General features: G+C 47.5%; 58 protein-coding genes, 1 pseudogene and 1 other annotated feature (2 of these 60 running past the window's edge). Of the genes and pseudogenes, 16 read left to right on the forward strand and 43 right to left on the reverse strand.

The genetic code is table 11. The annotated features are described in order from the left end of the window. The 3 genes in view from KH172YL63_RS16855 to KH172YL63_RS16865 are tightly spaced (at most 54 nt apart) and all read left to right on the forward strand, a layout consistent with a single transcriptional unit that may run on beyond the window. A protein-coding gene (locus KH172YL63_RS16855; protein ID WP_232066049.1) for a DUF402 domain-containing protein crosses the window boundary here: on the forward strand, window positions 1-169 show its final stretch. 371 nt of this gene lie to the left of the window's left edge; the window shows 169 of its 540 coding nt (coding positions 372-540); the start codon falls outside the window, past its left edge; the stop codon is at window positions 167-169. Window positions 170-223: 54 nt separating this feature from the next. After that, a complete protein-coding gene (locus KH172YL63_RS16860) occupies window positions 224-784 on the forward strand; it encodes a YcxB family protein (protein ID WP_173107197.1) in 561 nt (186 codons plus the stop codon). 21 nt (window positions 785-805) lie between these two features. Then, complete coding sequence (locus tag KH172YL63_RS16865) at window positions 806-1,318, forward strand: DUF5412 family protein (RefSeq protein ID WP_232066050.1); 513 nt, start codon at window positions 806-808, stop codon at window positions 1,316-1,318. A gap of 285 nt (window positions 1,319-1,603) precedes the next feature. On the opposite strand, the gene KH172YL63_RS16870 is transcribed toward KH172YL63_RS16865, so the two are convergent. Both KH172YL63_RS16870 and KH172YL63_RS16875 read right to left on the reverse strand, forming a co-directional pair. Then, a complete protein-coding gene (locus KH172YL63_RS16870; RefSeq protein ID WP_173107198.1) occupies window positions 1,604-2,563 on the reverse strand; it encodes an aldo/keto reductase in 960 nt (319 codons plus the stop codon). Between the two features lie 27 nt (window positions 2,564-2,590). Further along, entirely contained in the window at window positions 2,591-3,331 is a 741-nt protein-coding gene (locus KH172YL63_RS16875) for a GntR family transcriptional regulator (protein ID WP_173107199.1), read from the reverse strand. A 221-nt stretch (window positions 3,332-3,552) separates the two neighbouring features. Between KH172YL63_RS16875 and KH172YL63_RS16880 the strand changes: the two genes are divergently transcribed. Beyond that, window positions 3,553-3,966, forward strand: a complete 414-nt coding sequence (locus tag KH172YL63_RS16880) for an NUDIX hydrolase (protein WP_173107200.1) — start codon at window positions 3,553-3,555, stop codon at window positions 3,964-3,966. Window positions 3,967-4,017: 51 nt separating this feature from the next. Here the strand turns inward: KH172YL63_RS16880 and KH172YL63_RS16885 are convergent, their stop codons facing one another. The 10 genes from KH172YL63_RS16885 to KH172YL63_RS16930 all read right to left on the reverse strand — a co-directional run bounded on the left by KH172YL63_RS16885 (window position 4,018) and on the right by KH172YL63_RS16930 (window position 15,508). Further along, window positions 4,018-4,446 (reverse strand): hypothetical protein, encoded by a 429-nt coding sequence (locus tag KH172YL63_RS16885; RefSeq protein ID WP_173107201.1) that lies wholly within the window; start codon window positions 4,444-4,446, stop codon window positions 4,018-4,020. 11 nt (window positions 4,447-4,457) lie between these two features. Continuing rightward, window positions 4,458-5,135: a CPBP family intramembrane glutamic endopeptidase gene (locus KH172YL63_RS16890; RefSeq protein ID WP_173107202.1), complete on the reverse strand. Its 678-nt coding sequence runs from the start codon at window positions 5,133-5,135 to the stop codon at window positions 4,458-4,460. A 456-nt stretch (window positions 5,136-5,591) separates the two neighbouring features. Beyond that, complete coding sequence (gene ileS, locus KH172YL63_RS16895) at window positions 5,592-8,684, reverse strand: isoleucine--tRNA ligase (protein WP_173107203.1); 3,093 nt, start codon at window positions 8,682-8,684, stop codon at window positions 5,592-5,594. 49 nt (window positions 8,685-8,733) lie between these two features. Beyond that, window positions 8,734-8,988 (reverse strand) — a binding site (T-box leader). Between the two features lie 111 nt (window positions 8,989-9,099). Beyond that, window positions 9,100-9,384: a hypothetical protein gene (locus KH172YL63_RS16900; RefSeq protein WP_173107204.1), complete on the reverse strand. Its 285-nt coding sequence runs from the start codon at window positions 9,382-9,384 to the stop codon at window positions 9,100-9,102. A gap of 29 nt (window positions 9,385-9,413) precedes the next feature. Further along, window positions 9,414-9,890 carry a hypothetical protein gene (locus KH172YL63_RS16905; protein WP_173107205.1) on the reverse strand — a complete coding sequence of 159 codons (477 nt, stop codon included), beginning with the start codon at window positions 9,888-9,890 and terminating at the stop codon, window positions 9,414-9,416. Window positions 9,891-9,965: 75 nt separating this feature from the next. After that, on the reverse strand, window positions 9,966-10,442 hold the full coding sequence (locus KH172YL63_RS16910) for a GyrI-like domain-containing protein (RefSeq protein ID WP_173107206.1): 477 nt from the start codon (window positions 10,440-10,442) through the stop codon (window positions 9,966-9,968). An 18-nt stretch (window positions 10,443-10,460) separates the two neighbouring features. Continuing rightward, window positions 10,461-11,162, reverse strand: a complete 702-nt coding sequence (locus KH172YL63_RS16915; protein WP_173107207.1) for a nucleotidyltransferase domain-containing protein — start codon at window positions 11,160-11,162, stop codon at window positions 10,461-10,463. A 140-nt stretch (window positions 11,163-11,302) separates the two neighbouring features. Further along, complete coding sequence (locus KH172YL63_RS16920) at window positions 11,303-11,569, reverse strand: hypothetical protein (RefSeq protein ID WP_173107208.1); 267 nt, start codon at window positions 11,567-11,569, stop codon at window positions 11,303-11,305. Window positions 11,570-11,714: 145 nt separating this feature from the next. Further along, window positions 11,715-13,505: a YhgE/Pip domain-containing protein gene (locus KH172YL63_RS16925; protein WP_232066051.1), complete on the reverse strand. Its 1,791-nt coding sequence runs from the start codon at window positions 13,503-13,505 to the stop codon at window positions 11,715-11,717. Between the two features lie 2 nt (window positions 13,506-13,507). Further along, window positions 13,508-15,508: an efflux RND transporter permease subunit gene (locus tag KH172YL63_RS16930; RefSeq protein WP_232066206.1), complete on the reverse strand. Its 2,001-nt coding sequence runs from the start codon at window positions 15,506-15,508 to the stop codon at window positions 13,508-13,510. Between the two features lie 214 nt (window positions 15,509-15,722). Between KH172YL63_RS16930 and KH172YL63_RS16935 the strand changes: the two genes are divergently transcribed. From KH172YL63_RS16935 to KH172YL63_RS16945, 3 genes are all read left to right on the forward strand, one after another. Beyond that, the gene (locus KH172YL63_RS16935) at window positions 15,723-16,292 is read left to right on the forward strand and encodes a TetR/AcrR family transcriptional regulator (RefSeq protein ID WP_173107210.1); all 570 of its coding nucleotides are present in this window, start codon (window positions 15,723-15,725) and stop codon (window positions 16,290-16,292) included. Between the two features lie 181 nt (window positions 16,293-16,473). Next, window positions 16,474-17,211 carry a zeta toxin family protein gene (locus KH172YL63_RS16940; protein WP_173107211.1) on the forward strand — a complete coding sequence of 246 codons (738 nt, stop codon included), beginning with the start codon at window positions 16,474-16,476 and terminating at the stop codon, window positions 17,209-17,211. Window positions 17,212-17,259: 48 nt separating this feature from the next. Further along, complete coding sequence (locus KH172YL63_RS16945) at window positions 17,260-17,526, forward strand: hypothetical protein (RefSeq protein WP_173107212.1); 267 nt, start codon at window positions 17,260-17,262, stop codon at window positions 17,524-17,526. A gap of 106 nt (window positions 17,527-17,632) precedes the next feature. On the opposite strand, the gene KH172YL63_RS16950 is transcribed toward KH172YL63_RS16945, so the two are convergent. Then, entirely contained in the window at window positions 17,633-17,785 is a 153-nt protein-coding gene (locus KH172YL63_RS16950) for a hypothetical protein (RefSeq protein ID WP_173107213.1), read from the reverse strand. Between the two features lie 109 nt (window positions 17,786-17,894). Here KH172YL63_RS16950 and KH172YL63_RS16955 point away from each other — a divergent pair, with 109 nt between their 5' ends. Continuing rightward, window positions 17,895-18,344: a universal stress protein gene (locus tag KH172YL63_RS16955; protein ID WP_173107214.1), complete on the forward strand. Its 450-nt coding sequence runs from the start codon at window positions 17,895-17,897 to the stop codon at window positions 18,342-18,344. Window positions 18,345-18,401: 57 nt separating this feature from the next. On the opposite strand, the gene argH is transcribed toward KH172YL63_RS16955, so the two are convergent. Next, window positions 18,402-19,796, reverse strand: coding sequence for an argininosuccinate lyase (argH, locus tag KH172YL63_RS16960; protein ID WP_173107215.1), 1,395 nt, complete (start codon window positions 19,794-19,796; stop codon window positions 18,402-18,404). Beyond that, a complete protein-coding gene (locus KH172YL63_RS16965) occupies window positions 19,793-21,010 on the reverse strand; it encodes an argininosuccinate synthase (RefSeq protein ID WP_173108251.1) in 1,218 nt (405 codons plus the stop codon). Before KH172YL63_RS16965 ends, argH begins: the two co-directional genes overlap by 4 nt. A 207-nt stretch (window positions 21,011-21,217) precedes the next feature. On the opposite strand from KH172YL63_RS16965, the gene KH172YL63_RS16970 reads away from it, so the two are divergent. Further along, window positions 21,218-21,529: a hypothetical protein gene (locus tag KH172YL63_RS16970; protein WP_173107216.1), complete on the forward strand. Its 312-nt coding sequence runs from the start codon at window positions 21,218-21,220 to the stop codon at window positions 21,527-21,529. Window positions 21,530-21,555: 26 nt separating this feature from the next. Here KH172YL63_RS16970 and KH172YL63_RS16975 read toward each other — a convergent pair whose 3' ends face one another. From KH172YL63_RS16975 to sppA, 10 genes are all read right to left on the reverse strand, one after another. Further along, window positions 21,556-22,392: an EcsC family protein gene (locus tag KH172YL63_RS16975; protein WP_173107217.1), complete on the reverse strand. Its 837-nt coding sequence runs from the start codon at window positions 22,390-22,392 to the stop codon at window positions 21,556-21,558. A 301-nt stretch (window positions 22,393-22,693) separates the two neighbouring features. Continuing rightward, window positions 22,694-22,882 (reverse strand): hypothetical protein, encoded by a 189-nt coding sequence (locus tag KH172YL63_RS16980; RefSeq protein ID WP_173107218.1) that lies wholly within the window; start codon window positions 22,880-22,882, stop codon window positions 22,694-22,696. Between the two features lie 95 nt (window positions 22,883-22,977). Beyond that, the gene (locus tag KH172YL63_RS16985; protein ID WP_173107219.1) at window positions 22,978-23,187 is read right to left on the reverse strand and encodes a hypothetical protein; all 210 of its coding nucleotides are present in this window, start codon (window positions 23,185-23,187) and stop codon (window positions 22,978-22,980) included. Window positions 23,188-23,426: 239 nt separating this feature from the next. Further along, window positions 23,427-24,620, reverse strand: coding sequence for an acetate kinase (locus KH172YL63_RS16990; protein ID WP_173107220.1), 1,194 nt, complete (start codon window positions 24,618-24,620; stop codon window positions 23,427-23,429). Window positions 24,621-24,896: 276 nt separating this feature from the next. Further along, the gene (locus tag KH172YL63_RS16995) at window positions 24,897-25,880 is read right to left on the reverse strand and encodes a class I SAM-dependent methyltransferase (protein WP_173108253.1); all 984 of its coding nucleotides are present in this window, start codon (window positions 25,878-25,880) and stop codon (window positions 24,897-24,899) included. A gap of 130 nt (window positions 25,881-26,010) precedes the next feature. Continuing rightward, window positions 26,011-26,511: a thiol peroxidase gene (gene tpx, locus KH172YL63_RS17000; RefSeq protein ID WP_173107221.1), complete on the reverse strand. Its 501-nt coding sequence runs from the start codon at window positions 26,509-26,511 to the stop codon at window positions 26,011-26,013. A 127-nt stretch (window positions 26,512-26,638) separates the two neighbouring features. Continuing rightward, on the reverse strand, window positions 26,639-27,106 hold the full coding sequence (gene ytfJ / locus KH172YL63_RS17005) for a GerW family sporulation protein (RefSeq protein WP_173107222.1): 468 nt from the start codon (window positions 27,104-27,106) through the stop codon (window positions 26,639-26,641). 15 nt (window positions 27,107-27,121) lie between these two features. Beyond that, a complete protein-coding gene (locus tag KH172YL63_RS17010; RefSeq protein ID WP_232066052.1) occupies window positions 27,122-27,832 on the reverse strand; it encodes a DUF2953 domain-containing protein in 711 nt (236 codons plus the stop codon). A 391-nt stretch (window positions 27,833-28,223) separates the two neighbouring features. Beyond that, window positions 28,224-28,766, reverse strand: coding sequence for an RDD family protein (locus KH172YL63_RS17015; RefSeq protein WP_269475168.1), 543 nt, complete (start codon window positions 28,764-28,766; stop codon window positions 28,224-28,226). A gap of 14 nt (window positions 28,767-28,780) precedes the next feature. Continuing rightward, window positions 28,781-29,791, reverse strand: a complete 1,011-nt coding sequence (gene sppA, locus KH172YL63_RS17020) for a signal peptide peptidase SppA (protein WP_173107223.1) — start codon at window positions 29,789-29,791, stop codon at window positions 28,781-28,783. 156 nt (window positions 29,792-29,947) lie between these two features. On the opposite strand from sppA, the gene KH172YL63_RS17025 reads away from it, so the two are divergent. Both KH172YL63_RS17025 and KH172YL63_RS17030 read left to right on the forward strand, forming a co-directional pair. Continuing rightward, entirely contained in the window at window positions 29,948-30,748 is an 801-nt protein-coding gene (locus tag KH172YL63_RS17025) for an NAD kinase (RefSeq protein ID WP_173107224.1), read from the forward strand. 124 nt (window positions 30,749-30,872) lie between these two features. Beyond that, a complete protein-coding gene (locus KH172YL63_RS17030; protein ID WP_173107225.1) occupies window positions 30,873-31,367 on the forward strand; it encodes a GNAT family N-acetyltransferase in 495 nt (164 codons plus the stop codon). 53 nt (window positions 31,368-31,420) lie between these two features. Here the strand turns inward: KH172YL63_RS17030 and rarD are convergent, their stop codons facing one another. From rarD to KH172YL63_RS17065, 7 genes and pseudogenes are all read right to left on the reverse strand, one after another. Next, entirely contained in the window at window positions 31,421-32,335 is a 915-nt protein-coding gene (rarD, locus tag KH172YL63_RS17035; protein WP_173107226.1) for an EamA family transporter RarD, read from the reverse strand. Window positions 32,336-32,468: 133 nt separating this feature from the next. Next, window positions 32,469-34,070, reverse strand: coding sequence for an amidohydrolase (locus tag KH172YL63_RS17040; RefSeq protein ID WP_173107227.1), 1,602 nt, complete (start codon window positions 34,068-34,070; stop codon window positions 32,469-32,471). Window positions 34,071-34,200: 130 nt separating this feature from the next. Then, window positions 34,201-34,657: pseudogene (locus tag KH172YL63_RS17045) on the reverse strand (SRPBCC family protein). Between the two features lie 145 nt (window positions 34,658-34,802). Continuing rightward, on the reverse strand, window positions 34,803-36,386 hold the full coding sequence (gene mbcS, locus KH172YL63_RS17050; RefSeq protein WP_173107228.1) for an acyl-CoA synthetase MbcS: 1,584 nt from the start codon (window positions 36,384-36,386) through the stop codon (window positions 34,803-34,805). A 146-nt stretch (window positions 36,387-36,532) separates the two neighbouring features. Continuing rightward, a complete protein-coding gene (locus KH172YL63_RS17055) occupies window positions 36,533-36,736 on the reverse strand; it encodes an alpha/beta-type small acid-soluble spore protein (RefSeq protein ID WP_173107229.1) in 204 nt (67 codons plus the stop codon). Between the two features lie 84 nt (window positions 36,737-36,820). Further along, on the reverse strand, window positions 36,821-38,032 hold the full coding sequence (gene thiI / locus KH172YL63_RS17060; protein WP_173107230.1) for a tRNA uracil 4-sulfurtransferase ThiI: 1,212 nt from the start codon (window positions 38,030-38,032) through the stop codon (window positions 36,821-36,823). Then, window positions 38,029-39,174: a cysteine desulfurase family protein gene (locus KH172YL63_RS17065; protein ID WP_173107231.1), complete on the reverse strand. Its 1,146-nt coding sequence runs from the start codon at window positions 39,172-39,174 to the stop codon at window positions 38,029-38,031. Before KH172YL63_RS17065 ends, thiI begins: the two co-directional genes overlap by 4 nt. 393 nt (window positions 39,175-39,567) lie before the next feature. Here KH172YL63_RS17065 and brnQ point away from each other — a divergent pair, with 393 nt between their 5' ends. Beyond that, the gene (gene brnQ / locus KH172YL63_RS17070) at window positions 39,568-40,908 is read left to right on the forward strand and encodes a branched-chain amino acid transport system II carrier protein (RefSeq protein WP_173107232.1); all 1,341 of its coding nucleotides are present in this window, start codon (window positions 39,568-39,570) and stop codon (window positions 40,906-40,908) included. Between the two features lie 45 nt (window positions 40,909-40,953). Here brnQ and ezrA read toward each other — a convergent pair whose 3' ends face one another. Further along, window positions 40,954-42,648, reverse strand: a complete 1,695-nt coding sequence (ezrA, locus tag KH172YL63_RS17075) for a septation ring formation regulator EzrA (RefSeq protein WP_173107233.1) — start codon at window positions 42,646-42,648, stop codon at window positions 40,954-40,956. Window positions 42,649-42,918: 270 nt separating this feature from the next. Here ezrA and hisJ point away from each other — a divergent pair, with 270 nt between their 5' ends. Then, window positions 42,919-43,713 (forward strand): histidinol-phosphatase HisJ, encoded by a 795-nt coding sequence (gene hisJ / locus KH172YL63_RS17080; protein ID WP_173107234.1) that lies wholly within the window; start codon window positions 42,919-42,921, stop codon window positions 43,711-43,713. Between the two features lie 83 nt (window positions 43,714-43,796). Here hisJ and refZ read toward each other — a convergent pair whose 3' ends face one another. Beyond that, window positions 43,797-44,450 (reverse strand): forespore capture DNA-binding protein RefZ, encoded by a 654-nt coding sequence (gene refZ, locus KH172YL63_RS17085; RefSeq protein WP_173107235.1) that lies wholly within the window; start codon window positions 44,448-44,450, stop codon window positions 43,797-43,799. A gap of 263 nt (window positions 44,451-44,713) precedes the next feature. Here refZ and KH172YL63_RS17090 point away from each other — a divergent pair, with 263 nt between their 5' ends. Further along, a complete protein-coding gene (locus tag KH172YL63_RS17090; protein WP_173107236.1) occupies window positions 44,714-45,199 on the forward strand; it encodes a GAF domain-containing protein in 486 nt (161 codons plus the stop codon). A gap of 486 nt (window positions 45,200-45,685) precedes the next feature. Continuing rightward, window positions 45,686-46,330 carry a phosphatase PAP2 family protein gene (locus KH172YL63_RS17095; protein ID WP_173107237.1) on the forward strand — a complete coding sequence of 215 codons (645 nt, stop codon included), beginning with the start codon at window positions 45,686-45,688 and terminating at the stop codon, window positions 46,328-46,330. Between the two features lie 89 nt (window positions 46,331-46,419). Here KH172YL63_RS17095 and megL read toward each other — a convergent pair whose 3' ends face one another. Further along, window positions 46,420-47,622 carry a methionine gamma-lyase gene (gene megL / locus KH172YL63_RS17100; protein ID WP_173107238.1) on the reverse strand — a complete coding sequence of 401 codons (1,203 nt, stop codon included), beginning with the start codon at window positions 47,620-47,622 and terminating at the stop codon, window positions 46,420-46,422. A gap of 517 nt (window positions 47,623-48,139) precedes the next feature. Next, window positions 48,140-49,966 (reverse strand): sensor domain-containing diguanylate cyclase, encoded by a 1,827-nt coding sequence (locus KH172YL63_RS17105; RefSeq protein WP_173107239.1) that lies wholly within the window; start codon window positions 49,964-49,966, stop codon window positions 48,140-48,142. Between the two features lie 664 nt (window positions 49,967-50,630). Here KH172YL63_RS17105 and rpsD point away from each other — a divergent pair. Further along, the gene (gene rpsD / locus KH172YL63_RS17110; RefSeq protein WP_173107240.1) at window positions 50,631-51,233 is read left to right on the forward strand and encodes a 30S ribosomal protein S4; all 603 of its coding nucleotides are present in this window, start codon (window positions 50,631-50,633) and stop codon (window positions 51,231-51,233) included. Between the two features lie 148 nt (window positions 51,234-51,381). On the opposite strand, the gene KH172YL63_RS17115 is transcribed toward rpsD, so the two are convergent. The 7 genes in view from KH172YL63_RS17115 to KH172YL63_RS17145 are tightly spaced (at most 23 nt apart) and all read right to left on the reverse strand, a layout consistent with a single transcriptional unit that may run on beyond the window. Continuing rightward, the gene (locus KH172YL63_RS17115) at window positions 51,382-52,134 is read right to left on the reverse strand and encodes an ABC transporter ATP-binding protein (protein ID WP_173107241.1); all 753 of its coding nucleotides are present in this window, start codon (window positions 52,132-52,134) and stop codon (window positions 51,382-51,384) included. Further along, window positions 52,134-52,943 carry an ABC transporter ATP-binding protein gene (locus KH172YL63_RS17120; RefSeq protein WP_173107242.1) on the reverse strand — a complete coding sequence of 270 codons (810 nt, stop codon included), beginning with the start codon at window positions 52,941-52,943 and terminating at the stop codon, window positions 52,134-52,136. Before KH172YL63_RS17120 ends, KH172YL63_RS17115 begins: the two co-directional genes overlap by 1 nt. Then, window positions 52,943-53,755, reverse strand: a complete 813-nt coding sequence (gene nikC / locus KH172YL63_RS17125; RefSeq protein ID WP_173107243.1) for a nickel transporter permease — start codon at window positions 53,753-53,755, stop codon at window positions 52,943-52,945. Before nikC ends, KH172YL63_RS17120 begins: the two co-directional genes overlap by 1 nt. After that, window positions 53,725-54,693, reverse strand: a complete 969-nt coding sequence (gene nikB / locus KH172YL63_RS17130; protein ID WP_173107244.1) for a nickel ABC transporter permease — start codon at window positions 54,691-54,693, stop codon at window positions 53,725-53,727. The genes nikC and nikB overlap by 31 nt, the downstream gene beginning before the upstream one ends. Beyond that, window positions 54,693-56,216, reverse strand: coding sequence for a nickel ABC transporter substrate-binding protein (gene nikA / locus KH172YL63_RS17135; RefSeq protein WP_173107245.1), 1,524 nt, complete (start codon window positions 56,214-56,216; stop codon window positions 54,693-54,695). The genes nikB and nikA overlap by 1 nt, the downstream gene beginning before the upstream one ends. A 23-nt stretch (window positions 56,217-56,239) precedes the next feature. Beyond that, complete coding sequence (locus KH172YL63_RS17140) at window positions 56,240-57,109, reverse strand: DMT family transporter (RefSeq protein WP_173107246.1); 870 nt, start codon at window positions 57,107-57,109, stop codon at window positions 56,240-56,242. After that, window positions 57,106-57,671: the 3' end of an opine metallophore biosynthesis dehydrogenase gene (locus KH172YL63_RS17145; protein ID WP_173107247.1), read on the reverse strand. 649 nt of this gene lie beyond the right edge of the window; only the last 566 of its 1,215 coding nucleotides appear in the window; the start codon falls outside the window, past its right edge — the gene reads right to left on this strand; its stop codon occupies window positions 57,106-57,108. Before KH172YL63_RS17145 ends, KH172YL63_RS17140 begins: the two co-directional genes overlap by 4 nt.

Below are 57,671 nucleotides of genomic sequence, written 5' to 3' on the forward strand. Positions count from 1 at the left end.
CAGCTTGAAATACAACTACCCTCTTGAATTAAAAGAAGGTGCGATCCGATCGTTGGAGAAACTGCTAAGCAAGGTTCGGAAAAAGGAATTTCCATTTAGTGAGGATGTGTTGGAAAGTTTAAGACCGAAACATAGTAACCTTCTTTCACACGAACCACTCGGTAAATAGCCAACCGCCTTTCAAAGAATAAAGAAATAAAACCGTTCAACAAGGAGTGTAACGATGTCCAACACAAATTCAAACACCAGCAAAGAACTGTCGGTAACCGGAACTATCACGCCTAAGGAATATAAAAAATTTCATTCTTATCACAGCGGTAAACTGATCAAATGGGTGGTGATCGGTACTTATATCCTCTTCTTCTCTCTGCTCACTTATCTTCTCTATCAGCCAGGTGACATATGGGATTATGAAGAGATGGCATCCCTCCTTTTGGTGAATTCTTTCCTGTCTGTTTGCCTTTCATTCCTATTTTTCCTTTACGGAAAAGGGATTCTGTTCATTAAAGCATCACGGGAATATAAGAGTGACCAATTGATCAAGCAAGACATCTCATATACATTCAGCGGAGACGGCATCACTCAAAAAAGAGGAAGGTCCGTCAGTTATATTCAATGGAAGGAAATCGTTTCTGTACGTGAGCAACCTTCCATGTTTCTTATCTATTTGTCAAAAAGTAAAGCCATTGTCCTGCCGAAGAGATTCTTTGATTCCCGAGAAGAATTAGAGGCTTTTAAGGAATTGATTGAAGGGAATGTTTTGGCGAAAAAAAGAAACGTTTAGTTTGAACAGAAAGGGGTCCCTATGGCCAGAAGATATAATGTATGGTCTTTTTATTTAACTTTATTGATACTCTTGTCCCTGGCGAACCTTGTTTTTTCAGAATGGAAGGTATCGCCCCCTTCATACATTCTTTGGGGAATGTCAATCCTCACACTGATACTGGGAATAAGGGGATTTAAGGATCGAACGGGCAGACTGTCCAGGTTTCGAAGCTGGTTTACAGTCATCCTCTCGCCGATATTATCCATCTTTCTTTTTCTCGGTGTGATACGGTTCCTGTTCATTTCAGAAGACCTCATCAAAACTTCTGTTTCCCCAGATGAACAGTACCAGGTTGAATTTTACCTGTTAAATGGTGGGGCCACTACATCATTCGGGGTGATTGGTAAGTTGGATGGCCCATTATGGTTCGAGAAAACCATATACAATCAATATCCAATGGATCACGCCAATGTTAAATGGCTTGATGATCATACTGTATCAATAAATAATCGCATTCTTAATTTAAAAGAGGGCGAAACATATCTTGATTGAGCGGGACAAAACCGCTGTTGATTTCCGCGCAGGGCTTCGCTTTCCTCGGGCGGCGGTGCGCGTTCGTCGCTACGCTCCTGCGGGGTCACACCTACCCCGCTTTTCCCGAAGGAGTCTTCGCCCTGCACTCCAATCAACAGCTGGAACCTGCTCCATACATAAATGAATCATAAGCAAAAAATCCGAGCGATATAGATTTTCAACAAATCATTCGCTCGGATTTTTATGTGGCAGGCACTCTTTTGAATCAGCCTTTTCCTACCTCTTCAAACTCACTTTCAGACCCTATTTCCCCACAACTTCCCCCTCAACCACTTCATTGATCCGTTTAAACAATCCCCGATCCAGCTCCCATGCCAATGAATCAAGGTTCTTCTCCAGGTGCTCGATTTTCGTCGCACCCGCAATGACCGGGCCGACCTGGTGCTGGGCGATCAGCCAGTTGAGCGCGATTTCATGCAGGGGTTTGCCGACTTCAGCCTGGATGGCTTTAGCTTTCTGGATGTTGGCGGTCAGTCCTTCACCGTGAAGCTTGGGGTTATGTACCGTCACACCGGTATCGAATGACGTCTGTCCAGCCAGCAGCCCTTGCATGAGCGGACTGTATGGCAGGAAGAACTGGTCATGCTCCCCGAGGAATGAAAGGAGGCTGTCCTTCACCTGATACTCCAGAGGAATGCCGTGATACGACTCCGGATTGTGCTCAAGCATATTGTATAAGCCCTGATGGGAGACGATATCGGTCACGTCCATCGCCTGCTTCATCAATTCGATCGAGAAGTTGGACACTCCGATATGGCGGATCTTCCCTTGCATTTTCAGTTCTGCCAGCGCCTCCATCGATTCACGGATATCCGTGTTCGGTTCAGGCCAGTGAATTTGATACAAATCTACGTAATCCACCTGCAGCCTTCTTAAACTGTCATCAATCTCTTTGAAAATATTTTCCCTCGTCAAATCATTTTTCACTTCATCGTTCCCATCCCACGGAAGTCCCACTTTGGTTGCCAGGAACACTTTATCCCGCTTGCCTTTTATCGCTTCCCCGACTACGGTTTCTGCATGGCCCAGGCCATACACAGGAGCCGTGTCGATAAAGTTCACGCCCCTGTCGATGGCGTGATGAACGATGTTGATCGCTTCATTTTTATTGAATTGATCCCAGTCCTTCGTGCCTGAAAATTGCCACGTGCCTAATCCGATCACTGATAGTTCGTCTACTGAATTGAATTTTTTAAATTTCATCTTCTGCCTCCGGTATGTTTGATAGATTTATCTGCTTTTATAAGAAACCCTCACGTTGAAATTGCTCGTATCCCCGCGGTAACGGGCGATGGAGTATTCAAAGAGCCGGTCATCGTCCAGGTACCCTGTTGTCGTAATCAGCTGAACGGCCTGCATCGGCTCAATTCCTAAATGGACCGCATCCTCTTCAGCTGCATTCACCGCTTCAATCACCCTGTCGGCATAGCCGATCGTCAGCCCGTGCTTTTCTTCAAGGGTTTGATACAGTGACTGCTTCTCAAAGTCTTCCTCCAATAATCCGTCTGCGATATCAACCGGCACATATGTCGTCACAAGCACATACGGTTCAGCCTTCACAATCCGCAGCCGGTCGAACCGGTAACAGCGCTTACATTTTTCTCCGAATACATCGACCAGCGTTGAGTCCGCACTGACCACCGTTTTCCCCAGCACCTTCGTACTGTAATCCAGCCCCTTTTTCACCATCTCCTCTGAAAAAGAAGTCAGGTTCTCCAAGAACCACTGACTGATCTTCGGCTTGGCCACATACGTCCCCTTGCCGTGCTCTTTCCGGAGCAGCCCTTCTGCCACCAGTTCATTGATCGCCTGCCTGACCGTCGGCCGACTGATCTCATACTGCTCCACAAGCTCCCGCTCAGAAGGAATCAACTCCCCCGTCTCGAGATCACCCGCTGTCATCCGCTCCTTCAATATCTCCTTCAGCTGATAATACAAAGGAATCGGAATATCTTTCTTGATTCTCTGCATCCACTTCATCCACCTTACTCATTGAATACTCCATCCGTTGTTAAGAGGTCATGTTGTCATTACCAGTTAGAATGTTAACTTTACTTAACCATAGGCGGGAGGGGGTGTCAATTATTTGTTTTAATTTTGAAAAAACGGTCAAAATATCGTCAAGATTGAGACCAAAGAACCTAGCCTTCACATGGTAATATTTAACTAACAAAGTGAGGCTGGTGGTTTTTATGAAAGAATGGTTTGGTGCTGCAGGGGTATGTTTCAATGAAAAAGCTGAAGTCCTTATGGTGAGAAGCAAGAATTCAGCCGCATGGGCTGTCCCTTCCGGCGGAATAGAAAATGGAGAATCACCTGAAGCATGCTGCATAAGAGAAGTGAAAGAAGAAACAGGGTATGACGTTCGCATTATTCAAAAACTGTTCCTCAAAGAGACCGAAATTCAAGGAATCAAAGTAACAACCCACTATTTCAATGTAGAGAAAACAGGAGAAAGCGCAGGCATAGCCGACCCGGATCAAACCATTGCCGAAGCTGCATGGAAGTCTTTAGCAGTGCTGGATCATCTTGAGCATATGTATCCGGAAGACCTGAAAACAATCCAGCAAGCATATGAAAGGCCCGGTCTGAAGACACGTACTTGAATCAACATCGAAGGGACCACTCACATTGAATGGTCCCTGTTGTCGATACAGCTAGCGCACCTCTCCATCAAACGCCTTCCACTCCCCCTCCTCAAGCACCTCGATCACTTCCCCCTGACCTGATATAAACGTTACATTCTGTTTACCGTCCTCATAGGTCGTGACCGGCAGCTCCAATTTTATCGCTGTGATTTTCTCATGCTCCCGCAGAAAAATCACGTGCTTCGACGCTTCATCAGCACCCCGCCTGATTTCATCGCCTATCAGCGAATAAACGAAGGAATCCTCTAATTGCTCCGCCAAATTTCTTTGCTCATGCAACGTACCGAACAGCTCTTCGAATGTCAGCTCTTTCGTTTCAATCGTCACAATTTTAGCCTGTTCGAAGGAATACAGCTTAGCATAGGCGACGAGTGTCCGCACATTTGCCAGCAGGACAACCAGAACAATGACACCAAGGATGATCCCGATTTTCCTCATAGATCCACCTCCTAGAAATAAAGTATGAGCTGCACCATATACAAATTCCAAAGTGCATGTGCCACAATCCCCGGCAGGATGGATTTAGTTTTATATGCGGTCAGTGTGAGAAGGAACCCTCCTGCGATCGTAAACATCCATGCAGAAGACGGATGGATCAGCCCGAACAGCATCGAAGTAATCGTAATCGCCCACAACGGTTTCACCCGTTTCAACAACATGGACAAGATGATCCCCCTGACCATGATTTCCTCCGTCACCGGCGTAAGCACCGCCGCATCAATCGTCTGCCACAGGTTGCCCGCGGGCAGCATATTATATTTCACTTGATATATAAAATATTCGTTCAGGAACACTTCATAATATAAACAAAGGTGGAGTATCCCGTAAGGAATGAAAAAAGAGACAAACATCCACACATAGGTTTCCTTTTCCCGGAAGACCCTCACGTTCAATAACGATGCAATGAATCTCCTGATCTCTTTGTAGCCAAACGTCACCATCATAAAATATGCGAACCATACGTAACCCTTCATCCCCTCAAAAGCCGTCCCCTCCAGTGAGAGTTGGTTGATGAAATAACCAGGCACAATGATGAGAATCAGATAGATGGATAGAGTTTTGACAGTGATGGTGGCTGCTCTTTCTTTTATGGATATTGGTTGATTGGTAGATAGGGTGGGTTGCATGGCGGGTTCCTCCCTGTGCTTATTTTGCTTACTACCAATTATTTCAAAATCTTGGGTGATTCTCAATATGAAATTTATTTTTGGGTGGGGGTGGGTTGCTTTATTTGGTCCCCTTTATTTTGTCAGTTGAATTTAACGGATATTTTGACAGAGGAAGATTGCTTTGATTTTGTCTGTTGAATTCATCGGTTTTTTCGTCAGGCAAACACCTCTCCTTTTTTACCTGTTAAATTCAAAGGTTAGTTTGACAGACAAATATTCCGTTATTTTTACCTGTTAAAACCAACCGTTATTTTGTCAGTCAAACTCCCCCTTATTTTCACCTGTCAAAACCAACCGTTTCATTGTCAGGCAAACTTCCTCTCTTTTTTACCTGACAAACCGAACCGTTATTTCAACTGACAAACCACACACAAAAAAAGGGCCTACCCCCAACCCCGGTAAGCCCCCATACAATCACACCCCTACAAATATCCCAACACTCTCCCCATCCAAATCAACTCGCTTCATATCATCCCTCTCCTCAAATTTCATCCCCTTGATCAACAAGCTGCCCTCAAGCAGTTCCTTGAATTGATCCACCACTTCCTTCATCTCATCATCCACATCCAACACCAGCTCCACCCGCTGTTCCACCGGGAGGTTCAGTTCTTTTCGGTACTGTTGGACGGCCCGGATGAGTTCGCGGGCTTTTCCTTCTTTCCGTAAATCCTCGGTGAGAGTGGTGTCGAGGAAGACGCTGAAGGTGGCGTTTGAAGCCATTTCCAGTCCTTTTGGTGTTTTTTGCTGGATGAGGAGATCCTCTTTTTCCACTGTGACTGTATCCCCGGATGGAGAGACGAAGTGAAAGGTTCCTTGCTCCGCCACCTTTTTTGCTTGTTCATGGGTGAGGCTTTGCAGCTGTTTCTGCACTGCCCCTACGAGCTTGCCCAGTTTGGGTCCTGCTGTCGGGAAGTTGAGTTTCACTTCGTACTGCACCGAATCCCCTGCCTGGTCCTGCAGTTGGACATCCTTGACGTTGATTTCATCTTTGATGATGTAGTCATACTTCCGGAGCGATTCGGTGTCTGCCTGTGCACCGACCACGGTCAGGCGGGACAGCGGCTGCTTCGTTTTGATATTGGTTGTATTCCGGGCGGAGCGGGCGAGTTCGACCACCTGGAGGACACGGTCCATTTCCGCCTCTAGCACCGGATTGATATCGGCTTCATTCGCTTTCGGGAAGTCGGCCAGATGGACGCTTTCATTGGTCAGATTCCGGTGGATATCTTCAGCGATGAACGGCGTGAATGGTGCGAGCAGTCTGCTGACAGAAACCAATACGTGGTGCAGAGTATGGTACGCTGCCAGTTTATCGTCATTCAGTCCCTCGCTCCAGAACCGTTCACGGGATCGGCGGATATACCAGTTGCTGACCTCGTCAACGAGGACATTCAGCTCTCTCGCCCCTGCTGTAAAATCATATTGATCCAGATGGACCGTTACATTCTTGATGACCGAATTCAAGCGCGATGAGACCCATTGATCAAGCAGGGACGGACTTCCTTTTCCGTGTGTGCCTGGATCGAATCCATCGATCACCGCATACAGGGTGTAGAAAGAATGAACGTTATTCAACGTGTCGACCATCTTTGATTTTGCCTGGCTGACGACGTTTTCCGAAAATCTTTTGTTATTCCACGGCGCGCTGTCTGCAAGCAGTGCCCATCTGAGGGCATCTGCCCCGAACTTCTCGACGAGCTCCATCGGATTCATGACATTTCCTTTGCTTTTGCTCATCTTCCGGCCGTCTTCATCGAGTATGTGACCGAGGGACAGTACCCGCTTATACGGGGCTTTCCCGGTGAAGAGGGACGACACGGTTAACAGGCTGTAGAACCAGCCCCGGGTCTGGTCGACTCCTTCTGCGATCACGTCTGCCGGGAACTGCTGCTGAAACAGCTCTTGGTTTTCAAATGGATAATGATACTGGGCAAACGGCATCGAACCGCTGTCAAACCATACGTCGATCACTTCCTTCGTCCGCTTCATTTCTTGTGAGCATGACGGGCATGCGACGGTGACTTCGTCGACATACGGTTTATGAAGCTCAAGACCGTCCCGCCAGCCGTTCAGTGCGTGTTCCTTCAGCTCCTGAACGCTTCCCGGGACGAACTGATGATCACATCCCCCGCAAACCCAGACGTTCAGCGGCGTTCCCCAGTAGCGGTTCCGGCCGAGGTTCCAATCGACCATGTTTTCAAGGAACTTTCCGAACCGCCCATCTTTCATATGATCCGGATACCACTCGACGGATTGATTGTTCTTGATGATCGTTTCCTTGATGGCCGTCGTTTTGATGAACCAGCCTTCCATCGCATAATACAGGAGCGGCGAATCACAGCGCCAGCAGTGCGGATAGCTGTGTTCGTATTTTTCCTTTGAAAAGAGGAGACCGCCCTCTGCCAGCATCTTGATGATTTTCACATCGCTGTCCTTTGTGAATTCCCCTTCAAGCGGCGGGAAGCCCTCTGTATAGCAGCCCTTTTCATCGACGATGTTCACAAAATCCAATCCGCTTTCTTTGATCGCATTGTAATCATCCTCACCGTGAGCAGGCGCCAGGTGAACGATCCCTGTTCCGCTGTCGTCGGTCACGAATGATGCGGCGATCACTTCGTGGCCCCGGTCAAGGGTGAGATGGTTGAAAGGCGGGTCATAGTGTACCCCTACAAATTCACGCCCTTTATGCTCACTCTCTACCTCGGAGTCTTCCCCGAGCACATCGTTCACAAGGTTCTTCGCGAGGATAAACGTCTCTTCCCCGCACTTCGCCTTCACGTAATCCACCTCTTCATGGACGGCCAGCGCCACATTTGCCGGAAGCGTCCACGGTGTCGTCGTCCAGCCGAGGAAGTATTCATCCTCTTTCCCACTTACCTTGAATTTCGCTGTAGCGGAAAGGTCCTTCACATCCTTATAGCCTTGCGCTACCTCATGGGAACTGAGGGACGTCTGGCAGCTCGGGCAATAGGGCGCGACCCGGTGCCCCTTGTATAGCAGGCCTTTTTCATGGATTTTCGAAAGGATGTGCCACACGCTTTCGATATAATCATTTTCAAGCGTCACATACGGGTCATCCATATCGACCCAGTATCCGATCGCCTCTGTGAACGACCGCCACTGTCTTTCATAATCGAACACGCTCTTTTTACACTCATCGATGAATTTCTCGACGCCGTATGCCTCGATTTCCTGTTTGCCGGAGATGCCGATCTTCTTCTCGACGCCAAGCTCCACCGGAAGGCCGTGTGTATCCCAGCCTGCTTTCCGCTTGACCTGATACCCCCGCATCGTCTGATACCGTGCGACGAAATCTTTGATCACACGTCCGAGCACATGCCCGGCATGTGGTAGCCCGTTCGCAGTCGGCGGCCCTTCGTAGAACACGAATGTCTTCTTTCCTTCACGGTTTGCCACCGACTGTTCAAATATAGCGTTTGCTTCCCAGAAAGCCTGGATCCGCTTCTCCCTCTCAACCGACTTTTCCTGTACATTTACCTTCTCCATGTCCTCACACCTTCTTTTATAAAAATAAAAAAACCCGCCCCTAACCAATGTTAGGGACGAGTCATTACCCGCGATACCACCCTGATTCTGCCACTAAAACCCAATGCGGTTCAGCCGGCAGCACTCATTCAACGTACAATCATACGCGTTCCTTGTAACGGCGGAAACCCGTCAAAGCTTAAAGTACCTTCAGCTTTGCTTCTCGGAGAGGATATTCAATATGATCTGAACGTTGACTTCCACCAAACCGCCAACTCTCTGTAGAACAGACACCATACCTACTCGTTCTCGTCATGGAATGTGAATATGTGATCCAATATATGTTAGAAATACTTTATATGATACAGGTTAAATTTGTCAATGGTTTATTTTTGACGGGATAGGAATCTTTTATACGTAAAAAAGAAACGGTACGTCACCTCTTACTCCTCCGCTCTAAAAAAATCGGTGCGATATTCAGCAAGACAGACACACTGGTCAACAACCACAGCGCCCTTTCCATACCAGGGACCACATCCTCCAAAGCTGCCCAATCCCCCACTTCCACCCAATCAGAAACCAGGCTGTACTCTGCACAAAGGGTGAAGGCTGTAAACGCTAACCCCAACGACATCCAAAGCGTATAATCCTTTCCGGATGCATACATCAACAGATTAACAGATGTAAAGATAATGGCAATTACGCCCAATATCACCCACATCACGATCCCTCCCCTCTATCAGTTAAAATCTACCTAAACGATTCCGCCATTTTCATTAACTGACCTCTACTAACCTCTCCTGGCGAAAATTTATAACTATAAGCTAATTCATAAAAAAGGTCTTCGTTTTGCCATGAAATGATCCTGTTACCGGCGTAATCCGGGATATACTGACCATGACCATCACTTCCGATTGTCATTTCCTTCTTCTTTATTTCTTCCGGATACTCCATCTCTTCCTTCACTGCCCTCACGGTTAAAAACTCTTTATCTGCATTGAATAGCGTAAACTCGATTTCCTCACTACTATATTTATGCTTATAAAGTTCCATATCTTCGAAAGGCACCTTAGTTGGCACTTTCACTTGAAAAGGTGCCCCTTCCATTTTCTTCGCTAATTCTGATTCATTGAAATCAAACATTTTCCCTCTCGAAACTGACCAACCCACCATGAGTACCGTGATCGCACCTAGTAGAAGGGTGATGATGATGAATTTTTTATTCATGTTTATCTCGCCTTTCTTTTTTCTAGAATTGCCGCCTGAATGGGGTGATGCTTGTTCATTTTTTTATCACTGGCTTTATCTAACCGTATCTAACAACTCCACCTGAAGGTTGTCCTGGTCTTCCCACGACTGAAAGATCTCGAGGTGCCAGGTATTTTTCAGCCTTACATAACTGTTGTCTTCAGCCCATTGGTGCAGTTCATCATACGCTTGAAATATCTGTTGGTTTGACCCTTTAAATTCTGCAGCAGCATACTTTTGACGAGGGATTGTAATCATCACCATATCTATTGGAATATCTTCAAACTCCTCCACTTCCACACAGACCCAATATCCATCGGCTTCTTCTTTATCCGAGTCTACGAAAAAAGCGCCAATCTGAGTATCTTTGTTCTGCAGGTGTTTAATCTCTCCCAACCGATTGTCCAACGATTTTGATGCTTTAGGAATCTCGTTCTTGTATTCGTCGTTTTCACATAAAACTCTAAATCCAACAAGCTTGCGTGCTCTAACTTCTTTTACGGATATGTTATGTATCAGCTGACGGTTCAAATACTTGTCCTCATCACTTCATACTCTAGTAGAAAACCCTTCAAACAAAAAGCCGCCAAGTGGCTTGTATACCTTATTTACAAAGTCCACAAATGGTTGTTTATTGTCGGCTAGATAGAAATCGTTTAAAGAACTGAAAAATTCATTGTATATCTTTTCATCAAAAGACCGTAAAGCCCTCGTCAATCCTTTCCCTCTCCCAGACCATTGATTGTTTAATCTTAAAATAAAATCTGGAATTTCCAATGAAAGGTTATTTACCGTGATCAAAGCTTCTTCTCTGCTTTTCGCATCTATAAAATCATCTAACAAATCACCAATGAAGTACCTTGAGGCTCTTATATATTCTTCTGTTAAAGGAAGGGGTCCACTTTGTACGTGTTGAAGGGCATTGTCTTTTACTTGTAAGAATTCTTCATGATCTTTCAGCATGATACCTTCTGAAATCATGTTACCTAAAATAGGCCTTCCTTTTTGTTTTTCACGATCGAACTCCAGCAGATACGATTGATGGTTATGAATAAACGCTTCAATTCTCCAATCATATAAAACTAGACTTTTTCTGTAACTGACCGAATTTGCATCAAATATAACGATATCTAAATCAGAAGATGGCGTTTCTTCGCCTCTTGAAGCACTCCCGGCCAATATCGCAAAATCACAATTTGGAAACTCTTCATTAACAAAGCATCTTGCAGCTTCAACAGCTGATTTTCGCATATCTCATTCCCCCTTACTCTCATCTCCACTCTCCCCACTACCAATTATTTCAAAAAACCTCCCCCCACACAACAATTTCCCCACACCAAAAAAGCACGATATCCCATACCGCGCCCAAAACACTCCTTAAATCCCACTCCTCACAAAAAATACCAGATAGCTAAACCACCACACACACCTGCCAAAATAAAAAACAGAATAGAGAGTCGAAGATTTCGTCTCATCTTTATGCCATATGCACCAAAAAAGATGGCAGCCGCAATTTTAGAAAACCCTTGAAAGCCGTCATGACCGGCAAATAATGAACTGCTGAAAATGATTGAACAAAGTAACGTGGTGATAATCAAAGCCTTAAACCACAAAGGCTCACTTAGGAACTGGTTGATCATACATTTGATTCGCTGCACGAGGGAATACTCCTTCCCGAAAACGTTGCGTCTCACTAAGCATATGGCGTTTCCGATAAAAACTTTACTCGTCATTCCTTTTTTGAAAGCAAAAAAGACCCGGCAGAGATCACCAATCTCTCCCAGGTCCATATTCATCCAAACATTACTTAAATAAATCCATCAACAGCTCCCAGAAGCCTTTCTCTTTTTCCGGGACTGCTTTTTTTGCTTCCTTCTCTTCCTTTTCGATGCTTTCCGTCTTGATGACAAATTGGACGGAAGTCACTTTTTCGTTTTTCGGGGAAACGAAGGATACGGGCTGGAAGTCGGATTTATCGTATTCGGCCATCATTTTGTTGATTTCTTCCTGCATTTTGTCAGGGAGGTTTTTCGTTTCTTTGTACAGTTTGCTTGTGCCGTTGTGGAGCTCGCCGACACCGTCTTCAAGGCCGCTTGTGCCGCCTGCGAGTTCGGTGATGCCGGCGTGAAGCTGACCGTAGTTCGCAGACAGTTGACTTACGCCTTCTGTATAGCCCACAAGTCCGGAATGGAATTGTCCGTAGTTGCCGGACAGTTCACTCAGTCCCTGTTGAAGCTGGGCAAGGCCGCTCATGTCTGTTTCCTTTAAGGAGGCGGACAGATTCGCCGAGATTGATGACAGCTGGCCGCTCATGGTATTGACGGAACCGCTGACCTCATTCAGCGTCGGTCCGACTGCCGCGAAGGCTTTCTTGACGTTGGCATACGTTCCTTTGACCTTCTGGGCCGCTTTGTGTGAGGCAACCAGCTGATCGACTACCTTTGGATCGGCACCGCTCGTGTAGAGGGCGGCAATGTCTTCTTCGGTCAGGTTGTTGGCAGGGATCTCAGCCATCGCCCCGTCCAGGGCATTGTATGCCTGAACATAATTTTCCTGCAGCGCCTGAAGTCCATTCGCTGCCTGGGTCAGGCCGTCCGCGAGCTGGTTGAGTCCGGCCGGCAGTTCATTCAGTGCCGACAGATCCATGTCAGCAGGATTGGCCGACAGCGACTGGTTGATCGACCGCAGTGCTTCTCCGATTGAATTGGACGCACCGACGATCTGAGACGAAGAACCGTTCAGTTCGCTGATGCCGTTTTGATATTGAGCAGAACCTGAACGTAATGAAGCCGCTCCGTCGTTCAGCTGGGAGACACCGCTTTTCAGCTCGGCGACTCCGTTGTTCAGTTTCCCGATTGCCTTCGACAGTTCTGACATATCATCGGTCATATTCTCCGTACCCGATGCATCGATCGGAAGCGTGGACGGGACGGCTGCGATTTGGACTCCCTTGAATTCGAAGTCCTCTACGTCCGCCTCCACACTCAGCTTCTTCTCTTTTCCTGGGAGCACGGTGAAGGTGATTTGTTTATCCTTCCCGGCACTTGCCACCATCCCGTCTGCCGCTTCGATGTTTTCATACGTGTTCGGCAGGTTGAGGGAAACCTGGAGAAGATAATTTTCATAAAATACTGACTCAGCGTCTTTATTTTCAAGCGTTTCGATGTCAATTTCCAGGTGACCGGTCTTTCCTGCAAGCTTTGACGGGTGGATGTCTTTCCCGTCGAGCTTATAGGACACGTTCACATTCCAAGGGAGTTCTGTGTCTTTCGCCATGTTGCCCTGATAGGTAAACTTCCCTTCCGGTGCGTCCATCTCGATCTTCTGTCCATCTTGATCAAGCTTCTTCAAATCGGTCAGGTTCTTGACCGTGCTGAAATCCCCGTAATCGTGGATTTGACCGGCTGTGGTGACTTCGAACGTGTTCACCACGTACACGTTGCTCACGTCACCGCCGGCATTCAACGTCGCATACACGACTTCATCCTTTGACGCTATCTTCCCTTCCGTTGCCGCGAGGGCAGAAGCAGGAAGAAATGAAGGCAGAAACAGCATGAATGCAAGCGCACCGAGGGTCAGTTGTTTTTTTCTCATCATCATTTCTCCTCATAGTAGTTTGATTTATACGTTGTTTTCTTAATCACTTTATCGAATACCAACAGCATCGCCGGCAGGACGAACAGGACCATGATGAAGGCAAGGAGCGCCCCTCTTCCCATCAGCAGTCCGATCGATCCGACGACCGGGTTGGTGGAGGTGATCCACAGAATGAATCCGACACTTGAAAGGATCGCGGCAGAAATGGAAATCGAGAACGTCTTTTCTTCCAGTGTCCTCACCATCGCTTCTTTCGCCGGCATTTCCTTCCGGTAGTGGGTATAGGCTTCTGTGAACAGGATGCCGTAATCGACCGTCGCCGCAAGCTGGACGGTGCTGATGATCAAATAGCCGACGAACACGAGTGAGGTGTTCGTGAAGTACGGAATCGACAGATTGATCCACACCGCTGCCTCGATCGTGATGAGGAGCACTACAGGGATCGAGATCGATTTGAAGCTGAACAGAAGCACGAGTGCAATCGTGACGACCGTCAGCACATTCACGACGACATTATCCTTGTTGACCGTATTTTTAATATCATAAAGGGTCACGCTCTCCCCGAGGGCAAGCGCATCATCACCATACAGATCTGATCCCGCTTTTTCCACCCCTTCCACGATGGAAAAGGGAACGTCCCCTTCCGTACCCTGGTTCGTGTTAATGACGAACCGGCTGTAATTTTCAGAGTAAAATTGATCGGTGACCGATTTGTCCAGATAATCAGGCGGAATTTCTGCACCGACCTGTTTCACATACGCCATGACGCCTGTCACATAATCAAGGGACTCAAGCTCCTCGACAAGCTTCTCTTCCTTCGCCATATCCCCTTTAGGGACAAGCAGGACGATCGGCGTCGTTTCACCGAAGAATTCCTCCACTTTCTTGAAGTCACTTCCGACACGGGTATCTTCAGGCTGGCTTCCCATCCCGTAGATGAATGACGTGTTCGTCTGTGCAAGGAACGCCGGCACAAGGATGGCCAGAACCAGGATCAGACTCGGAAACTTCAGCTTCAGCACTTTATTCCCGATCCCCTTGAAGCTCGGCACAAAGCTTTTATGTTTCGTCTTATCCATCCATTTATAGAACATAAGCGTCAGCGCAGGCAGGAATACCATCACGCTGATAAAGCTCAGGACGATCCCCTTCACGAGGTTCAAGCCGAGATCCGACCCGATTTCAAACTTCATGAATGTCAGGGCGATGAATCCGAAGAACGTCGTCGCCGCACTCGCCGTGATCGCAGGGAAAGATTTCTTCATCGCAAGCTTCATCGCTTCTTCCGGATCATCCGTTTCTTTCCGGTAATCGGAGAAGCTGTGAAGCAGGAACACCGCATAATCAAGGGATACCGCCAGCTGCAGGATCGGCGCCACCGACTGGGTGACGAACGACACTTCGCCAAGGAAAATATTCGTCCCTAAATTGATCAGCACCGACACCCCGATCGCCGTCAGGAAAAACACCGGCTCGATCCAGGAAGTCGTCGAGATGACGAGGATCAGGATGATGAGGGGCACAAGCAGCATCCCTGCATACATCGACTCATTGCCGGCCATCTTCTGGGAGCTTGCCGTATTCGCCGCTTCCCCTGCAATCGCGCCGCTTTCCCCGATCAATTCATAAATTTCATCGGTGATCCTGACCTCATCCCCGGTACGGACACTGATCGAGAACAGGGCATTTTTCTCCTTATAATAATTCTCGACCGTCTCTTTATCCGCCACTTCAAGCGGGGTCTTCAGATCAATTACATCATCAAGCCATAACACGTCCGATACACCATCGATCGCTTCAAGCTTACGTTTATAACCCAGTGCTTCCTGCAAGGTCACATCTCTCACCATGACCCGCGTATCCGGAACCGCACCGGTGAACTCTTCCTCCATGATGTCCATCGCCTGCGTAGACTGGGCATCATCAGGCAGATAATCGACCATATTATAATTCACTTTCACAAAGAACTGCGCCACTGTCGACAGAATCGTCACCAGCATAAATACGATCAGCACCGCTTTCTTATGCTTGATGATCCAAGATGCACTTTTGATGATTTTTCATCCTCTCTTGTTTCCAATACATTTTACCTCTATCATTATAATAAACACCGTGTTGGATATTCAACAAACAGTTGAACAGGGAATGTTCAATACTCAACACATCATCCGCTTGTGTTGGATAACGAAGAAAAAGAGAAAGGAACGTGGAGAATTGAACACGAAAATGGACCGCCGGAAGAAATACACCCGCATGGTTTTAAAAGAAAGCTTATTATCGCTTCTCAAAAATAAATCGATCTCAAGCATCACCATCAAAGAAATCTGCGAAAGGGCAGACATCAACCGTTCCACCTATTATGCCCACTACGCCAACCAGTACGAACTGCTCGAGGCGATCGAAGAAGACTTCATCGAAGACCTCACCGACACACTCAGTCAATACAACTTTTCCAAAGAAGACGAAGCCCTTCAAATGACGGAAAAATTATTCGAATACCTCGCAGCCAACAGCAACATGTGCGACACCCTGCTCAGCGAGAACACCGATATGTACTTCCTCAAAAAAGGGATGAACATCACCCGTGAATTCATTTTCAAAAACCTGATCGACGAAAGCACCATCGACCAGGAAGCCTACGACTACATCAACATGTTCATCGTCGGCGGCAGCATCCACGTCATCCAGAACTGGATGCAAAACGGGATGGATAAGAGCCCGGGGGAGATGGCCGGGATATTGAATGCGTTTATTAATCGGGGGTTGGCGGGGATGAGGGGATAAATCTGACATAACCAAGAAGTCCCCTGAGACGTGTAGTCATGGGGGACACCCCAATAATCAACTTTCTTCAAATAAGCCCCTGACTTCCAAGCAGAATATCCACAGCAAATTACAAAGAACCCCTATTTATTCCTTAATATGGTATTATTGAAATATCTTTTAATATCGAGGTGAAACAATGGTGGGTTTCAAACATACAAAGGAAATTTTCCATAATGGTCAGACATATCATGTAGATCGATCACACCTTCATGAAATTTGGCTTGATCATATTTTAAATGATCACCCTCACACCCAACATTCTAAAAGAGCAATATTGTTAGGTGGTGGAGCTGGTGTGGGGAAGTCTCAGGCAATCATAAAAGCTTTGCCTGTTGATGAATTTGTGAAGATTAATCCAGACACGTTTAAAGAAATGATGCCAGAATACCAAGCGTTGATTTCTCAAATAAATCCGGTTGCTGCAGGTTTTGTACATACCGAAAGTAGAGAAATCGCCCATCAATTGTTTGTTGCAGCCATCACTAATAAGCTATCTATTGTGTACGATTCTACCCTCAGTTACCTTCCTCATGCCAAAGAAATCATCACAACCCTCAGAAACAACTCCTACGAAATAAACCTGATCATGGTAGACGCGGACACAGATGTGGCTCTTGAGCGAGCAAAAGCTAGATGGGAAGAAGAATATCGGTTTGTTCCTGAAGAAATTGTTAGAAATACGAATAAAGAAGCTGCTGAATCTTTTTTCAAACTGAAGGATGAAGTTGATATGTATACAGTTCTTCGCAATAATTCCCGGAACTTTGAAGACCCGTATCCAATAATAGTTAAGCCACATGTGCATTCTCCTGAGAAAATCCTTGTTCCCGATGAATATGACGCGTATTATCTGAAAGCCCATGCAGGTGATAAATAATCCACAAAGGGGTATAATAAATATATATACTGTTTGGAGGTGTGTTCTATGGGTTACATGGACTCCTTATTAAATAGTCTTCAGAAAAGTTCTCCTGCCAATATGGATGAACTCAAAAAAGAAAAAGAGAAGTATGCACACATAACCAATCCTCTGAAATATGAGGAGGCTAATAAAATTGTAAGAGAGTTTTATTCCACAGATTCAGAAAAAGCCACGATCATTGTTCGTACCGAAGTCGTGAAAGCCTTCTCGAAACGAAACCCAAATGTCAGATTACGTAGAAATAAAGAAAATTTAAAATCTCAAGTTTAAAACAAGCATAAATCCCTTCATGCTTGTTTTATTTTATTAGAAACTGTTTGATTCGCAAAAAAACCTGCAAAAAGAGTTCTCCTCTCCCTGCAGGCTGCCTTACCTCTTAATCTTCATACTGCTCGTTCTCAACCGTCCCGTACTGACCGGTGTCTGTTCCCATGACGCCGCTCGTGTACGAATCCATGATCTGCTGGCTCACCTGCTGGTTTGCACTTTCATCATAGGAGAACTGCTCTTTCGGATCCTTCTTCTTCATGCATGACTCCCCCTCGCCATAATTAGTTGATTTCCCTACTATTGTTCGAAAATTCGCTACAGATATGCGTGGAAAAATATAGTATGATAAATATAGGGAGGGGATAACAATGAGTTTAAAATATCAGAACATATTGGTAGCTGTTGATGGATCTAAAGAAGCCGAATGGGCTTTCAAAAAAGGGATTGCCATCGCAAAGCGGAACGATGCCATCCTTTCATTGATTCATGTCATCGATACTCGTTCCTTTGCGGCAATCGAATCCTATGACCGCACAGTGGGAGAAAGAGCGATCAAGTATGCTGAAGAATTGTTAAACGAGTACAAAGCCGAAGCGGCAGAAGCGGGCTTGAGCAAAGTCAAAACCTATGTTGAATACGGCTCCCCGAAAGTCATCATCCCAAGAGAAGCAACGAAGAACGTCAAAGCAGACCTCGTCATCTGCGGTGCAACTGGCCTCAACGCCGTCGAACGGTTCCTGATCGGAAGCGTATCAGAACATATCACGAGGGCTGCACACTGCGACGTGCTTGTTGTGAGAACAGAAGAAGCTGAATAAAAAAGAGCGGCTGACACCAGATTGATTCTGGCTTCAGCCGCTCTTCCTTTTCATCTATCAAACAGACGGAACCGTCACCGATCCGAGCTGTTCCTTACCTTTTTCAATCTGCTCTTTCACCTGAGCAAAACCGGTGCCGCCATACGACTTTCTTCTCTCAACAGCCGAGTAAGGCGTCAGGATGCTGTAAATATCCTCCTCGATCAGTGAAGAGAATTCACCGTACTCCTCAAGTGAAACGTCCTTCAGATAGCAACCTTTTTCAATGCAATAAAGCACCAGCTTCCCAACGATTTCATGGGCCTGTCTAAATGGGATCCCCTTCGTCGCCAGATAATCGGCAAGCTCGGTCGCATTGGAAAAGTCATTTCCGACCGCTTCTTCCATCTGACCCTTGTTCACCTTCATCGTCGAAATCATCCCCGTGAAGATCTTCAAGGAACCGACCACGGTTTTCACCGTATCGAACATGCCTTCCTTGTCTTCCTGCATATCCTTGTTATACGCAAGCGGCAGGCCTTTCAGGACGGTCAGGAGGGAGATGAGATTCCCATTCACCCTTCCAGTCTTCCCTCTCACAAGCTCGGCCATATCCGGATTCTTCTTCTGGGGCATGATGCTGCTTCCTGTCGTGAAAGAGTCATCAAGCTCGATGAAGCGGAATTCCTCCGTTGACCACAGGATCATCTCTTCAGCAAGACGTGACAGATGGGTCATCAGAATCGAGCTGTTGCTCAGGAATTCCAGGATGAAATCACGGTCACTTACGGCGTCCAGGCTGTTTTCATAATAAGCACCGAAGCCGAGCAGATCGGCTGAGTAGGCACGGTCGATCGGGAAAGTCGTCCCGGCAAGGGCCCCTGCACCGAGTGGCGAAATGTCGATTCTTTTCAGGGAATCAACAAGACGCTCCTTATCACGGTTGATCATCCAGAAATAACACATCAGATGATGGGCAAAAGAGATCGGCTGGGCACGCTGAAGATGGGTATACCCGGGAATGATCGTTTCCACGTTCGCTTCAGCCTGGGCAATGATCGCTTCTTGAAGATCCTCGGCAAGCGCCACGATCTCCTTCACACGTCGCTTTAAAAACAGGTGCATATCGGTCGCAATCTGGTCATTCCGGCTTCTGCCCGTATGGAGCTTTCCGCCGACTTCGCCGATCAAATCGATCAGCTGCTTCTCAAGATTCAAGTGGATATCTTCATACTCGACGGAAAACTCAAGCTCATTGTTCTCGGCTTTCCCGTAAAGCACTTTCAGCCCTTCAAGAATTTGATCCGCTTCACTCCCTGTCAGGATCTCACATTTTTTCAACATGGTCACATGGGCGATGCTGCCTTCAATGTCTTCTAATACAAGCTCCTGGTCGAAAGAGATGGATGCGTTGAACTCATCCACCCATTCCTCCGGCTTCTTCGTGAAGCGCCCTCCCCAGAGCTTGCTCATTGAGAGATCTTCTCTTTCTTATCCGCATTGACCATCGCAGATACTTTCGTCGGCAGACCCCATAATTGGATGAATCCTACGGCAGCATCGTGATCGAACTCATCGTCTTTCGTGTACGTCGCCAATTTCTCATCATATAGTGAATTCGGAGATTTTCTTCCTTCCACGATCGCATGACCTTTGAACAATTTCACGCGCGCCACACCGTTGACATACACCTGCGTCTGATCAAGGAATGCTTTCAGCGCTTTGTTCAGTGGAGAGAACCATAATCCTTCATAAATCAGTTCAGTCATTTTCTTCTCGATGACCGGCTTGTAGTGGGCAAGTTCTTTTACAAGCGTCAAATCTTCAAGCTCTTTATGTGCTTTCAACAGCGTAACGGCAGCCGGGCACTCATACACTTCACGAGATTTGATTCCAACAAGGCGGTTTTCCACGTGATCGATACGTCCGACACCGTGCTTCCCTGCAAGAACGTTCAGTTTCGCAATGATTTCATCCAGCGGATATTCAACACCATCCAAGCCGACAGGCACACCGTTTTTGAACGTGATTTCCACAACATCCGCTTCATCCGGCGTATTTTCAAGGCTCACCGTTAAATCGTATGCATCTTCCGGCGGAGCCGCCCAAGGATCTTCGAGCACACCGCACTCGTTGCTTCTTCCCCACAGATTCTGGTCGATGCTGTACGGGGAATCAAGGTTGATCGGAATCGGGATGCCCTTGTCCTTCGCATACTCAATCTCTTCCTCACGGGACCATTTCCATTCACGCACCGGCGCAATCACTTCAAGAGATGGATTCAATGCCGCAATCGACACTTCGAATCGCACCTGATCATTTCCTTTTCCAGTACAGCCATGGGCAACCGCCGTCGCATTTTCCTGTTCAGCGACTTCAACAAGCTTCTTCGCAATCAACGGTCTTGACAGCGCAGAAACGAGCGGGTACTTCCCTTCATATAATGCATGACTTTGCAGTGCAAGCAGTGCATATTCGTTCGCGAATTCTTCCTTCGCATCGATCACGTAACTTTTCGAAGCCCCTACCGTCAACGCCTTTTCCTGAACGAAATCAAGGTCCTTCCCTTCACCCACGTCCAGACAGCATGCAATGACTTCATATCCCTTTTCCTTTAACCACTGAACCGCAACCGACGTATCCAAACCACCTGAATAAGCTAATACCACTTTTTTATTCATACGTATCTCCTCCTGTTGATTTTCTATATAAAAATGAATATTTATTCTTTAAGATGAATTTATATTAGCAGTTAATCAGAAATACATCAATACTTATTCATCAATTTGTATAAATATTTTTCAGGTTTTATGAACATACCGCTTTGTACTGGGCTTGCCAGGGGATTTATTGTAGGATGAAAGAAGGCCGGAACATAAGGAGCATGCAAAGAAATGAACACGGAATACTTCATATATAATGAAAGACTCGGAATCTTCCTCCCACGGCTGACGAAGGAATGGCCGGCATACAAGGGGTCCGAACAGGAAGCAATCCTGCTTGCATGGGAGCAGGTGCGGGGGACGATCCCCGACCGCATCCAGGAAATCGACCGTGAAATCGAAGTGCTGCAGGGAAAATTGTCTGAGGAAGAGGATTTCGAAACATCCTGCAGCATCAACCGGGAGATATCAGAACGGGCATCCGAGATCAATGACTTGTGGATCTGGTACCGCACCACCCCGGAAAAAATAGAAGGGGAATGATGTCTGTGCATCATTCCCCTTCTGCTTTATTCACTCTTCTTTTCACGCAAGTACCGGTACTGATAATATTTCTCCGCAAAATCCGTGATCTTCCGGGAAAGCTGATAATTGGACCCGGCCCCGATCGCAATGCTGACAAGGGGCAGCCCCGACCACTTCTTCCCCTTGAACATCGTGATCGCCATCGCCTTCAGCGCCTGCTTCATCGACCCTTCCAGCCACGTATAATCCGTCAGCTGCTCAGACCCGTCATAAAAATAATTCGAATCCTTCTTATTCAAATCCTCCATCAAATCATCCCACGCAAGCGCCCGCAGCCTCGCCGGCAGCGTCGCCGCATGAAACACCTTCAACGACGTCATCATCTCAAACGGCGTCTGCACATCATACCCGTACGTAATCGCAATCAGCTGAATCGAACGGAGATTAATCACAAGCATCGCCGGCAGATCCGACCCGAGCGCCACCAAACCGCCCGTACCCGTCACCCCTCCCTGAAGAAGAGAATAAATCCGGTGCCGCCCCGCATGCTGCTCCGCAATATAATGAAGCTGATCAATCGTCAAATAATGCAGATCTTCAACCTTCTGAATATCCTCATTAAACGCCCGCGCCGTCACAAGAATCCGCTCCCGGGCATCATTTTGCATCTGCGACCCCTGAATCAGGGAATGCATATGAAACAACCAGCCATCCAGCCGCTGAAAAAACTGCTCCTGCACATCCTCAGGAATCGACTCAAACGCATAATCCAGCCACTTCACATATGTATGCTCCAAATCATTCGCTTCATAATCATACAACTCTTCCCTCCAAGCCTTGATCGACTGCCACACCTGCTTATCACGTTCCGACCAGTTCACTGCACCCCAACTCCTTACATTCCTTAAATTAGATATAGTATATCATATGTGAGGCGCGTAAACCCTGTGTCGGGGGAGAGACTTTTGAATAGTCAGTTAATTTTTGGGTGGGAATGTGGCATGTAGTGGGCTGGACGCTATTTAAATATTGCTATTGGACGGCGATTTCATGCGAAAAAGCATCATTTGGGAGGGGAAATGAGAGGTTTTTTATAAAAATGGGCGGGGGTTGCCCGACAATCATACTCTGTCCTCTATGTGAATTCCTTTCAACGGCCAAATATGAGCCGGCCTCCACAGTTTATGATCTCTTTGTCGAATAATCTTTGCACGCTACGTGGCGGCAGCCAACCTGTTGATCGCACAGCCCCATCCAGCAGCCACTCTTAAAAACCCCTTCAGACCAGCAATTCCATACAAAAAAATCACCATTCATGCCCAAAAATAAGCCATTTTTCATAAAAACGGGCGGTTTTTGCCCGCCAATCATACCCTACCCCCTATGTAAAATCCTCTCCACGGCCATATATGAGCCGGTTTCAAACATTTATGAGCCACATTTTAAATTTATGAGCTGGAATTTTTTTATATGAGCTGCAATCCTGATATATGAGCTCTTTGTCGAAAAATCTCAGCGCGCTCCGAACAGCGTGCAACCCACCAGATCGCACACCCCAATCCAGCAGCCACTCTTAAAAACCCCTTCAAACCAACAATTCCATACAAAAAACCACCATCCATGACCAAAAATAAGCCATTTTTCATAAAAACGGGCGGTTTTTGCCGGCCAATCATACCCTAACCCCTATGTAAAATCCGGTCCACGGCCATATATGAGCCGGTTTCAAACATTTATGAGCCACATTTTAAATTTATGAGCTGGAATTTTTTTATATGAGCTGCAATCCTGATATATGAGCCCACTCCCCCAATTTATGATCTCTCTGTCGAAAAATCTCGGCGCGACACGTCACAAGACGCGAACCACCAACCAAAAAAAGAGCCGCCCCAAAGGCGACTCCATTCCAAACCAATTAAATATTTCCTTTTTCCACTACATCACGTGCAATCATGACTTCCTCGTTCGTCGGGATGACCATGACTTTAACAGGTGAATGCGGGTAGTTGACGAATGCTTCTTTTCCGCGGACCTGGTTGCGTGCAGGATCCCAGTAAACGCCCATGAATTCTAATCCTTGAAGGACTTTTTCACGGATGAGTGTACTGTTTTCACCGATACCGGCTGTGAATACGATCGCGTCCACTCCGTACATGCGGGATGCATATGAACCGATGTATTTGTGGATACGGTTGGCGAATACTTCTAATGCCAATTCCGCACGCTCATTTCCTTCTGCAGCCTGCTGCTCGATGTCGCGAAGGTCACTTGAGAATCCGGATACGCCAAGCATACCTGATTTTTTGTTCAGGATATCCAATACTTCGTCAGCCGTTGATCCTGTTTTCTCCATGATGAACGGGATAAGGGCCGGGTCGATGTTACCTGAACGTGTTCCCATTGCTACACCTGCAAGTGGTGTGAAGCCCATTGACGTATCGATCGACTTGCCGCCTTCGATTGCTGCGATACTTGCACCGTTTCCTAAGTGACAAGAAATCAGGCGGACTTGCTCTTTCGGACGGCCAAGCATTTCTGCCGCGCGCTCGGATACGTACTTGTGGGAGGTACCGTGGAAACCGTACTTACGGATGCCGTAATCCTTGTAGTAATCGTATGGAAGGCTGTATAAGAATGAGCTTTCAGGCATGGATTGGTGGAAAGCTGTATCGAATACTGCTACCGCAGGAACGTTTGGCAATACGCTGTGGAATGCTTTGATTCCTGTTAAGTTCGCCGGGTTGTGAAGCGGAGCAAGATCAGATAGTTCTTCGATCTTCGCAACGACTTCGTCTGTGATCAGAATGGACTCGTTGAATACTTCACCGCCGTGCACGACACGGTGTCCGATTCCTTCGATTTCGTCAAGAGAATCGATGATGCCATAGCCTGTCAGCTTTTCAAGCAGCATTTTAACCGCTACTTCGTGATTCGGGATGTCTGTTACTTCTTCACGCTTTTCGTCGTTCACTGTTATATTAAATACCGCATCGTTCAATCCGATACGTTCAATCAGACCTTTTGTAATAACCGTTTCTTCAGGCATATCAAATAGCTGAAACTTTAAAGAAGAGCTTCCAGCATTAATTGCAATCACTTTTTTTGCCACGATGTATCGCTCCTTTTGTTTTCGATCTATAGACTACTATTTATTCTGTTCATTGAATCATAATTTATCTCTCAATTCCCCATTAAATCACTGACTCCCCCCTATTTCAAGATAAAGCTTGAAATGACATCGTTTTCATGTTAAATTAAATATTTTCACAAAAATTAGAAAATGACTCCTTTGCCATGATTCCGGACACGGATACCTCTCCTCTACCCCATACCCCATCCCAACGCAAAAAAACAGGACCATCCGAAGACAGTCCTGTTGATCACGTTATTTATTCTGGGCAAGCCACTGGTCGATTTTTCCTAAGATGTCCTGCAGTGCCCTTTGGTTTGAAAGGTTTGGCAGCTGTGCAAGCAGTACCTCTTTCGGAGGCTTGATGCCTTCTTTTTTCTTCTGAAGGATCAGGATGCTTTTCGCTGAGTTCTTGTTTTTGAACAGTGAAAGGGGCAGCTGAAGGAATCCTTGAATGTCTGCCTTATCTTTCAGGTATTGCTGCAGTTGTGACCCGAGTGGTGATTCGAACAGTCCGTTCGGGACGATGAAGAAGAGGTAGCCGCCGTCTTTCGTGTGCTTCATGCTTTGTTCGATGAACAGGTGATGGGCATACGAATGGCCTTCTTCCGCTTTCAGTTCGTAATCCTGTGCACGGAGGTCGTTCGGATAATAGCCGATCGGCAGGTCACAGAGTACGAGGTCGACCGGGTCGATGAACAGCGGTTCAAGGGAGTCCTGGTTGAACAGCTGCAGCGGATGCTTCTGCAGATCCGCGCCGACATAGGCAAGCTTGATCAGCACTTCGTCGATTTCAACGCCGATCGATTGTGTTTCTTTTCCGGGCATTTGATTCAATACGGTCGTGAGCAGGTTCCCTGTCCCGATCGCTGGGTCGAGGATCGTGAGCTTGTCCATGTCACCGGTGAATTTATTCACCAAGTAGCTGATGAACAGTCCGAGTGAGTCCGGCGTCATTTGATGGTTCGGCTGCACGTTTTCCTTCATTCCTTTCAGGATCGCGAATTGAAAGGCTTTGCGGATATGTTCATTGTCGAACTGAGAGAGCTGCGCTTCATCATACTTCTTGTTCAGGCGCTTCTTCGTCAGTTCGCTGACTTCCTCCTGGAGGACGTCTCCCTGAAACAGGTTCTCCCCCGTTTCTGCAACGGCTTCAAGATAGCTGCATGCGAGTTCTTCCTGAAGCAGCGTAGCCGTTTCGTCGATTATTCCAAATAATGATTCGACTGGCGAATTGATCATCGGCATTCATTCCTTTATCTCAATTTCATTCATCTATTGTACCTTTGTCCCCAGAGTTTGTAAAAAAAACAATGCTGACCCGGCAAAAGTCAGGTCAGCATGAAGTCGTATGCTCGTTGGGATTGGATTATTTCGCGTTTTTCACTGCTTCGACTGCAGCATCGTAATCCGGGTGGTCAGTCGCTTCGCTTACATATTCCACATATGTCACTTCATCGTTGCTGTTGATCACGAATACGGCACGTGCCAATAGACGAAGCTCCTGGATGTGAACGCCGTATGCTTCACCGAAAGAAAGGTCGCGGTGATCGGAAAGCGTTTGGACATTCTCGATGCCGTTCGCTCCGCACCAGCGCTTTTGCGCGAATGGAAGATCCACAGAAACCGTCAATACTTCCACGTTGTCAAACTTCGTAGCTTCTTCGTTGAATTTGCGTGTTTGTGCATCACACACGCCTGTATCGATGGAAGGAACGACACTCACCAAACGCACCTTGCCCTTGGAATCATTCAGCGTGACTTCCGACAGATCATTAGCTAACACGGTAAAGTCAGGAGCTTTGTCCCCTACTTTCACTTCATTACCTAATAGTGTGACAGGGTTGTTCTTAAACGTAATATTTGCCATTATTTGTTCCTCCTCTATATTGTTATGTACAAGTTCATAGTACAGAAAAACGATGGGATAAAGCAAATCATAGGGGTCACTTTTCAAAAAAAGATGAGCTCACCCCTTAGAGTAAGCTCTCCGTTTCTTACAGGTCCAGTTTATGGTCATGAGCATGATTGTCGTGGTTATGGTCATCCTTTTTCATCATGCCCTGGATCTTCTCGATCGCACCAGGCGCAAGATCCAGCAGGCGGTCGATCAGGTGGGTGCTTTCATCTAAATGAAGCATCTTGATGCCCCGGGAGCTGACGATCAGGAACGCGATCGGCGTAATCGAGACACCGCCCCCGCTACCTCCGCCGAACGGCTGTTTCTTGGTCGAGGAATTGTCGTTGCTGTCATTCCCGCCTTTTCCGCCTTCGTCCTTGCCTTTGCCGTCGATGATGAACTCACTTCCCCCTGCAGCGAACCCGAAGCCTACCTTCGATACCGTCAGGATCACACTGCCATCGGGTGTTTCAACGGGATCACCGATGATTGTATTCACATCGATCATTTCTTTTAAATTTTCCATCGCCGTGGTCATCAGACCTTCAATCGGATGTTCGGACATATAAAAACCTCCTAGTTATACTGAATGTTTTTCTCCAGAAAGTGAGGAAAGGGGCTTCGTCTTGAACTTGGCCATGCCGCCTCTCCAGTACCGAAGTATCTTGAAACCTACTAGGATAGCATTCCCTATCCGAAACTGGATAATACATGAAAATTGCGTCTGGACGACCGCATGCTGAAATGTCGGCGTCACCTCAATGACCGGCATCGACTGCAGGCGCATATAACCGCTCACGATCCCGATGATGCTCCCCTTCATCCCCCAGATCATCCCGGTCAGTGTCCCCGTCGACGCCGCATCCCCGCTCCCGAACAGCGTCTTCCAATGAACCTGATCGACCTTCACCTTTTTCAAAAATCCCCTGATGATCCGGTGCATGGAGTGAACGTGGATGACGACCTCCTTCGTATCATTCAAACTATCAATGAAATTCTTCGGCGTGATTTTCTTCCGGGACTTCTTCTCCTTGGAAGGATTGCTTTCATCCCCCTTCTTCGTCTCCTCCTCGAGGACCACATTCGGCCCGTCATCATCCAGCTTCACGAGGGGAATATCAATTGTATACTTGATCAACCCGAACCAGGCCCTCAGCTTCACCTTGAAATGATCATTATCATTCCCGTGATACAACAAAATCGTGATCGTCAGCTTCGTGATGATCAACATGAATAATAGAAAAATAATAAGTGCACCAACAATGATTAACGTCCACATCCACCAGCTCATAGATTCACACCCTTCAACCTCTTATTATGGCCGTTGCGGCGGAATTTAAACGAGGGACGGTCGATTTCATGAGCTTTTGAAGGAGAGTCAAGGGATTTTTTAATGGGAGGGAGGGGTTATGCGTCGGTTTTTGGGTTTTATGCTTCGGAAGCCGGTGTTTATGCGTCACCGGCCCTTGATCCTGCAGTGATGCGTGAACCGGGCATCCCCCCCTCAGAGGTGATTGCGTCATTTTCCCTCTTAATTGCGTCGTTTTTTCATTTATTGCGTCTATTCACCCCGTAATTGCGTCATTCCCTAATCCAATTGCGTCTCCATCCCCCACAATTGCGTCTTTTTCCAAATCCTCACAAAAAAAAAGCAAACCCGCTACAGCAGGTTTGCTCCTTTCTTATACAGCCGGAGTAAATTCCAGCTTCTTCTTTTCCTGAACGACCGTTGTATCTGCAAACAGGTCGTGGATGCCTTGCTTTTTGTTTGTGAAGGCGACGACGACGTAGAGGATGAAGACGGTCGTCGAGATGAAGCGGCCGATGAGTTCCCTGAACAGGATGGTCCCCCATGACGGCTCCGTTCCTTTTAAATCGATGACCCTGATGCCGAACACCATTTTGCCGATGGTCTGGCTGAAGAATTTCGTCATCAGGACAAAGTAGCCGTAGAAGACGATGCTTGTCAGGATCGAGATCGGTGCGAACATCGAGCCGTCCGACAAGGAAATGTCCAGGATTTTAAAAATCGGATTCACCACGAGACGGGTGATGCTGCCGATCACAACCAGATCCAGCAAGTACGCCCAGAACCTGATCCAGAAGCCGGCTAAATAGAATCCCCTTTGAGGGACGGACCTTGCATGCTCTGGGGAAGGCGAACGGACTTCGATGTGTTCCCGTGTTTCTTCGTTTTGTACAGAACGATCTTGTGTGTCACTCACTTCTTTCACCTTCCTTATTCAGAGTATAGATACATCAAGCGTGGAGAGTTCGGGTGAGACAGCAGCTTCATCAATGCGGCTGTTTCCATGTCCTGCCCCATCATTTTCTTTGCACCCATACTGAAGAATTCTGTGAACGGATCACCCGCCGTGTATTCGAACACCTGGGCACCTTTTAGTTTATGATCCTTTTTCATTGCTTCGATGACATCTTCCACGTAGCCGAATTCATCAATCAGGTTGATTTCCTTCGCCTGGATGCCGTCGTACACCCGTCCGTCGGCGATCTTCTTCACTTCCGCTTCAGACATATTTCGTCCGCTTGCGATGACATCGACGAAGCCTTCATAGGAATTATCGATCATCGACTGGATGATTTTCCTTTCATCTTCCGTCATTTTGCGTGTCGGGCTCATGATATCTTTGTACGGGCCGCTCTTGATTGTGACGAAGTCGACGCCGTATTTCTCGGCAAGCTCAGAGTAGTTGATTCCTTGCATGATGACACCGAGTGATCCTGTCAGCGTTTCTTTGCTGGCGAAGATCTTTGTTGCCGGTGCCGATATGTAGTAACCTCCGGAAGCAGCCGTTCCTCCCATTGACACATAGATCGGCTTCTTCGTTTTTTCCTTGATCTCCTCAAGCTTCGAATGGATTTGCGCGCTTTCCACAACGCCTCCGCCCGGTGAGTTCACTTTCAGGATGATGCCTTTGACCGTATCGTCTTTTTCCACCACATCAAGCTTCTCCATGAAAAGCTCGTGGTTATATCCGGAACTTTCGAATAGGGAGCTTGCACCGCCCGTATCCTGGATGACCCCTTCCACTTCAAGGACGGCAATCCGCTTCATCGCATTTCCTTCATCAATCACTTCTTCAGAAAAAGGATGATCCGTACCACCGATCATGTCCTCGAGCGCCTGGTTGAAATCCCCTGTCACAGCGCTTGTCGCAAAGTTGACCACCACTGAAACAAAGAATAATCCGGCTGCAATCGCAAGTGCAGTCCATCTTTTTGCATTCATCTGTATATTCCTCCCTTGTTTACCCTATCTTATGTAAGGATATGAATATCATTCTCACACGAAAACATGATAGAATATTCACTAAGTTAGATTCTAGCAAAATTTTAAGTAAATGGGAAAAATTATCTTAATCTCACTCTCAGGGAGGTACATACGATGAACAACCGACGTAATATTTTTTTCTATGCTTTACACGAAGAAGGCATGCAGGCAAAGCTTGACCATTTATATGAACTTGCAAAGCGTTATGATTTCAATATTGTCGAAACTCCCAAAACCGCCAACATCATTGTCAGTATCGGAGGCGACGGAACGTTCCTTCAAGCCGTCCGCCAGACCGGATTCAGACAGGACTGCCTGTATGCAGGGGTATCGACCGGCGGCACACTGAGTATGTATTGTGACTTCCACATCGATGACACATCCAAGATGATCGAAGCGATGACAACCGAGCAGATCGAAGTCCGGAAATACCCGACGATCGAGATCACCGTCGACAACCAGACATCCTTCCTCTGCCTGAATGAATTCAGCATCCGCTCAGGCATCATCAAAACCTTCGTCATGGACGTCTTCATCGACGATAAACATTTCGAAACGTTCCGGGGAGACGGCATGATCTTCGCCACACCGACCGGCAGCACCGCCTACAATAAATCAGTCAACGGTGCCGTCGTCGATCCGATGCTCCCATGCATCCAGGTGAGCGAAATGGCCTCCCTGAACAATAACCGCTACCGGACACTCGGCTCGTCCTTCATCCTCAGTGACAAGCGCAGCCTCGTCCTCAAGATCGTCCAGGACGGCAACGACTACCCGGCGATGGGCATGGACAACGAAGCCCTCAGCATCCAGCACGTCGAAAAAGTGGAAGCCAAACTGAGCGACAAAGTCATTAAAACGGTGAAACTGAAAGATAATTCGTTCTGGGAGAAAGTGAAGCGGTCGTTTTTGTAGTTAATTGATATACATGAAAAAGGGAAACCCACTGGATTTCGCAGTGCGTTTCCCTTTTTCATCTGCCACAATAGGTATTTTGTGGTAAATTTATAGAATAAAACAATACAGGCGGTGTGAATGGATGAATAACAGTCCCGTTGTGAAACAGTATGCCCATGAGTATCAAGGGCAGGTCGTCGATTTAATCCTTCCTATTCAGCAACAGGAATACCACATCCCGATTTCCAGGGAAGACCAACCCGATTTGTTTGCCATTGAAGACTTTTATCAGACCGGCAATGGCAACTTTTGGGTAGCCCTGTATCAGGGTCAGGTAGTCGGTACAATCAGCTTATTGGATATTGGAAATCATGAGGTTGCATTAAGAAAAATGTTTGTTCATAAAGCGTTCCGGGGATCAACCTTTCAAACTGCCAGCCTTTTATTAAACCATGCGCTGCAGTGGGCGAAAGAGAAATCGATCACAGCAGTGTATCTCGGGACCACGCCGCAATTTTTAGCAGCCCATCGATTTTACGAAAAAAATGGATTCACTTCTATCAGTGCTCATGAACTGCCTGAGAACTTCCCAATTTTACAGGTTGATAAGAAGTTCTATCAAAAATACATCCATTAAACTCAAAAAAAAAAGACCGATTTCGGTCTTTTTTTGTGATCTATCCTCGTAAATCAAGCCGACAATCTCGCTTCCTTCCTCCGCCTTCTTGCGTACTGGACACGTGATGCGGTAAAAAGCGTCAAGGCCGCCCAGATGAACATGAACGAGATGAGGTGGGTGAGTGAGAATGCTTCGTGATACACCAGGACCCCGAGTATGAGCGTGATCGTCGGTGCGATGTATTGCAGGAATCCGACCATGTATAGCGGGATCTGCTGTGCGCCTTTAGAGAAGAACAACAGCGGGATCGCCGTCGCTGCACCCGCCCCCATCAACAGGAGGTCCGTCCCCCATGATACATGGAAAAGGGATAGGTCCCCTTTGTTGGAGAGGTAGCCGAGATAGATGAGTGCGATTGGTGCGATCGTCATCGTTTCCAGGGTGAGCCCGATGGAGGATTCGACTTTGATCATTTTTTTCGCGAGGCCGTATAAGCCGAATGAAAAAGCGAGACCGATGGCGATCCACGGGAAGTCACCGTAGGACACCGTTAAGATCAGGACACCGATCGCAGCAAGTGCGAATGAAACGATTTGCGCCTTCGACAGGGATTCCTTCAGGATGAACACCCCGAGCAGGACGCTGACGAGCGGGTTGATGTAGTAGCCGAGGCTCGCTTCGACCATTTGATTCGTGTTCACCGCCCAGATATAGATGAACCAGTTCGCACTGATGAGTAATGACGCGAGCAGCAGTGCGACCAGCTGCTTCTTTTTGGTAAGGGATGTTTTCAAATAAACGTAAAAGTCCTTCCAACGCTTGCTGACAAATAAGAACAGCAGCATAAACCAAAACGACCAGAAGATCCGGTTGGCAAGGATTTCATCCGCCGACACGTGTTGAACCCATTTCCAGTAGATGGGGAGGATCCCCCATAACATATAAGCAAAAGCTGTATACAAAATGCCAGCTTGATCTTGCTTCATAAAAAACACCCCCAAAACTATTTCTATTCCCGAAATAACTTCATTATATCCGGGAACCGTTTTGGGGGCAATGATTATTTATTTTTCATACTTATGTCACTGAATTCAGCCGCCTTCAGAACGGACCAAAAAGTTATCTCTTCTTCCGGTAAACAATCTCCTCATCCACAATCGTCATATCCACCACTTTGTTCAACAGCTCATCATGATCCGCTTTGAAGGGATCGATGTCAAGGACGGTGAAGTCTGCACTGAAGCCTTCATGGATCTGACCCCTGTCATGCTCATGATGGCACGCATAGGCGCTTCCTTTCGTGAACAGGGAAATGGCTTCATACATGGAGAGCTTCTCCTCAGGACGATAGACGGTCCTTTCAGGGTCAAGCGGATTGGTCCGGGTGACGGCTGCGTGGATCCCGAGGAGCGGGTTGACCGGCTCGATCGGTGCATCGGATCCGCCTGCACAGTGGATCCCTTCCTCAAGGAGCGTTTTCCATGCGTAATTATACTTCATGTTCTCGTGTCCCAGTCTCTCCAGCACCCACGGGAAGTCGGACGGGACGAACCGGGGCTGGATGTCCAGGATGAGCGGCAGGCCTTTGATTCGTTCGATCAGTTCCTTGCGGAGGATCTGGGCGTGGATGAGACGGTCACGCCTTCCGTGTGGTGACGGTGCCTGCTCTATCGCATTCAGGACATTTTCAAACGCCTGATCCCCGATCGTGTGGACGGCGATCGGCAAGTCATACTTCCTCGCCTTTTCCACCAGTTCAAGGAGCCGTTCGTCTGAATGGATGCTCACTCCGTTCGTACTGGGGTCATCGGCATACGGATAGCTCAACAGTGCCGTCCTTCCGCCTAATGCGCCGTCGGCAAAAATTTTCATCGCACCGAACTCGATGAATTCATTTCCGCCCATGAAGCGGTTTCCGTCCGCTTTCCAGTCCTCGATCACTTCATGATGGACAAGCAGGTGTGCCCTGAACTTCTTATCCCCGTCATTGATCGTTTTCAGGAAGGCATCATACGTTTTCTTGAAATGGCCGTAATAGCTCAGGTCTTCAGTATGACCGCCGACCAGCCCGTTCTCCCAGCAGCTCTCGATCCCTTTCGTCAGCGCTTCGACGAGATACTCGGATGAAATTCCAGGCAGCGCATCGATCATAAGATCCTGCGCCTTATCCTTCAGCAGCCCGTTCAATTCACCGTTTTCATCACGTTCGATCAAACCGCCAGCAGGGTCCGGTGTGCTTTCATCGATGCCTGCGTGCGTCAGCGCCAGGGAATTGACAACCATCGCATGACGGCAGATCCGCTTCATCAGGACAGGATGATCAGGCACGACCCCATCGATTTCCTGCTTCGTGATCACCTCGGCATCACCCCACAGGTTCTCATTCCAGCCTTCCCCGATGACCCATTGCCCTTTCTCCATTCCGTCCGCTTTCTGCCTGACCGCATCGAGCACTTCCCTTTTGCTCTGCATGCTGGAAAGATCCAGACGCATCAACGTCTCACCATGACCGATCAAATGCATATGGCTGTCCACAAAGCCTGGGAACATCACCTTCTGCCCAAGATCGACAACCGTATCGATCACGAATCCTTCCCGTTTTTCCAAATCAGCGGAAGACCCCAATCCTTTAATGACGCCGCCTTCCGTGAAGACCGCCTCCACCGTGTGGCCTTCCTCTTGCATTGTATAAATGACTCCGTTTTTCCATAAAGTACCCATGATGTCTTTCCTTTCTTCTTCAAAGTCTGTTTTTCAAATGTACCATATTATAGGAAGATTCTGAAATGGGAAGGTTGGGTGAGGGGTGAAAAAATAATCTCGCTTTTCACTCAGAAGAAAGGATAGGGGGTCAGCACCTATTTTCAGCGATCCTTTTCAATTGAGTTGCCCGGTTCGCAATGAAATTTTTCATATATTTTTCTAAAAATAATTGATCTGCCAGGACGCCTAGAATGCCCAATGGCGATTGATACACAAATGTATCCTTCATCAACGTTCCTGTGCCGCTTTCAATAAATTCATGTGTATGGGTAAAAGAGTGGAATGCTCCTTTTACCATCACATCTGTGAATGAATAGGGTTTTTCCATCTCGATGATCTTAGCTGTCAATCTCTGTTTCACACCAAAATGGACGGCTTCCCAAGTAACTGAATCTCCCTTTTCCATCAGGCCGGATAGGACGCCGTCAACCGCCCGTTCCTTTGGTTTTACTTGTAGTTTCTGTGTGTACATCTACATTTCTTGCAAGGTCAAAGCAAACATTGACCGGTGCTTCGATATATATTTCGTGCTGAATCATTGGCATATGGAACGAACCTTTCATGTATGTAGTGGTGTATCCAACAATCATCTCACACAGCGATGACCAAGAAAACAGGAAAAACCCGAACCCATCCGCTAAGAATAGCGAATGATCGTCCGGATTTCCCATTAACCTTATTTTACAAAGCTCAGCTCTTCACTGACGCCATTTCTTTCTGTCTCAATTCAATCCTTCTGATCTTGCCTGAAGTCGTCTTCGGCAGTTCTTCCACGAATTCGATTTTTCTCGGGTATTTGTACGGTGCCGTCAGGTCCTTCACGTGCTGTTGAAGGGACGGGATCAGGTCAGGGTCGTGCTGGGCGACGCCTTCGCGGAGGACGACGAATGCCTTTACGATGAGTCCCCTTACTTCGTCGGGGCTTCCGACTACGGCGCATTCCTGGACGGAAGGGTGCTTGACCAGGGCGTCTTCGACTTCGAACGGTCCGATCGTGTAGCCGGAGCTGATGATGATATCATCGCCGCGCCCTTCGAACCAGAAGTAGCCGTCTTCATCCATCTTCGCCTTGTCTCCCGTGATGTAATAATCCCCCCTGAACTGCATGGCGGTCCGTTCAGGATCTTTATAATATTTCTTGAAGAGTGCCGGTGTTTCCACGTGCACGGCGATATCGCCCACTTCGCCGACTTCGCACGGATAGCCTTCTTCATTGATGATTTCCACCCTGTTGCCCGGCGTCGGTTTCCCCATCGATCCCGGCTTCAGTTCCATGCCCTTCATGATCCCGACAAGGAGGGTGTTCTCCGTTTGACCGTATCCGTCACGGACTTCGACTTGGAAGTGGCGCTTGAAGGCGTCGATCACTTCACGGTTCAACGGCTCCCCGGCAGACACGGCACTGTGAAGTTGATCCAGCTTATATGCCCCCAGATCATCGACCTTCGCCATCAGACGATATTCGGTCGGCGTACAGCACAGCACGTTCACGCCGTGGTCCTGCAGCTTTTGAAGATATGTAGTCGGCTCGAATTTCCCTTGATACACGAGACCTGTTGCCCCTGAACCCAATACAGACAGGAACGGGCTCCAAATCCATTTTTGCCAGCCCGGGCCGGCCGTTGCCCACACTGTATCCCCTTCTTCGATGCAAAGCCATTCACGGGCAGCCGTCTTCAGATGTGCATAGGCCCATCCGTGTGTATGGACGACGCCTTTCGGATTTCCGGTCGTGCCGGAAGTATACGATAGGAATGCCATATCGTCCCGTTTCGTATCGGCGAACGGAAGCGCATCGGATGCTGTCTTCATCTCTTCCTCGATCGCAATCCAGCCTTCCTGTTTCTCGCCCACGACGAATTTATGCAGGCCGTCCATCCCTTCCACACCGTCAAACTGCTCAACGAACGGAGAATAGGCGATGATCCCCTTTACATCACCATGATCGATCCGGTATGCAAGATCCTTCGGGCGCAGCATCTCAGAACTCGGAATGACGACGAGCCCTGATTTAAGGGCTGCAAGATACACAGCATACGCCTCAATCAGACGGGGCACCATGACCAGGATGACATCCCCTTTATTCAGTCCCTTTTCCAAGAAAACGTTACCAATTTTATTCACGTCTTTTAATAACTGTGCGTATGTGATCTCTTTCTTCGATCCTTCTTCATTCTCCCATTTGATCGCAAGCTTCTGTTCGTCACCGGCGAACTTCTCCACTTCTTCCACCAGGTTGTACATCTCCGGTGCAATCAGTTCTTCCCTCTTCATTCTGACTCCCCCTTGTTTGTCGATTCTCCTCTATTATACAAAATAATTGAAATTTTTAAAATTATTCAGAGGTAAAATTTTGCAAACAATCGGGAAACATAAGAAAAGGAGCGGGGAATCCCGCTCCTTGTAGCCATTGTATTTAATTATTTTGAATATCCGCCACCGATTTGTTGTTCAGCCATTTGGACTAAACGTTTAGTGATTTCACCACCTACAGAACCGTTAGCGCGTGCTGTTGCATCTGCACCAAGTTGAACTCCGAATTCTGAAGCGATTTCGTATTTCATTTGGTCGATTGCTTGTTGAGCTCCTGGAGCTACTAATTGATTTGAACTTCTGTTTGCCATGTGTTTTCACCTCCTTGTGAGTATAGATTGCGTCAAAACACATGGCTTCATACAGAAAAAAACGTTGGTAAATTATCCTAATTTTTAAAGAAGTCCGTCGAATGTTTTTTCGACGTCAGCCCCTGTCGCTCCGTCGATTGTGATCGTTTCCGTCCCTTCGACAGCATCTTTCAGCAGCACATCGAAATCAACAAAGCTTTCATAGTATTCGACTTTGTCTTTTTTCGGCCGTGTTTTCGGTGCAGGCGGTGTGAAGATTGTACAGCAATCCTCATACGGCAGGATCGAAATGTCGTGGGTATCGATTTTTTGCGCGATGTCGATGATTTCAAGTTTGTCCATGGCGATGAGCGGACGGAGCACCGGCGTGTTCGTGACCGCATTGATCGCCTGCATGCTTTCAAGGGTCTGACTCGCCACCTGTCCGAGGCTTTCGCCTGTCACAAGCGCAAGGCCTTCATATTTTTCACGGATGGCATCGGCGATCCGGAGCATCATCCGTCTAGTGGACGTCATCGTATAGTTTTCCGGTACCTGGTCATGAATCGTCTGCTGCACCTTCGTAAACGGTACGATATGCAATTTCACTTTCCCGCTGAAGGCTGAAAGTTTCTTCGACAGATCGATGACCTTCTGCTTCGCACGTTCGCTCGTGAACGGCGGGCTGTGGAAATGAACCGCTTCGATCTCCACGCCTCTTTTCATCGTCAGGTAGCCGGCAACCGGGCTGTCGATTCCGCCAGAAAGCATAAGCATCGCTTTGCCGCTTGCCCCGACAGGCATCCCCGCTGATCCGTAATACGTTTCAGAAGAAAGATACACGCCTTCTTTCCGGACTTCAACATTCAGATTGATGTCTGGTTTTTTCACATCAACTTTCAGGCCGTCGATATTCTTAAGGATATGCGAACCGATTTCATAATTCAGTTCATTCGTATCCAATGAAAACTTTTTATCCGCTCTCCGTGCAGAAACTTTGAACGTCGTGCCCGGCGTGAAGCCTTTTTGCACGAGGGCAAGGCCCGCAGAGCAGATCTCGTCCATATCCTGCGCCACTTTCACGACAGGGGAAAATGATTGGATGCCGAAAATTTTCTCCAGGCGTGGAATGATGTTTTCACCGTTTTCTTCCCCGAGCTGGATATGAAGGCGGTCCCTGCTTGCCGTCACTGACACCGTTGGGAAATCCTTTAACGCCTCAAGGATATTTTCTCTTAACTTCGACGTGAACATCTTCCTGTTTCTGCCCTTCGTCGATATTTCACCGTATCTTACAAGTATGCGATTATATTTCATCGTGATCTCCTCATTGTATGTTGTAAATTGTCTATTTCTTCGTTCAGTACGCGGATGAATGCCCTGCACTCGTCCATTGTATTATGAAACGACAGGCTGACCCGGATCGAGCTGTTCGCCAGATCCTCCGACACCCCCATCGAAAGGAGCGTCCTGCTCGGTTTGTTCTGTTTCGAAGAACATGCGCTCGTCGTTGAGACGAATACGTCCCGCCGGTCCAGGGCATGGATGAGCACTTCCCCTTTAAAGTCCTGCACCGAGAAGTTCAGGATGTGGGGAGCATGGAAGTTTGCAGGTGTATGAACCGTCACACCGTCGATTGCTTCAAGCTCCTGCCGGAGGAAAAGATGGTTTTCTTCCATTATAGCCAACTTTTCTTCACTTTCTGCAAGATGTATCCTCAACGCTTTCGCAAATGACACAATTCCGCCCGTATTCTCCGTTCCGCTCCGGAGGTTTCCTTCCTGTTCACCGCCTGACAGGAGCGGGGAAAGGCGAAGTCCGTCCCTCACGTATAACATGCCCGTCCCCTTTAATCCATGGATTTTGTGGGCGGATATGCTGCATGTATCGATGAGATCAAGGGCAAGGGGGATCTTCCCGACGGCCTGGACGGCATCGACGTGGAAGACCACTTTCGGATAACCTTTCAGGATCTTGCCGATTTCCATAATCGGCTGGATGCTGCCGATTTCATTGTTGACCCACATGACTGACACCAGAATTGTATCGTCCCTGAGCGCTGCCTTCAGCTCTTCTGGACAGATCCTGCCCTGTTCATCCCCATCCAGGTACGTCACCGAGAATCCGAGCGACTCCAGCTGCTTCACCCCGTTGATCACAGACGGATGCTCGATGTTCGTCGTAATGATATGCTTCCCCCTGTTCCCGTACTGCATCGCGGTCCCTTTTATTGCAAGATTATTGGACTCGGTCCCTCCGGAAGTGAAGAAGACTTCTTTCTTTTTGATGCCAAGCAATGAAGCCACCTGTTCCCTTGACTGCTGAATCAGCTTCTCGACCTGCCCGCCGAACGAATGGATCGACGAAGGGTTCGCGTAATAGCTTTCGTTCACTTTCAGGAATGTATCAAGCACTTCCTGATAGGGCTTCGTTGTTGCACTATTATCTAAATAGATCAAGATCTGCACCTTCTTTTCATGATCTTTACTAAGATATTTCTATTGTTCAATGTTCTGTCATTCGTCAACATGATGCTTTAAGGGCTCGTCTCCCGCAATATGAGCCTTATTCAATCACTTATCTTACCATAAATCTTCCCCATCCCAAATGATATTGAGGGAAGTGGGGAAATTAATTATTGTATTCAAACAATCTTTTTGAAAAAATATCGTATTTTCCAAAATTAATCATTGAAAAATGACAGAATTTTTGCGAGAATCTTAAAGGTGACAAAAACAAAAGTTATTTAAATATACTAAATTGTAAGACTATTTAGGTTTTCGACATTTTTCTGCCATCTTATGATAAGATAATTTTTGCTTATGAAAACGATTACAAACAGAGGTGTGGTTATGAACGAGAAAGCATTGTCATTCACTCAAATCTTAACGATAGGATTAATGCTGTTTGCGCTCTTCCTCGGAGCTGGAAATATGATCTTCCCTCCGTTTCTGGGACAGCAGGCCGGTGAGCATGTGTGGACCGGGATCCTCGGATTTCTGATCACCGGGGTCGGCCTTCCACTGCTCGGCGTCATCGCCATCGCAAAATCAGGCGGCGACCTGCAGACACTCGCCAATCGTGTGCATCCGTTATTCGGACTCATCTTCACGATTGTGATGTATCTTGCCATCGGACCATTCTTCGGGATCCCGCGAACGGGAACCGTCGCTTATGAAATCGGGGTTATCCCGTTCCTGCCAGAAGAGGCAGCAAAATACGGCACGCCATTATTCTTTTATACGATCATTTTCTTCGGCATCACTGCCTGGCTTGCGATGAACCCGTCGAAGCTCGTGGACCGGATCGGAAAAATTCTCACCCCTTCCCTCATCGTGATCCTGACCATATTGGTCGTCAAGAGCATCGTGAGCCCAATGGGAGAATTCGGAACGCCGGAACCCGCTTACGGGGACGGACCTTTGTTCAAGGGATTTATTGAAGGCTATCTGACAATGGATACGATCGCTGCGTTGGTGTTCGGGATCGTTGTCATCAACTCGATTAAGGACCGGGGCATCACGAGTAAATCTGCCCTGACCCGCATTACAATCATTGCAGGCTTCATTGCGGCAATCGGACTTGCCCTTGTGTATTTATCCCTGAGCTATATCGGGGCGAGCAGCACCGATTCGATCGGCGTACAGGCAAATGGAGGCGCACTCCTTTCTGCCGCTGCCAGTCATTTATTCGGATCGCTTGGAACGATCATCCTCGGACTTGCGATTACATTCGCATGTATCACAACGTCGGTCGGACTCGTTTCTGCTTGCTCACAGTATTTCTCGAAGATCCTGCCTGTGTCTTATCCTAAATTGGTCATCATCATCTCCCTTTTCAGCATGGTCATCGCCAATATCGGATTGACCCAGCTCATCGCCGTTTCACTGCCGGTGTTGATCTTCATTTATCCGCTTGCGATCGTCTTGATTCTTCTGTCATTCATGCACAACGGATTCAACGGCTACTCCCTCGTCTATATCGGGGCGTTGATCCCGACCGGCGTGATCAGCCTGATCGACGGCATCAAAACCGCCGGGGTGGATGTGACCGCGATCACTGAATCACTTGCCTTCCTTCCCTTCTATGCAGAAGGAATCGGCTGGCTCGTCCCTGCCATGATCGGAGCGATTATCGGCTTCATCATCGCAAGCGCCCTCGGACAACAGAAAAGAACAATCGAAGCAAGCTAACACAAAAGGCCTGATCCGGAATGGATCAGGCCTTTTATATTGGTATTATCTTTCTTCAAGGTTCATCATTTTCTCAATCTTCTTCAGTGCGCCAGGCTCAACCTTCTCGATCGTCGTCGCCGCTTCTTCCAGTGCTTTACGGTAATCGTACTGACGGAACGCTTCTTCGGCTGACTGAAGACCGTCTCGGACCGACATGTATTTACTCCGGTAGCGATTGCCATACTGAATGATTTTCTCAGACAAGATGACGTTTTCGATCAGGTCTCCCGTTTTTGTAAAGAAATGATCAACTGTATCCTCTGCATCAAGGAGCGTTTCCTGAATGAACTTCATGTTCAGCGGTTTCTCGTTCAAGCTTGCATTCACCTGCTCGATCTTGCGGTGAACCTCATCGAGGAGATCCTTGTAATCCAGGGGCAGTCCCGGTACATTGCTTTTTGACAACATTCGGCTCGCTTCTGCAACCTTCTTCTTGAGGTCCTGGATCTTTTCCCGTGTCGCAAGCTCATCTTTGCGGAGGTTCTGCAAGTAAATCGCAAATTCACTCTGCTCACGGTTCAACTCTTCAAGACCATTCCTGATTTCCTTCAGCTCATCACTCAGGCTTGAATACGCAGTCTCATTCGCTTCCGCCCTGTTCATCACCATTTCATGACGCTTGGACAGCTGGATGATTTTCTTTTCGATTTCAGCTGGTGTCTGCAGATCTTGATCCTGCAGGTGATACCCTTGTTTCACGATGCTTACTTCCGATTGGATGTCTTCATTATCTTCCTTTGCCTTGATCAGGCCTTCAGTCGTGTGATCTTTATACTGCTGAACGAAATGCTTCGCATGGACTTCTTTTTCCAACAGGTCGTAAAGGCTTTCCACCTTCACTTTGATCTCCTGGATGCCTTCTTCGACTTCCTCGACTTTAAGCGCTTCAAGATTCTTATTGAACTCAAGGAGCGTCTCCTTCAGTGATTCAACTTCTTTATCCACTTCGATATGATCAAGTTTGTACCCCTGCTCCTTCATTTCAGCATAGCCTGATTCAAGCTCCTGCAGCTGTGAAGGCAGCAGATTTTCACAATCGGTGATCAGTTTCGGCACGGTCTCCATCTTGTAAGACACGTTCTTCATTTCAAGGGCAAGGCTCATGACAATCTCCCTTGCATCCAGGTAATTCCCCTGCTCAGTCAGGTCATTGAACTGATTCATCTGTTCAGAGAGCTTGTCAAGGATGGCCTCGATGTGTCTAGCAGTCTGGCCGTATGTATGGCGGTAAGCGAGGAGCTGCTTTTTATTCGTCCTGTACTCTTCCTGGAGTGCCTGGATTTCTTCACGGTTCTTTTCTTCACTGCCCACAAGCTCATTCAGCTCGGCGATGATGCTGTCGATTTTCTTTTCAATTCCGGTAAGGATCTGATCGATTCTCGCGAGAATCTCCTTCGCCTTATTGAACCGGAATTTATCTGTGTACTCTTCTGCATCGAATAGCAGTTCTTCAACATCAGGGAGCTCCACAGCCACAATCTCATCCCAACCCTGTCTCCAGCCTTCAAACAATTCCTCTGTCTGACCGGTCATATTCAATTGTTTGACCTTGGAGAGTTCGTCTGAAACCGGCTTGTTCATAATATCTATCTTCCAGGCTTCATAACGGTCAATTTCAGTATAATATTTTTTTCTAGAGATAAATCCGATTAGGAATACGATTAAGATCAGTATTATTCCAGCGATGACGTATTGCATCTTAAGCCCCCTGTTCAACTATTCAGTAGACATCTATATCAATGTAAATATTTCATTAATTATTTTCCATTGCTATAATGATACCATGTTAACGACAATTTTTGACTATTAATTTCTAATTTTTCATTGATTAAAAGGCAATTTCAGCAATTTCAAGGGAAAATAGATCTTTTTCTGTCCCCGGCACCGTGAGACGGGGACGATTCATGCTCATCCGGGCGGTCATTCCCCCCAAAATATGAGTGATTTTATTACAGGGAGTGAAGAAATATGGCGAAAGTTGACGGACACATCCATACCCCTTTCTGTCCCCACGGAAGCACCGATTCATTTGAGATGTATATTGAACGGGCAATTTCCCTCGGGTATGATGCCATCACATTTACAGAACACGCACCGCTTCCGGCCAACTTCGAGGACACGACACCCGACCGGGACAGCGGCATGGACCCTGCCCATCTCGACGACTACTTCCGGGTGCTCGATTCCCTGAAGGAAACATACCGTGATCAGATCACCATCCGCACCGGACTCGAAATCGACTACATCGAAGGTTTCGATAAAGAAACGGCCGACTTTCTCGAAGCGTACGGTCCCCGCCTCGATGACAGCATCCTGTCGGTCCACTTTCTTCAGTACGAAGGAAAATGGGACTGCCTGGATTTCAGCCCAGACGTGTTCGGCGCGATGATTGACTATTACGGGTCCGTTGATCGTATTTACCAACGGTACTACGAGACGGTGCTTCAATCGATCTCTGCAGACCTCGGCCCCTACAAGCCGAAAAGGATCGGTCATATGACCCTCGTGAAGAAATTTCAGCAGAAATACCCTGCCACCCGTTCCTTCACAGGGGAGATCAACCGGATCCTCCAAGAAGTGGCATCAAGGAATCTTGAACTCGACTACAACGGAGCAGGATTCGTCAAACCCCTTTGCGGGGAATCCTATCCGCCAAAGGAGATCATCCAACAAGCCCGCTCCCTCGGCATCCCAACCGTCTACGGATCGGATGCCCACACAGCAAGCGGATTGGACCAGGGCAGAAGCAGGATGGATGTGTAAGTTTCCCCAGAATAAAATCCGAACGGCAGCAGTGAGAAGAACACCGCCTCCGTTCGGATTTTTTTATTTTGTTTATCAGCCTGCTAAATAATCAGCTCAGTCTTCACTCCGCCATCCACTTCCGACACGAGAAGAAGGTCGATCCACTGATCGATCGTTTGATAGTAGTGGTCAATGAAATAAAATTCCTGCGGGAACATCTGCCACACTTCCCTGAGCTGCTGGCTGTTCAAAAACGGCATCGTCAGCATCGACTTGAGCCCGATCACAAGAAAGTTCACCGGCTGCTTCTTGAATGCATGATCCTTCATACCCTGCTCGAAAAGCCGTTTCAAATAATGCCTTTCCTTCATTAAATAGGAAGAAATGATCTCACGCACCACCTGTGAATCAATCGAAACCTCCCTCCAGATGAACCGGGTCAGCTGATGATTCTCACTTTGGAACTTCAATATTTTATAGACGGCCCGCTTCAAGCACACATCCGCGCCAACATAGCTCAGCGCTTCGGTCTCTTCTTGAAGAAAGCGTAAATACTGCTCAAAGAATTGGGTGAAGCAAGCCTCCAATATTCCCTGCTTGCCCTTGAAATAATAGGAAATCGTGGCAGGATTCACATTCGCTTTTTTCGCTATGTCCCTGACCGACGTCCCATCATAACCATGATCATAAAACAAATACACGGCCGCTTTAAAAATGGATTCTTTCGTCGTTATGGACGTTCCTAGTTTTTTCATATTTCCCCCTCTTTCAAGTATAATAGGCGTATGAAAAAAACAGTGACGAGGATCAACTTGTCTGGTGGGATGCTCCCTACATCTTGAAGGTTACGAAGAAGTATGCTAAAAATGGTTCAATAGATGTATTTTTGATAGATTGGTTACAGAAAGAATTCGTGTTTCCATAGAGATTTCCTTTAAGTATTTCTCGACAGGATCTTCATCGAAATGGAAAATGGACATGAAATAACTCATATTATGTAGAATCGGGGGAGATATTGATGTTTCAAGCAGAAAAATATAACGGCACAAAAGAACAGGGCTACGGCCTTGTCACAAAACAGTTAAAAGCTTTATTGGAAGGCGAATCAAACCAAATCGCCAACCTGAGCAACGCTTCCGCCCTGTTGGGACAATTCCTGGACCGGACGAACTGGGTAGGCTTCTACCTTTATGAAGAAGAAAGCAGCCAGCTCGTCCTCGGACCATTCCAGGGACTGCCTGCATGCGTGAGAATCCCGCTTGGAAGGGGCGTCTGCGGAACATCAGCCTCTGAACAAAAGACACTCCTGATCGATGATGTCCATCAATTCCCGGGACACATCGCCTGCGATGCAGCATCACAGTCTGAAATCGTCGTCCCCCTTGTAAAAGAAGGGAAACTGCTCGGCGTGCTTGATATCGACAGCCCGGAGAAAGCACGATTCGATCAGGAAGACCAGAAATATTTGGAACTGTTTGTTGAGGAGCTCTTAAAGCATCTTTAAGTCCTTTCCCTGACCTGCCGGGTTCATCCTGTCTAGCTCCGGCGGCCAGCCCCTCGAGGTCATAAGCTAAATGGTCCATGAAGGCAAAGACCGCCTTCACAGCCCATTCATCTTATGCTTGTCGGGGCTGAACGAGCCGCCTCCGCTTTTCGGAGTGTCCCGGCACGGTCTTTTTTATGACAGCCCTGTGACTGTAAGGATAGGACACAAAAGCTTCAATTCCCGCAACACGCCTCCTTATTTGCCACCAAATCACATTCACCTGAATCGCCTATGAACATAGGATACTATGAAAACCTCCATTTTCTTTTTCAAAAGGAACCGGTTGTGATTCCCAAGAAGCTTCATGTGAAGGGCCAAAAACCCGCCAACGTTTCCAAAACGGGATAACGGGTAAGAAAGTTAAAGAGGGGAATCTGCGTGTTATCAGCAGATTCCATGATATGTGAGTAATCCCATAAATAATCAAAAGGGGATGTAACATCAATGCGCAGCAAAAAGAAAGACCTTCCATATTTATTATGTTTTCTCGTCATGCCCGTGCTTGGGATGTTATATAAACTATTAAACACAGATTCTCGTGAAGCGGTCATCCTTTCCACGGAGATCGACAACATGATTCCGTTTCAGCCCGCTTTCATCGTGCCGTACATCATCTGGTACGGATTCATATTAGGATATCTGTTTTATTTCTGGTACAAAGACATCCCGACTTTTCTTAGAACGCTCGGCGTCATCGCGATCGGTGAGCTGATCTGCTTCGTCATCTATTTCTATTTCCAGACGACCGTCCCCCGTCCCGACGTGCAGGGGAACGGCATTTTCGCAGATCTCGTCCGCATGATCTACAGCCATGACCAGCCGTATAATGCATTCCCAAGCATCCACGTGCTGACGACATTCGCCGTCATGCTCGGGAATATTAACATCAAGGATAAACACCCGTTCCACAAAATGTTCGTCCCGGTCATGGGTTCACTGATCATCGTCTCGACCCTGTTTGTCAAACAGCATTTCATTTTAGACATGATCAGTTCAGTCTTCTTGACCTCATTCATCTACGGCATCATGTTCGAGCTGTATGGATTGAGCGTGAAAAAGCAGGCCTATGTGGAGCGGGATGAAAGGTAGCTTTTCATTAAAAAAATCCGAACGCTTTGCGACTTTCCTGAAAGTCGCATGCGTTCGGATTTTTTTGCTCTTATGGCAGGACAATGCCTTTAATTCACAGCCTCTTCCTTTTTGGCAGTATCAAGGGCCTGAGCGAGATCATCCCAAATATCTTCCGGCGCCTCAAGTCCGACAGACAATCTTAACAATGTGTCACCGATTCCCATGTCAGCCCTTGCTTCCTCAGGCACGACAGCATGTGTCATCGTGGCAGGGTGCTGAATCAGCGTTTCCGCATCCCCTAAACTGACGGCAATCTTGATCATCTTCAAATCATCCATCAGCTTCTGGGCATCTGCCTTCGTCCCTTTGATCGTAAAGGAAATCATGCCGCCGGGCTTCTTCATCTGCTTTCTCATCACCCCATGCTGTGGATGGGTGACGTGTCCCGGATAAATGACCGTATCCACCGCAGGGTGTGCCGCCAGCAGACCGGCAATCCGCTCTGCACTTTCACAATGACGATCCATTCTGACCGCAAGCGTCTTCAATCCCCTCAATAACAGCCATGCATCGAACGGGGAGATGATCCCGCCGATATCCTTCTGGGTCGTCATCCGGATCTCAGCCATCTTCTCATGAGACCCGACGATTAGTCCGGCCACAACGTCACCGTGCCCGCCGATATATTTCGTCGCACTGTGGATGACGATATCGCAGCCAAGCTCCAGTGGCCGCTGCAGATACGGAGAACAGAATGTATTATCAACCACGACAGGGATTCCTTTTTCCCTTGCCACTTTCACGACCAATTCGAGATCGATCAGCTGCATCGTTGGATTGATCGGTGTTTCAACATAAATGCAGGTTGTGCGGTCGTTGATTTTCCCCCGGATCTCTTCCTCTGAGTCCATGGCAGAGAAATCGTGGCTGATCTCGAATTTCTCTTCAAGAAGCCCGAGCAACCCGAACGTACATCCATATACCCCTTGTGAACAGAGGATGTGATCCCCTGATTTCGTCAATGAAAACAACACGGCAGAAACCGCCGCCATCCCGGAACCGAACGCAAGCGCAGCCTCGCCGCCCTCTAACGACGCCATCCGCTCCTCCAAAATCGCTACGGTCGGATTCCCGAGCCTCGAATAAATATATCCCTCTTCTTCACCTGCGAACCGATTTTCCCCTTGCTTCGCATTGGCGAACGTATACGTAGACGTCTGGTATAACGGGGGTGCTAAACTATCAAAATGCTGAGACGATTGATACCCCTCATGAATGACCCTTGTTTCAAAGCGCTTCTCTTCTTTCATCCAGTATTCCTCCCAGTAATCCCTCTAAGTCTGACTTTCTACTATTCTAGAATATGATAATTGGACGAAAAAAGAAAGCGGTTACATTAACGTGGTAAAGGAAATGGGCTTATCGTTGGTGGATGGGACCTGGGCTAATCTACATTAAAAATCATCATTATTTAAAGATTTTTTGATAAAAACCTCCGCTTCACGCTTACAAAAGCCGAATCCTGACTTCAGAAGGCTTCTCAACGGGTGTCAAACCGTTAATAATTTGTCCTCCCCGACTTTTATGAGCCGGTTTGCCAAAGTTATGAGCTGCTTTTTCAATTTATGAGCTCGTTCCAGAAAATATGAGCCGGTTTTCTGTTATATGAGCTGACATCACGGGAATATGATCTTTGTGTCGAAAAATCGCTACGTATCTTTTTGCACGCATTTTTCTTTTCCTGAGCAAGTTCCAAGAAATCACCCCTCCCCACCCAACAAAAACCAAACAAAAAAACAGGAAGGCCCACACACCCTCCTGTTCCCACTACACCAATTCCCCTCCGCAATCGTTTGCAACCTGATTTTTACCATTGTTCTTCGCATGGTACAAAGCTTCGTCTGCATTCTTCACCAGTTCTTTTACCGATCGTGGACACTCATCGTCATCTACCCTCCATGTGGATAAGCCGCATGAAAGAGTGACGGCCGGCTTGGTTTTGGCAGGGATGTCGGTGATGATGCGCCGGGCGATGTCCATCCCTTCTTCAAGGTCGATGGATGGAAGATAGACGGCGAGTTCTTCCCCGCCCCATCTTGCCACGAATCCGTGGTGGCTGACGATGCCTTTGATCAGATTGGAGACCGAGATGATCACTTCATCTCCGACTTGATGGCCGTAGTTGTCATTGATCAATTTGAAGTCATCGATATCGATCAGCATAAACGTGCCGGCTTCGTCTTTATTCATCGACGACTCCATTTCCTCATCAAGATAATTCCTTGCAAACAGCTTCGTCATATGATCGGTGATGACCATCTGCTCCAGCTTTTCACGGAGTGTGGCATTGGTGATCGCAAGGGTGGAGTGATGGATGAACGACTGCAGCAGCTTATACATGTCGAATGAGAACATATACGGCTCTTCATGGAGCACGATACAAAAACCGATAAGGCTTTCATTCTGGACCATCGGAACGGCCATGATCGAAGGGAATTCGATCCCTTCCTCAAACCGGTCGCTGACATCCCCGAGGAAGATCGCATCCTTCTCCTTCTCGATCCGCTTCCTCACATATGCAATATACTTGGCCCCGCTTTTCTCGAAAAAGATCGGGGAGCTTTCTTTCAACGTGCGGCATTCCCCTTTATCAAGAAAAACAAACCCGATCGCAGACGCCTGGAAGGAACGTTGAATCTGGTTCTTCAGGAACATGACCGTTTCTGACAAACGAAGATTCGTGTTCAACTGATGGGACGTTTCATTGATCAGCTGCAAATCGGTGATGAGCCGCTTTGACTGTTCATAAAGCTTGGCATTCTCCAGGGCGCTCCCTGCCGTATAGGCAAGGAGCCGGATGAACTCGATCTTTTGATCGGTGAAGGTGGCGTGGGATCTTGACTTCACTTCAAGCACCCCATAGATTCCCTGCTTCCCTTTCAGCGGGGCAAAAAGGACATTCCCCTCCCCCGTTTCGATCGTGCCGTTGACAAACGCCTGCATGGCCGACTCATTCGCTTGATCAAAATCAAAGCTCTTGATCGGGAGTGCACCGAAATCATAGCGGTCATTCGACAACAGCAGATGGAAGTCATCAACGGGGAAGACTTCTTTCAGCGTTTCGATGACCTGAACGAGTAGCCTGTGGACATCCCTGGTGGAATGGAAGATTTCCGTCACTTTGAACAATTCCCTGTGCCGTCTCTCTTCTTCGAGCACGTTCTGGATATCGCCTATACTCTGCAGGAATTGACTGCTTGCGTCCCTGAATGAATGAAGAAATACCTCATCCGTGATTCTTTTCCCGTCCTGCCACTTTAATAACAGGATCGCCAAAGGACTTCCATCCCGGTTCGGAAAGTGGAACTTCATCGGTCCGCTGCCGTCGCACTCGATTGTCACCGGGTCAAGAAGATATTCTTCTTTCGTTTCGGCAAGCGTGACCGGGGCATCCTCATGTCCGGAATGATAGAGGTAATAAGCAGAATCGATATGAAAATATAAGCAGGCCCAGTCGATATCCAGGCAGTCTTTAAGAACCGTCAGCCACTGATTCAATTGGGCGGAATCGTCCGTCTCGGCTGACATGACTTCATATAATAAATCGAATAGCTTTGATTTGTATTCATGCAATGATTGTTGAATAACGTACATATTTTCTCACCCACACCTGAAAGGTTTGTGAAACGACTTGTCCAGCGCGGCACCGGATTAGGATGATTGGCCGCATATGGAACAGCTGCCCCATACGAAAGCACCAAACATTCTGAAAACTGAATATCCATTTCAGCATAGATCCGATGAAACACCATGTATTCTTTTATCCAATGGCACGCATTTTTAAACCGGGAAACCATTCCCGGTTCTTATATATTCAATATTTTTACCTAATTAACATAATTTACAATATTATTATATCACAGAAAATGACTTTTGAACTATTTAGTTTCCGTTATTATGTACGACAAAATCATTGGTATTTCATCATGATCATACAATACGATATTTATGATAGACTTCCTTCTATAGTATTAGAATCGTTTGTGATCGATCACTGTCCAACCTCCGCGACTTCAGGAGAAACTTAAAATACTTCCTTGACTTCTATTCTCTCACGTCATATAATATTCTTTGTGTAAAATAATGCAGCTTCAGTGAAGTCCTTTATGATCGTATTTTGTTCCTCTACCTATTGAGGTGTATCTTGTAACCCTCTGCTGCTAGGGCGAAGGTACATGAAAACAAAATGCACATAATTGTTTATTCACAGGTGTTTTTATTTTACAACAAAATAAAAACAATAAAGGAGGAGTCATTCATGGCTCGATATACTGGCCCAAGCTGGAAATTATCTCGTCGTCTTGGAATCTCTCTAAGCGGTACGGGTAAAGAATTAGAAAAGCGTCCTTACGCTCCAGGACAACACGGTCCTAACCAACGCAAAAAAATCTCTGAGTACGGTTTACAACTTCAAGAGAAGCAAAAACTTCGTCACATGTACGGAGTAACTGAGCGTCAATTCCGTAACCTATTTGACCAAGCTGGCAAATTACAAGGTAAACACGGTGAAAACTTCATGGCGCTACTTGAGTGCCGTCTTGATAACGTTGTTTATCGTTTAGGTCTTGCACGCACTCGTCGTCAAGCTCGTCAACTTGTTAACCACGGTCACGTTACAGTGAACGGATCTCGCGTAGATATCCCTTCATTCCGCGTACTACCTGGTCAAACAATCTCAGTTCGTGAAAAATCAGCTAACCTTGACATCATCAAAGAAGCAATGGAAGTGAACAGCTTTGTTCCTGAATTCCTAACTTTCGATGCTGACAAGTTAGAAGGTACATTCACTCGCCTTCCTGAGCGTGCTGAACTACCAGCTGAAATCAATGAAGCTCTTATCGTTGAGTTCTACTCTCGTTAATCTTTGTGAGAAAAACACTGTCCTTATGGGCAGTGTTTTTTTGTATGTGCAAAACTCATTTCGCAGAGAAGCCCTTCACCACACCGACCCCATGAAATCAAAAAATCCGAATGCACGATGAGCATTCGGATTTTTCAATATGTCCGGTCTAGACAAACACCCTGATCAACTCCTGTGTATAGGGGTGCCTTTCTTCAGCGAAGATGTCTTCTTTTTGAAAGGAGTCACGTATGCCTCCATCTTTCATGACAAGAATCCTGTCACTCATATATGCCGCGGCGGCGAGGTCATGGGTAATGAACAGGAACGCAAGTCCCAGTTCTTCCTGCAAATCTTTGAAAAGATTCAGGATCGATGCCTGGACTGACACATCGAGGCTAGCGGTCGGCTCATCGAGAATAAGGAGGGGCGGTTTTGTGCTGACGGCACGGGCGATGTTCACCCGCTGTTTCATCCCACCGCTTAATTCATGGGGGTATGCGTCGAGCGTCCATAAAGGAAGCCTGACCATATCAAGCAGCTCCTCTCCTTTCCTTCTTCTTTGATGCCTGCCGTAGGATTGCTGCATATCGAGTGCTTCCATAAGGGAATCTATGATCTTCAGCTTTGGATTCAAGGAAGCAGAGGGCTGCTGGAAGACGGCTTGGAGATTTCTTCCCGTTTTACGGCGAAAGCTCCCTTTTATCATTGAAATGGGTGTGGAAAGGAACTCTATCTTCCCCCGATCAACATCTTCCAAACCTAATAAGCAGTGGGCAAGCGTGCTTTTTCCGCTCCCGCTTTCACCAACGAGACCTACGCACTCTCCCTTACTGATCGAGAAGGATACATCTTTTATCACAGGTGTTCCCAACTGATAGGATTTTGTCAATTCTTTTGCCAGTAATAGCTCATTTTCCACTAACACATTCCCTCCCTTTCTCCCGTCCACAGGCGGCGACGGCTCTCGGGTAGTTCCGGGAGCGACTGGAGGAGCTTGTGTGTATAAGGGTGTGAAGGAGCGGACAATACGTCCTGGGCAAAACCACTCTCCACGATTTTCCCCTTCTCCATCACCCCGATGCGGTCTGCATATTTTTTCACTTTTCTCAGATCATGGGTAATGAACAGGACCGAGCAATTCGTTTCTTTCACCATGTCATCCAGAAGCTTCAGAATATGAGCGGCCGTGATGCTGTCGAGCGCTGTTGTGATTTCGTCGGCGACCAGCAGGGACGGCTTCAGCATCATCGCGATTGCAATCGAGGCACGCTGGAGCTGACCGCCGCTCAATTGAAAAGGATAACTTCCGTACACTTTCTCCTCAGGCAGCTTCACCCTTTTCAACGCTTCCAAAGCACTTATTCTCCTTTCGGTCCCCTTCAATGAAGTGTGTGCACGGAGCACTTCATCAAACTGTTTTCCTATTTTCATAAAAGGGGTGAACGCACCCTGATAGTCCTGAAAGACATATGACAGTCCATGTCCGAGCATACATGACTTCTCACGGCGGTTCATGTTGACCATGTCCCTCCCTTGAAACCTGATGCTTCCTGCCTTCATGTGCAGGGAGGACGGCAGGAGTCCCCCGATCGATAAGCTAGTGATGCTTTTTCCGCTTCCGCTCTCACCGACCAGGCCGTACCATTCCCCACTTTCAATGGTAAAAGAAATATGATCGACAAGCGGTCTATTTTGATTGCAGATGGTCAAATCGGTTACTTCGAGCATCATGCTCCCTCCTTTTTCACATCGAATCGGTCCCTCAAATGGTCTCCGGCCAGATTGAACATCAGGACGACGATGACGATGGCGAATCCTGGAATGTACATCAGATGTGGGGCGTTGTGAAAATAGGCCCGGCCGTCATTAAGCATGGCTCCCCATTCCGGTGACGGGGGCTGGGCACCGAGGCCGATATAGGAAAGGGCTGCGATCATCAGGATCACTTTCCCAAGATCCAATGTGCAAAGGACGAGGACATGACCTGCCACATGGGGGAGGAGGTGTTTCCTCATCGCTTTGAAACCTGGCACCCCATTGAGTGCTGCAATTTTCATATAATCCTTCTTCTTTTCCGTTAATACCGTGCTCCGGACCAAGCGGGCATAGCTCGTCCATTTCACAAGGACGATCGCCCACATGAGGTTCAGCATCCCCGGCCCAAGCAGCCCGCTCAACACAATCGCCACGATAAAATCGGGAAACGCCATCACAGCGTCGGTCACCCTCATGAACATCCTGTCGATCAAGCCGCCGAAATAGCCGGATATCAATCCTGCCGGCACCCCGATCAGCAGGACCATTCCCATGATGATCAAGCTGATCCCGACCGTTGTATAAGCACCTTCGAGTATCCGTGATAAGACGTCCCTCCCAAGATGATCCGTCCCGAGCAGGTGGTCCTTGCTCATCGTCTGAAGCCTGTTGCCCGGGTCCACTTGAAGCGGATCATAAGGAGAAAGGGATGGGGCCAAAGCGAAAAGAATGAAGCATAATCCAAGCGCGCCAATCAGCCGGCGCTTTTTTCCCGTTCGTACCATTGCCGCTTCACCTCCTTCAGCCTGATTTCAGGGTGGAGAAAGCGGTAGGAAGCATCGACCGTCAAATTGATCATCATGACAAGCAGCCCCATGAAAAAGATGTACCCTTGAATGACAGGGTAATCCCGTTCCAATATACTGTCTACCACAAGCTTTCCGATTCCCGGGTATGCAAACAGCACTTCGATGACGACGGTTCCGCCGAGCAGGCTCCCAAGGCTCACCCCAAACATCGTGATGACCGGCGTAAGGCTGTGACGGAAAGCATGGGCAAAAAAGACACGTTTCCTTGATAATCCCCTCGCCCTCGCTGCACGGACAAAATCCTGCCCCAGGCTGTCAAGTAAGCTCGAGCGCAGGATCCTTACATATACAGCTGACATGGCAAGACCAAGCGTCACTGACGGAAGGATCAGGTGGGTAAACGTCCCCATTCCCATTGACGGGAGCATGCCGAGCTTCACCGCAAACAAATCAATCAGCAGTAGCCCCATCCAAAAGCTCGGAACCGATGCGCCGAGCAAGGCGAACACCCTGCTCAGCTGATCAATCCATCTGTTCCGGCAAACGGCAGCAAGGCTTCCAAGCGGCACCGATATGACCGTCATGACAACAAGGGACATCATCGTCAGTTGCACTGTGGCAGGAAGCCTGTCCAACAGTTCATCCATGACCGGCTGCTTCGTTGTGTACGATTCTCCCAAATCCCATCGAAAGAACTTCAGCATCCATCTCCCGTATTGAATATACAACGGTTCATTCAGGCCGAGTTCCCGCCTGAGCAATTCTTTCTGTTCCCCGGAGACCGCCACCTCATCGGTTTGGAGCATTGCATCCAAAGGGTCGCCGGGGGCCAGATGAATGAATGTAAAGCTCACAAACGACAGGACGGTCAGGAACAGAATAAACTCCGTAACCCTCCTTGCGATCAAATTCATCAGTTCACGACATCCAAATCATTCGTCAGCATATAAAATTCACTTTTACTCGTCACCCAGTTCTTTACATGTTCTTTATAAGCGACAACATTGCTTGGATGGACGATGAACGAATGAAGGAACTCTTCATTGATGATGTCACTTGCCTCCATGGCAAGCTTCTGCCTCTTTTGTTGATCCACCGTACCGTTCAATGTTTGGATCGTTTTTTGCAATTCCTTATGTTCAATCCTTCCTGCATCATGAAGATAACCGCCTGGCATGTAAGCCGTATGAAGGAAATAGCTTGCATCTCCACGTGGAGCAGTCAGAAGGCTGTATGTGGAAATGTCCCAATCGTCCTTTGAAGCCATTTCTTCATCAATGTTTTCAACCTGCTGAATCGTCATCTCGATCCCGAGTTCCTTTGCGTTGGACTGAAGGATCTGTGCCATCAGCGGAAGTTCCGGACGGTACGAATAAGTAATGATTTTCAACGAAAGCTCTTCTCCATCTTTCATTGCTTTGCCGTCCTTCCATTCCACACCGGCATGAGCAAGGTGCTTCTTCGCTTCCTTCAGATCAAACACTTTCGTTTCATTGTTGGCAAATGGCAACTCAGATACGAATGGACCCCCTGCCGGCTTGCCAAATCCTGCAAGGGTGCTGTCCACAACCTCTTCCCTGTCGATCATATAATCGAAGGCTTTCCGGATATGTTTATCTCCGAAAATGCCGTCAAAATTATAAAGCAGCATCTGCGCCCGGATACCCGGCACCACATCGGCCTTGATCGAGTCATCTTTCTTCAGCTCCTCCATGCTTTCAAAAGCAGGACGGTACACGACATCGGCATCCCCCGATTGAAGGGCAAGGGTGCGGGCATTGGCGTCATCATTGAAGGTAAGCACTACTTTCTCAAGCTTCGGCTTGCCGTCCCAGTACTCCTCATAACGCTCAAGTTCGACTTTGCTGTCCGCTTTGAAGGAAGTGATTTTGAATGGCCCGGTACCGACCGGGTCTGTGTTTGTCTCTTTTTCGTCCACATCGATGATCGCGGTATTCGGATGGACAAGTTCAGACGGCAGCTCAGGCAGCGGCTGTTCCAGGGAAAGGGTCAGGATCTGTCCGTCAGCCTCTACCTGATTGATCTTCAGTGCAGACTTCATCGCTTCACTGACGTCAATATTTCTTTCCAACGATTTCTTGACTGCCTCAGCGTCAAGCTTCTTTCCATTTTGGAAAGTGACATCGTCCCGAATGGTGAAAGTCCACGTTTTTCCTCCATCGACGCTTTCCCATTTCTCTGCAAGCCAAGGCTCGAGTTTCAACTCTTCATTGATTTTCACCAGTGTTTCAGCTATCCCTGCACGCACCGGCGTATAGTTCAAGTGGGGATCCATCGTATCGCTCGGGAATTTGGACAGGAACGTCAACTCCTTCTTTTCTTCTGTCTCTGCTTTCTCACTTGACGAACATGCCGCAGCGAACAGGACGATGAACCCAATCATCATCCAGGCGGCCAATGTTTTCTTTGACATCATGTATTCTCCTTTTCGTCTATCCTTTATTTTTTTGGTAAAGCGACCACTGCTGATGGCCGTGTTTGCTTCTTTCGTGACAGTAATATACAGGCTGCGACGATCAAGATGCCTCCGGAAATCGTGTATATATCGGGAATTTCTGTCCAGAACAGGAATCCCCACAGTGCATTGAACACAATTCCGATGTAACGGGCAATCTCGACGACAACAACCTTTTCATGGGTGAAGGCGCTCGTCAGAAACACCTGTCCGATGAGGGATACCACCCCGATCGCAATCAGGAACATGGTATCGCTCAGCGACGGGATGACGAAGCTGTCCCACATGATCGGCAGCGCCACAATCGTTCCTGCTGCCAGAAAATAGAATACAATTTCATAAGAATGATGGGTTTTACTTAAATACCGGATGCTCGTTGCCGCTCCCCCCGCGAATAAGGCACCAAGCACACCGACCAACGCATGAACGGAATAAGAGCTGTACACACCCGGTTTTGCCACCAGCACAATCCCTGCTACGACAAGGGGAAGGATTATGAGAACCCCTTTCGGAACCTTTTCTTTTAAAAATAAAAAGGAAAACAGGACCGCGAAGAACGGGGACAAATGTGCGAGTATGCTTGCATCTGCCAGCGTGATCTGTGAAATCGTATAAAAATAAGCGAGCAGATAAAATGCACCGAGCATCCCTCTCAGGATAAGCATCGGGATTCCGGTCCGGGAAAACGGAACGCTTCTCCGCTTCATGATAAGAAAGATAAGGGCAGCTCCTATGAAACTCCTGAAAAATACGACTTCAGACGACGGGATCGAGTCCCCCACGCCTTTTACCAGGGCATTCATGATGCTGAAAATCAAGGAAGACAGAATCGCTAACAGTACACCGTTTTTCATACAGCCCCCTCCCCTCCGTCAGGACAGAAGCCTGCGATGATCCTTCCGGTTTCTTTCTGCCACCCGTTAACCCGCCGTTCAAACCTGGTGATCAATTCCCCGGTCATTGACAAGCTGACGCCGCATTCCCGCCCCAATCTACTGATGACCTTCAATTTCTTGTAATCCTCCAACGGAATCCGGGGCAGCACCCATTCACCGGCTTCATTCTGAGATATCTGCTGATACGGCACCTTCGAAAACTCAAAATATCTTCCCTCCACATCCGGTTCCGAATACGGATCAATCAGCAGGGAAGCATAGCGTATGTATAACAAATATTCCTGTTTCACTGTTTCAAAGTCTATGAATCCATCAATATCAGCGCGGGAAAGCGAAGCCTCCCTCACCGGATAATTATCATCATGGAGAAATTGAAGCAGGTTGACCGGCTCTCCCCCAAGCTTTTCGACAAGAACAGAACATTCTTTCCACAGCTTGACCATGTCAGAAATGGCCGAGGGAGTGACAGGCCCTTCCGGATACAGCTTGTACAATGACTTGACCGACCGGGTTTCGGCCA

Origin of the sequence: Bacillus sp. KH172YL63 (assembly GCF_011398925.1) — a bacterium.
GTDB lineage: Bacteria > Bacillota > Bacilli > Bacillales > Bacillaceae_B > Rossellomorea.

What these genes read in the sequence shown, in the direction of transcription:
- KH172YL63_RS16950 (WP_173107213.1), bottom strand. Translation starts at nt 17,785, where the DNA reads ATGAAGAAGAAGGATCCGAAAGAGCAGTTCTCCTATGATGAAAGTGCA.
- KH172YL63_RS16905 (WP_173107205.1), bottom strand. Translation starts at nt 9,890, where the DNA reads ATGAATAAAAAATTCATCATCATCACCCTTCTACTAGGTGCGATCACG.
- nikB (WP_173107244.1), bottom strand. Translation starts at nt 54,693, where the DNA reads ATGAATTTGATCGCAAGGAGGGTTACGGAGTTTATTCTGTTCCTGACC.
- KH172YL63_RS16980 (WP_173107218.1), bottom strand. Translation starts at nt 22,882, where the DNA reads ATGATTGGCGGGCAAAAACCGCCCGTTTTTATGAAAAATGGCTTATTT.
- rarD (WP_173107226.1), bottom strand. Translation starts at nt 32,335, where the DNA reads ATGAAGCAAGATCAAGCTGGCATTTTGTATACAGCTTTTGCTTATATG.
- ileS (WP_173107203.1), bottom strand. Translation starts at nt 8,684, where the DNA reads ATGGAGAAGGTAAATGTACAGGAAAAGTCGGTTGAGAGGGAGAAGCGG.
- KH172YL63_RS17105 (WP_173107239.1), bottom strand. Translation starts at nt 49,966, where the DNA reads ATGTACGTTATTCAACAATCATTGCATGAATACAAATCAAAGCTATTC.
- KH172YL63_RS16860 (WP_173107197.1), top strand. Translation starts at nt 224, where the DNA reads ATGTCCAACACAAATTCAAACACCAGCAAAGAACTGTCGGTAACCGGA.
- tpx (WP_173107221.1), bottom strand. Translation starts at nt 26,511, where the DNA reads ATGGCAAATATTACGTTTAAGAACAACCCTGTCACACTATTAGGTAAT.
- sppA (WP_173107223.1), bottom strand. Translation starts at nt 29,791, where the DNA reads ATGAATGCAAAAAGATGGACTGCACTTGCGATTGCAGCCGGATTATTC.
- KH172YL63_RS16955 (WP_173107214.1), top strand. Translation starts at nt 17,895, where the DNA reads ATGAGTTTAAAATATCAGAACATATTGGTAGCTGTTGATGGATCTAAA.
- mbcS (WP_173107228.1), bottom strand. Translation starts at nt 36,386, where the DNA reads ATGAAGAGGGAAGAACTGATTGCACCGGAGATGTACAACCTGGTGGAA.
- ytfJ (WP_173107222.1), bottom strand. Translation starts at nt 27,106, where the DNA reads ATGTCCGAACATCCGATTGAAGGTCTGATGACCACGGCGATGGAAAAT.
- KH172YL63_RS16885 (WP_173107201.1), bottom strand. Translation starts at nt 4,446, where the DNA reads ATGAGGAAAATCGGGATCATCCTTGGTGTCATTGTTCTGGTTGTCCTG.
- refZ (WP_173107235.1), bottom strand. Translation starts at nt 44,450, where the DNA reads ATGAAAAAACTAGGAACGTCCATAACGACGAAAGAATCCATTTTTAAA.
- KH172YL63_RS16925 (WP_232066051.1), bottom strand. Translation starts at nt 13,505, where the DNA reads ATGAGAAAAAAACAACTGACCCTCGGTGCGCTTGCATTCATGCTGTTT.
- KH172YL63_RS17095 (WP_173107237.1), top strand. Translation starts at nt 45,686, where the DNA reads ATGCGCAGCAAAAAGAAAGACCTTCCATATTTATTATGTTTTCTCGTC.
- KH172YL63_RS16945 (WP_173107212.1), top strand. Translation starts at nt 17,260, where the DNA reads ATGGGTTACATGGACTCCTTATTAAATAGTCTTCAGAAAAGTTCTCCT.
- hisJ (WP_173107234.1), top strand. Translation starts at nt 42,919, where the DNA reads ATGGCGAAAGTTGACGGACACATCCATACCCCTTTCTGTCCCCACGGA.
- KH172YL63_RS16875 (WP_173107199.1), bottom strand. Translation starts at nt 3,331, where the DNA reads ATGCAGAGAATCAAGAAAGATATTCCGATTCCTTTGTATTATCAGCTG.
- brnQ (WP_173107232.1), top strand. Translation starts at nt 39,568, where the DNA reads ATGAACGAGAAAGCATTGTCATTCACTCAAATCTTAACGATAGGATTA.
- KH172YL63_RS16890 (WP_173107202.1), bottom strand. Translation starts at nt 5,135, where the DNA reads ATGCAACCCACCCTATCTACCAATCAACCAATATCCATAAAAGAAAGA.
- KH172YL63_RS17010 (WP_232066052.1), bottom strand. Translation starts at nt 27,832, where the DNA reads ATGAGCTGGTGGATGTGGACGTTAATCATTGTTGGTGCACTTATTATT.
- KH172YL63_RS17040 (WP_173107227.1), bottom strand. Translation starts at nt 34,070, where the DNA reads ATGGGTACTTTATGGAAAAACGGAGTCATTTATACAATGCAAGAGGAA.
- KH172YL63_RS17025 (WP_173107224.1), top strand. Translation starts at nt 29,948, where the DNA reads ATGAACAACCGACGTAATATTTTTTTCTATGCTTTACACGAAGAAGGC.
- KH172YL63_RS17090 (WP_173107236.1), top strand. Translation starts at nt 44,714, where the DNA reads ATGTTTCAAGCAGAAAAATATAACGGCACAAAAGAACAGGGCTACGGC.
- KH172YL63_RS16930 (WP_232066206.1), bottom strand. Translation starts at nt 15,508, where the DNA reads ATGCTGGTGACGATTCTGTCGACAGTGGCGCAGTTCTTTGTGAAAGTG.
- nikC (WP_173107243.1), bottom strand. Translation starts at nt 53,755, where the DNA reads ATGGTACGAACGGGAAAAAAGCGCCGGCTGATTGGCGCGCTTGGATTA.
- KH172YL63_RS16915 (WP_173107207.1), bottom strand. Translation starts at nt 11,162, where the DNA reads ATGCGAAAATCAGCTGTTGAAGCTGCAAGATGCTTTGTTAATGAAGAG.
- KH172YL63_RS17120 (WP_173107242.1), bottom strand. Translation starts at nt 52,943, where the DNA reads ATGCTCGAAGTAACCGATTTGACCATCTGCAATCAAAATAGACCGCTT.
- KH172YL63_RS16865 (WP_232066050.1), top strand. Translation starts at nt 806, where the DNA reads ATGGCCAGAAGATATAATGTATGGTCTTTTTATTTAACTTTATTGATA.
- thiI (WP_173107230.1), bottom strand. Translation starts at nt 38,032, where the DNA reads ATGAAATATAATCGCATACTTGTAAGATACGGTGAAATATCGACGAAG.
- KH172YL63_RS16870 (WP_173107198.1), bottom strand. Translation starts at nt 2,563, where the DNA reads ATGAAATTTAAAAAATTCAATTCAGTAGACGAACTATCAGTGATCGGA.
- megL (WP_173107238.1), bottom strand. Translation starts at nt 47,622, where the DNA reads ATGAAAGAAGAGAAGCGCTTTGAAACAAGGGTCATTCATGAGGGGTAT.
- KH172YL63_RS16880 (WP_173107200.1), top strand. Translation starts at nt 3,553, where the DNA reads ATGAAAGAATGGTTTGGTGCTGCAGGGGTATGTTTCAATGAAAAAGCT.
- argH (WP_173107215.1), bottom strand. Translation starts at nt 19,796, where the DNA reads ATGAGCAAGCTCTGGGGAGGGCGCTTCACGAAGAAGCCGGAGGAATGG.
- KH172YL63_RS16985 (WP_173107219.1), bottom strand. Translation starts at nt 23,187, where the DNA reads ATGATTGGCCGGCAAAAACCGCCCGTTTTTATGAAAAATGGCTTATTT.
- KH172YL63_RS16900 (WP_173107204.1), bottom strand. Translation starts at nt 9,384, where the DNA reads ATGTGGGTGATATTGGGCGTAATTGCCATTATCTTTACATCTGTTAAT.
- rpsD (WP_173107240.1), top strand. Translation starts at nt 50,631, where the DNA reads ATGGCTCGATATACTGGCCCAAGCTGGAAATTATCTCGTCGTCTTGGA.
- KH172YL63_RS16970 (WP_173107216.1), top strand. Translation starts at nt 21,218, where the DNA reads ATGAACACGGAATACTTCATATATAATGAAAGACTCGGAATCTTCCTC.
- ezrA (WP_173107233.1), bottom strand. Translation starts at nt 42,648, where the DNA reads ATGCAATACGTCATCGCTGGAATAATACTGATCTTAATCGTATTCCTA.
- KH172YL63_RS17055 (WP_173107229.1), bottom strand. Translation starts at nt 36,736, where the DNA reads ATGGCAAACAGAAGTTCAAATCAATTAGTAGCTCCAGGAGCTCAACAA.
- KH172YL63_RS17140 (WP_173107246.1), bottom strand. Translation starts at nt 57,109, where the DNA reads ATGAAAAACGGTGTACTGTTAGCGATTCTGTCTTCCTTGATTTTCAGC.
- nikA (WP_173107245.1), bottom strand. Translation starts at nt 56,216, where the DNA reads ATGATGTCAAAGAAAACATTGGCCGCCTGGATGATGATTGGGTTCATC.
- KH172YL63_RS17030 (WP_173107225.1), top strand. Translation starts at nt 30,873, where the DNA reads ATGAATAACAGTCCCGTTGTGAAACAGTATGCCCATGAGTATCAAGGG.